The sequence below is a fragment of the Desulfosoma caldarium genome (assembly GCF_003751385.1).
GTDB lineage: Bacteria > Desulfobacterota > Syntrophobacteria > Syntrophobacterales > DSM-9756 > Desulfosoma > Desulfosoma caldarium.
In genome coordinates this window covers 56,170-113,840 of the sequence record NZ_RJVA01000011.1, presented here as the reverse complement: position 1 = coordinate 113,840, position 57,671 = coordinate 56,170, and the positions used below count along the sequence as shown (strand labels likewise).

At 56.6% G+C, this 57,671-nt stretch carries 55 protein-coding genes (2 of these 55 only partly in view); 16 read left to right on the top strand and 39 right to left on the bottom strand.

What is annotated here, in order from left to right; genetic code table 11:
* Positions 1-3,036 carry the 5' portion of a transcription-repair coupling factor gene (gene mfd / locus EDC27_RS06380; protein ID WP_123289789.1) on the bottom strand. It extends 612 nt beyond the left edge of the window, so 3,036 of the gene's 3,648 nt are visible here — the first part of the coding sequence; it begins with the start codon at positions 3,034-3,036; its stop codon lies off the left edge, out of view.
* Between the two features lie 246 nt (positions 3,037-3,282).
* On the opposite strand from mfd, the gene selA reads away from it, so the two are divergent.
* Complete coding sequence (gene selA / locus EDC27_RS06375) at positions 3,283-4,719, top strand: L-seryl-tRNA(Sec) selenium transferase (protein ID WP_123289788.1); 1,437 nt, start codon at positions 3,283-3,285, stop codon at positions 4,717-4,719.
* A 13-nt stretch (positions 4,720-4,732) separates the two neighbouring features.
* On the opposite strand, the gene EDC27_RS06370 is transcribed toward selA, so the two are convergent.
* Complete coding sequence (locus tag EDC27_RS06370) at positions 4,733-5,977, bottom strand: MFS transporter (RefSeq protein WP_211334796.1); 1,245 nt, start codon at positions 5,975-5,977, stop codon at positions 4,733-4,735.
* Positions 5,978-6,208: 231 nt separating this feature from the next.
* On the opposite strand from EDC27_RS06370, the gene EDC27_RS06365 reads away from it, so the two are divergent.
* Positions 6,209-6,532 (top strand): IscA/HesB family protein, encoded by a 324-nt coding sequence (locus tag EDC27_RS06365; protein ID WP_342778631.1) that lies wholly within the window; start codon positions 6,209-6,211, stop codon positions 6,530-6,532.
* Between the two features lie 101 nt (positions 6,533-6,633).
* Here the strand turns inward: EDC27_RS06365 and EDC27_RS06360 are convergent, their stop codons facing one another.
* From EDC27_RS06360 to EDC27_RS06270, 18 genes are all read right to left on the bottom strand, one after another.
* The gene (locus EDC27_RS06360; protein WP_123289786.1) at positions 6,634-8,292 is read right to left on the bottom strand and encodes an ABC1 kinase family protein; all 1,659 of its coding nucleotides are present in this window, start codon (positions 8,290-8,292) and stop codon (positions 6,634-6,636) included.
* A gap of 44 nt (positions 8,293-8,336) precedes the next feature.
* Entirely contained in the window at positions 8,337-8,657 is a 321-nt protein-coding gene (locus EDC27_RS06355) for a phasin family protein (protein ID WP_123289785.1), read from the bottom strand.
* Between the two features lie 71 nt (positions 8,658-8,728).
* Positions 8,729-9,640 (bottom strand): DnaJ domain-containing protein, encoded by a 912-nt coding sequence (locus tag EDC27_RS16735; protein WP_123289784.1) that lies wholly within the window; start codon positions 9,638-9,640, stop codon positions 8,729-8,731.
* A gap of 167 nt (positions 9,641-9,807) precedes the next feature.
* Entirely contained in the window at positions 9,808-11,517 is a 1,710-nt protein-coding gene (locus EDC27_RS06345) for a radical SAM protein (RefSeq protein ID WP_211334795.1), read from the bottom strand.
* 270 nt (positions 11,518-11,787) lie between these two features.
* Positions 11,788-12,981 (bottom strand): cell division protein FtsZ, encoded by a 1,194-nt coding sequence (gene ftsZ / locus EDC27_RS06340; RefSeq protein ID WP_123289782.1) that lies wholly within the window; start codon positions 12,979-12,981, stop codon positions 11,788-11,790.
* A 119-nt stretch (positions 12,982-13,100) separates the two neighbouring features.
* Complete coding sequence (gene ftsA / locus EDC27_RS06335; RefSeq protein ID WP_123289781.1) at positions 13,101-14,327, bottom strand: cell division protein FtsA; 1,227 nt, start codon at positions 14,325-14,327, stop codon at positions 13,101-13,103.
* Positions 14,328-14,375: 48 nt separating this feature from the next.
* The gene (locus EDC27_RS06330; protein WP_170161648.1) at positions 14,376-15,164 is read right to left on the bottom strand and encodes a cell division protein FtsQ/DivIB; all 789 of its coding nucleotides are present in this window, start codon (positions 15,162-15,164) and stop codon (positions 14,376-14,378) included.
* A gap of 41 nt (positions 15,165-15,205) precedes the next feature.
* Positions 15,206-16,117 carry a UDP-N-acetylmuramate dehydrogenase gene (gene murB, locus EDC27_RS06325; RefSeq protein WP_170161647.1) on the bottom strand — a complete coding sequence of 304 codons (912 nt, stop codon included), beginning with the start codon at positions 16,115-16,117 and terminating at the stop codon, positions 15,206-15,208.
* Entirely contained in the window at positions 16,117-17,526 is a 1,410-nt protein-coding gene (gene murC / locus EDC27_RS06320) for a UDP-N-acetylmuramate--L-alanine ligase (RefSeq protein WP_123289778.1), read from the bottom strand. The genes murB and murC overlap by 1 nt, the downstream gene beginning before the upstream one ends.
* Positions 17,527-17,535: 9 nt before the next feature.
* On the bottom strand, positions 17,536-18,708 hold the full coding sequence (gene ftsW, locus EDC27_RS06315) for a putative lipid II flippase FtsW (protein WP_123289777.1): 1,173 nt from the start codon (positions 18,706-18,708) through the stop codon (positions 17,536-17,538).
* 14 nt (positions 18,709-18,722) lie between these two features.
* Complete coding sequence (gene murD, locus EDC27_RS06310) at positions 18,723-20,159, bottom strand: UDP-N-acetylmuramoyl-L-alanine--D-glutamate ligase (RefSeq protein WP_123289776.1); 1,437 nt, start codon at positions 20,157-20,159, stop codon at positions 18,723-18,725.
* Positions 20,156-21,565, bottom strand: a complete 1,410-nt coding sequence (locus tag EDC27_RS06305) for a UDP-N-acetylmuramoyl-tripeptide--D-alanyl-D-alanine ligase (protein ID WP_170161646.1) — start codon at positions 21,563-21,565, stop codon at positions 20,156-20,158. The genes murD and EDC27_RS06305 overlap by 4 nt, the downstream gene beginning before the upstream one ends.
* Positions 21,565-23,136, bottom strand: coding sequence for a UDP-N-acetylmuramoyl-L-alanyl-D-glutamate--2,6-diaminopimelate ligase (locus tag EDC27_RS06300; RefSeq protein WP_123289774.1), 1,572 nt, complete (start codon positions 23,134-23,136; stop codon positions 21,565-21,567). The genes EDC27_RS06305 and EDC27_RS06300 overlap by 1 nt, the downstream gene beginning before the upstream one ends.
* Positions 23,133-25,127 (bottom strand): penicillin-binding protein, encoded by a 1,995-nt coding sequence (locus EDC27_RS06295; protein WP_123289773.1) that lies wholly within the window; start codon positions 25,125-25,127, stop codon positions 23,133-23,135. Before EDC27_RS06295 ends, EDC27_RS06300 begins: the two co-directional genes overlap by 4 nt.
* Before the next feature lie 56 nt (positions 25,128-25,183).
* Complete coding sequence (locus EDC27_RS06290) at positions 25,184-25,447, bottom strand: hypothetical protein (RefSeq protein ID WP_148045698.1); 264 nt, start codon at positions 25,445-25,447, stop codon at positions 25,184-25,186.
* A gap of 30 nt (positions 25,448-25,477) precedes the next feature.
* Positions 25,478-26,434 carry a 16S rRNA (cytosine(1402)-N(4))-methyltransferase RsmH gene (gene rsmH / locus EDC27_RS06285; protein ID WP_123290115.1) on the bottom strand — a complete coding sequence of 319 codons (957 nt, stop codon included), beginning with the start codon at positions 26,432-26,434 and terminating at the stop codon, positions 25,478-25,480.
* A gap of 41 nt (positions 26,435-26,475) precedes the next feature.
* On the bottom strand, positions 26,476-26,970 hold the full coding sequence (gene mraZ, locus EDC27_RS06280) for a division/cell wall cluster transcriptional repressor MraZ (RefSeq protein ID WP_123289771.1): 495 nt from the start codon (positions 26,968-26,970) through the stop codon (positions 26,476-26,478).
* A gap of 621 nt (positions 26,971-27,591) precedes the next feature.
* Entirely contained in the window at positions 27,592-27,945 is a 354-nt protein-coding gene (locus EDC27_RS06270) for a hypothetical protein (protein WP_123289769.1), read from the bottom strand.
* A 93-nt stretch (positions 27,946-28,038) separates the two neighbouring features.
* Here EDC27_RS06270 and EDC27_RS06265 point away from each other — a divergent pair, with 93 nt between their 5' ends.
* On the top strand, positions 28,039-28,263 hold the full coding sequence (locus EDC27_RS06265; protein ID WP_123289768.1) for a hypothetical protein: 225 nt from the start codon (positions 28,039-28,041) through the stop codon (positions 28,261-28,263).
* A 7-nt stretch (positions 28,264-28,270) separates the two neighbouring features.
* The gene (locus EDC27_RS06260; RefSeq protein ID WP_148045697.1) at positions 28,271-28,588 is read left to right on the top strand and encodes a hypothetical protein; all 318 of its coding nucleotides are present in this window, start codon (positions 28,271-28,273) and stop codon (positions 28,586-28,588) included.
* A 274-nt stretch (positions 28,589-28,862) separates the two neighbouring features.
* Here the strand turns inward: EDC27_RS06260 and EDC27_RS06255 are convergent, their stop codons facing one another.
* On the bottom strand, positions 28,863-30,104 hold the full coding sequence (locus EDC27_RS06255) for an HlyC/CorC family transporter (RefSeq protein WP_123289766.1): 1,242 nt from the start codon (positions 30,102-30,104) through the stop codon (positions 28,863-28,865).
* 212 nt (positions 30,105-30,316) lie between these two features.
* Here EDC27_RS06255 and EDC27_RS06250 point away from each other — a divergent pair, with 212 nt between their 5' ends.
* Positions 30,317-30,511 carry a hypothetical protein gene (locus tag EDC27_RS06250; protein WP_123290114.1) on the top strand — a complete coding sequence of 65 codons (195 nt, stop codon included), beginning with the start codon at positions 30,317-30,319 and terminating at the stop codon, positions 30,509-30,511.
* Between the two features lie 135 nt (positions 30,512-30,646).
* Here the strand turns inward: EDC27_RS06250 and acpP are convergent, their stop codons facing one another.
* The 4 genes from acpP to EDC27_RS06230 form a co-directional block, all read right to left on the bottom strand.
* The gene (acpP, locus tag EDC27_RS06245; RefSeq protein WP_123289765.1) at positions 30,647-30,892 is read right to left on the bottom strand and encodes an acyl carrier protein; all 246 of its coding nucleotides are present in this window, start codon (positions 30,890-30,892) and stop codon (positions 30,647-30,649) included.
* Positions 30,874-31,815 carry a TetR/AcrR family transcriptional regulator gene (locus EDC27_RS06240; RefSeq protein ID WP_123289764.1) on the bottom strand — a complete coding sequence of 314 codons (942 nt, stop codon included), beginning with the start codon at positions 31,813-31,815 and terminating at the stop codon, positions 30,874-30,876. Before EDC27_RS06240 ends, acpP begins: the two co-directional genes overlap by 19 nt.
* A 97-nt stretch (positions 31,816-31,912) precedes the next feature.
* Complete coding sequence (locus EDC27_RS06235; protein WP_123289763.1) at positions 31,913-32,377, bottom strand: NUDIX hydrolase; 465 nt, start codon at positions 32,375-32,377, stop codon at positions 31,913-31,915.
* A gap of 19 nt (positions 32,378-32,396) precedes the next feature.
* Complete coding sequence (locus tag EDC27_RS06230) at positions 32,397-33,032, bottom strand: thermonuclease family protein (protein ID WP_170161645.1); 636 nt, start codon at positions 33,030-33,032, stop codon at positions 32,397-32,399.
* A gap of 232 nt (positions 33,033-33,264) precedes the next feature.
* On the opposite strand from EDC27_RS06230, the gene EDC27_RS06225 reads away from it, so the two are divergent.
* The 5 genes from EDC27_RS06225 (at position 33,265) to EDC27_RS06205 (ending at position 38,625) form a co-directional block, all read left to right on the top strand.
* Positions 33,265-33,858: a GNAT family N-acetyltransferase gene (locus EDC27_RS06225; protein WP_123289761.1), complete on the top strand. Its 594-nt coding sequence runs from the start codon at positions 33,265-33,267 to the stop codon at positions 33,856-33,858.
* Between the two features lie 46 nt (positions 33,859-33,904).
* Positions 33,905-35,011, top strand: coding sequence for a M20 family metallopeptidase (locus tag EDC27_RS06220; RefSeq protein ID WP_123290113.1), 1,107 nt, complete (start codon positions 33,905-33,907; stop codon positions 35,009-35,011).
* A gap of 145 nt (positions 35,012-35,156) precedes the next feature.
* Positions 35,157-35,675 (top strand): DUF2914 domain-containing protein, encoded by a 519-nt coding sequence (locus EDC27_RS06215; protein WP_170161644.1) that lies wholly within the window; start codon positions 35,157-35,159, stop codon positions 35,673-35,675.
* 5 nt (positions 35,676-35,680) lie between these two features.
* Entirely contained in the window at positions 35,681-37,141 is a 1,461-nt protein-coding gene (locus tag EDC27_RS06210) for a diadenylate cyclase (protein ID WP_123289759.1), read from the top strand.
* An 80-nt stretch (positions 37,142-37,221) separates the two neighbouring features.
* A complete protein-coding gene (locus EDC27_RS06205) occupies positions 37,222-38,625 on the top strand; it encodes an adenylate/guanylate cyclase domain-containing protein (protein WP_170161643.1) in 1,404 nt (467 codons plus the stop codon).
* 24 nt (positions 38,626-38,649) lie between these two features.
* On the opposite strand, the gene EDC27_RS06200 is transcribed toward EDC27_RS06205, so the two are convergent.
* The 11 genes from EDC27_RS06200 to EDC27_RS06155 form a co-directional block, all read right to left on the bottom strand.
* A complete protein-coding gene (locus EDC27_RS06200) occupies positions 38,650-40,047 on the bottom strand; it encodes a hypothetical protein (protein ID WP_211334794.1) in 1,398 nt (465 codons plus the stop codon).
* Between the two features lie 82 nt (positions 40,048-40,129).
* Complete coding sequence (locus EDC27_RS15790; protein WP_148045695.1) at positions 40,130-40,384, bottom strand: hypothetical protein; 255 nt, start codon at positions 40,382-40,384, stop codon at positions 40,130-40,132.
* Positions 40,385-40,407: 23 nt separating this feature from the next.
* Positions 40,408-41,025, bottom strand: a complete 618-nt coding sequence (locus EDC27_RS06195) for an indolepyruvate oxidoreductase subunit beta (protein ID WP_245994307.1) — start codon at positions 41,023-41,025, stop codon at positions 40,408-40,410.
* A gap of 254 nt (positions 41,026-41,279) precedes the next feature.
* Positions 41,280-43,139: an indolepyruvate ferredoxin oxidoreductase subunit alpha gene (gene iorA, locus EDC27_RS06190; RefSeq protein WP_123289757.1), complete on the bottom strand. Its 1,860-nt coding sequence runs from the start codon at positions 43,137-43,139 to the stop codon at positions 41,280-41,282.
* Between the two features lie 17 nt (positions 43,140-43,156).
* On the bottom strand, positions 43,157-44,482 hold the full coding sequence (locus EDC27_RS06185) for a phenylacetate--CoA ligase family protein (protein WP_123289756.1): 1,326 nt from the start codon (positions 44,480-44,482) through the stop codon (positions 43,157-43,159).
* 231 nt (positions 44,483-44,713) lie between these two features.
* Positions 44,714-45,445: an ABC transporter ATP-binding protein gene (locus EDC27_RS06180; RefSeq protein ID WP_123289755.1), complete on the bottom strand. Its 732-nt coding sequence runs from the start codon at positions 45,443-45,445 to the stop codon at positions 44,714-44,716.
* 123 nt (positions 45,446-45,568) lie between these two features.
* The gene (locus tag EDC27_RS06175) at positions 45,569-46,384 is read right to left on the bottom strand and encodes an ABC transporter ATP-binding protein (RefSeq protein WP_123289754.1); all 816 of its coding nucleotides are present in this window, start codon (positions 46,382-46,384) and stop codon (positions 45,569-45,571) included.
* Positions 46,385-46,387: 3 nt separating this feature from the next.
* Complete coding sequence (locus EDC27_RS06170) at positions 46,388-47,371, bottom strand: branched-chain amino acid ABC transporter permease (protein WP_123289753.1); 984 nt, start codon at positions 47,369-47,371, stop codon at positions 46,388-46,390.
* Positions 47,372-47,376: 5 nt separating this feature from the next.
* Positions 47,377-48,279, bottom strand: coding sequence for a branched-chain amino acid ABC transporter permease (locus EDC27_RS06165; protein ID WP_123289752.1), 903 nt, complete (start codon positions 48,277-48,279; stop codon positions 47,377-47,379).
* Positions 48,280-48,377: 98 nt separating this feature from the next.
* Entirely contained in the window at positions 48,378-49,559 is a 1,182-nt protein-coding gene (locus tag EDC27_RS06160; protein WP_211334793.1) for an ABC transporter substrate-binding protein, read from the bottom strand.
* Positions 49,560-49,889: 330 nt separating this feature from the next.
* Positions 49,890-50,420 (bottom strand): FKBP-type peptidyl-prolyl cis-trans isomerase, encoded by a 531-nt coding sequence (locus tag EDC27_RS06155; RefSeq protein WP_123289751.1) that lies wholly within the window; start codon positions 50,418-50,420, stop codon positions 49,890-49,892.
* A 454-nt stretch (positions 50,421-50,874) separates the two neighbouring features.
* On the opposite strand from EDC27_RS06155, the gene pgeF reads away from it, so the two are divergent.
* The 3 genes from pgeF to EDC27_RS06140 are packed head-to-tail and all read left to right on the top strand — an operon-like array spanning position 50,875 to position 53,523.
* Positions 50,875-51,684, top strand: a complete 810-nt coding sequence (gene pgeF, locus EDC27_RS06150; RefSeq protein WP_211334792.1) for a peptidoglycan editing factor PgeF — start codon at positions 50,875-50,877, stop codon at positions 51,682-51,684.
* 16 nt (positions 51,685-51,700) lie between these two features.
* Complete coding sequence (locus tag EDC27_RS06145) at positions 51,701-52,573, top strand: dihydroorotate dehydrogenase electron transfer subunit (RefSeq protein WP_148045694.1); 873 nt, start codon at positions 51,701-51,703, stop codon at positions 52,571-52,573.
* The gene (locus EDC27_RS06140; protein ID WP_123289749.1) at positions 52,519-53,523 is read left to right on the top strand and encodes a dihydroorotate dehydrogenase; all 1,005 of its coding nucleotides are present in this window, start codon (positions 52,519-52,521) and stop codon (positions 53,521-53,523) included. Before EDC27_RS06145 ends, EDC27_RS06140 begins: the two co-directional genes overlap by 55 nt.
* 167 nt (positions 53,524-53,690) lie before the next feature.
* Here the strand turns inward: EDC27_RS06140 and EDC27_RS06135 are convergent, their stop codons facing one another.
* Positions 53,691-54,314, bottom strand: a complete 624-nt coding sequence (locus tag EDC27_RS06135) for a flavodoxin family protein (RefSeq protein ID WP_123289748.1) — start codon at positions 54,312-54,314, stop codon at positions 53,691-53,693.
* A 689-nt stretch (positions 54,315-55,003) separates the two neighbouring features.
* Here EDC27_RS06135 and EDC27_RS06125 point away from each other — a divergent pair.
* From EDC27_RS06125 to EDC27_RS15970, 3 genes are all read left to right on the top strand, one after another.
* Positions 55,004-55,309 carry a hypothetical protein gene (locus tag EDC27_RS06125; protein WP_123289746.1) on the top strand — a complete coding sequence of 102 codons (306 nt, stop codon included), beginning with the start codon at positions 55,004-55,006 and terminating at the stop codon, positions 55,307-55,309.
* A 68-nt stretch (positions 55,310-55,377) separates the two neighbouring features.
* On the top strand, positions 55,378-55,692 hold the full coding sequence (locus tag EDC27_RS06120) for a hypothetical protein (protein WP_123289745.1): 315 nt from the start codon (positions 55,378-55,380) through the stop codon (positions 55,690-55,692).
* Between the two features lie 208 nt (positions 55,693-55,900).
* On the top strand, positions 55,901-56,047 hold the full coding sequence (locus tag EDC27_RS15970; RefSeq protein WP_170161642.1) for a hypothetical protein: 147 nt from the start codon (positions 55,901-55,903) through the stop codon (positions 56,045-56,047).
* A gap of 389 nt (positions 56,048-56,436) precedes the next feature.
* Here the strand turns inward: EDC27_RS15970 and EDC27_RS06110 are convergent, their stop codons facing one another.
* Entirely contained in the window at positions 56,437-57,207 is a 771-nt protein-coding gene (locus tag EDC27_RS06110; protein WP_211334791.1) for a GGDEF domain-containing protein, read from the bottom strand.
* A gap of 151 nt (positions 57,208-57,358) precedes the next feature.
* Positions 57,359-57,671, bottom strand: the 3' end of a protein-coding gene (locus EDC27_RS06105; RefSeq protein ID WP_123289743.1) for an oxidoreductase. The gene runs 845 nt beyond the window's last position; only the last 313 of its 1,158 coding nucleotides appear in the window; its start codon lies off the right edge, out of view; the stop codon is at positions 57,359-57,361.

Here is a 57,671-nt window from a genome sequence, read left to right as displayed (position 1 = left end):
GAGCTCGTAGCCAACGGAAGCAATATGCCCCGATTGCGCCGATCCCAAGATGGTGCCGCCCCCTCGAATTTGAAGATCGTTCAAGGCAATCTTAAATCCGGACCCCAGTTCACTGAAATCCATGAGCGCTCGAAGCCTTTTCTGGGCGTCCCGGGTGACTAGATGTTCTCCGGGAATCAGCAGGTAGGCGTAAGCCTGCTCCGCGGAACGGCCCACTCGGCCCCGCAGTTGGTAAATTTGCGCCAAGCCCATCTTGTCCGCGCGGTTAATGAGGATGGTGTTGGCCGTGGGGATGTCCAGCCCGGACTCAATGATGGTCGTGCACACCAACACATCCACCTTTCTGTGCACGAAATCCAGCATGATCTTTTCCAGGTCCCGTTCCTTCATCTGACCGTGAGCCACTTCCACACGGGCTTCGGGCACGAGGGATCGAATCTTGTCGGCCATGCGCAGAATCGTTTGGACATGATTATGCACAAAGAAAACCTGGCCCCCGCGCCGCAATTCCCTTGTGATCGCCTCTCGAATGGTGAGGTCTTCAAAGGGACAGACCACCGTTTCCACGGCCTTGCGATCCTGAGGCGCCGTTTCGATGGTGCTCAGATCCCGAATGCCCGACAGGGCCATGTGAAGCGTTCTGGGAATGGGGGTCGCCGTCAGGGTGAGCACATCCACGGCCACCCGCATTTCCTTGATCCGCTCCTTGTGGCGCACTCCGAAACGTTGCTCCTCGTCAATGATGAGCAAACCCAAGTCCTTGAACACCACGTCCTTTTGCAGAAGCCGATGGGTGCCGATGATGATATCTAGGCTTCCGGACTGGAGCCGTTCGAGGATGCGCTTTTGTTCCGCGGGAGTACGAAATCGGCTGAGCACATCCACGGTCACCGGAAAGTCCTTGAGGCGCTCCTGAAAGGTGGCAAAGTGTTGCTCGGCCAAGACGGTGGTGGGGGTGAGCATGGCCACCTGCTTGCCGTCCATGGCCGCTTTAAAGGCAGCCCTCAAGGCCACTTCCGTCTTTCCATAGCCCACGTCCCCGCAGATGAGACGATCCATTGGGCGAGGCGAGCACATGTCTTGCAAAACGTCTTCGATGGCCCGCATCTGATCGGGCGTTTCTTCAAAGGCAAAGGTGGCCTCAAATTCCCGAAAGACATTGTCCGGCGGGCTGAACGCTGTGCCTTCACGTATGTGACGAAGGGCGTAGATCTTGAGCAGTTCTTCCGCCACTCTTTCGGCGGATTCGCGGGCTTTTCTCTTGGCGGCTTCCCACGTCTTACCTCCCAGTTTGTCCAGCCGCACTTCCGTACCATCAAGCCCCAGATACTTCTGCACCTTATGAAGCTTGTCCACGGGGACGTAAAGGCGATCCCCGTCCTGGTAGTCCAGCTGAAGAAAATCACTCTCCATCTGTCCCACCGTCAGATGCACAAGCCCTCGGTAGACAGCGATGCCGTGGTCCACATGAACCACCAAATCTCCATCACGTAAGTCCTCAAAGGAACTGAGAAATAGACCCGAAAGGCTTCTCTTTCGCGAAGACCGCGCACGGCGCCTTCCGAACAGTTCGGTTTCCGAAACCACCGCCACGTGATGCCCCGGCCAAACAAAGCCGGTACGAATCGGGCCTACGGCCAAGTAAAGTTCTCGCCCCTCCGGCCGACGGGGACGGACCAGATCTCGACCACGAAGCGTGCCCGCCGTTTCAACGCCGTAGTGGGTGAGCAGCTCCTTGAGTCGTTTGGACTGTTCGGGATGATCGCTGACGATCACCGTGCACAATCCCTGATCTTGCCAGGAACGAACCTGGTGCACCACGGGTTCCAGAAGCCTTTCTCTCTTGGGATGAGATTTCAGAGCCAAGCACAGGTCGCTCTGGCTCCGCACACCCACGTCCCAGTGCGCGGCTGCTTCTTTTCGATCCGCCATAGCATTGATCCAGACGTTTTGAAAACGCCGAACCAACCCATCCACAGACTCCGGCGCTAGAAAAAGTTCTTCCACCGGACGTCGCCACAGATCCTGCTCATCCTTTCGGCCCCACTCCCAGAGGATGCGCCCGTAAGTCTCGTGCAGCGTTTTTTTCAACTCGGCGTAATCGGACCAGAGCACCACGGCGGTCTGCGGTAGATAGTCAAAAAGGGAGGCAAGTTCTTCGTAAAAGACCGAAAGCACGGTTTCAAATGCCGAGGGTTGATGCTCCGTCTCCAGCCTTTCCCGCCACAGATTGCCCAGGGAGGGGCTGAGCCGTCCCGCGTGGACGTCTTCCATCAGAAGGCGCCGGGCCCGCTGGCGCACCATGTCACTGAGCACGACCTCGCTGGCTGGCACCAGCACCACTTCCTCCAGCGTCGCCACAGACCGTTGGCTTGCCGGGTGAAACAAGCGAATGGATTCCAGGACATCCGCAGAAAATTCCAAGCGCACCGGCCACGCATATAAGGGCACGTACACATCCAGAACCCCGCCCCGGCGGCTGAAGTCTCCATATTCCTCCACAAGGGCCGCCGGGTAGTAGCCGCCAGCCACCAAGCGCCGCACCAAACCTTCCACGTCTAGGGTTTCTCCCACGACGCGGTATTCGCTGCTGCCCATGAGCACTTCGGGCGGAATCACCTTTTCAAGAATCGCGGCAGCGGAGGTGACCACAACATAAGGTCCCGCCAGGTTTTTCAGGCTCCACAGTGTTCCCACACGCTGCGCCGTCGATTCCATCTTGCCCAAGACCTGCGCTTGATGGCCGCAGCGTGAAGGAAACACCAGAAGCTTGCGCTGCAAGGGATCCGCACTTCGGTGAGACTGCAGAAAAAAGCGAATTTCGTCTGCCAAAAACCCGGCTTCTCGGTCCGAGGAAGCGATGACCACCACTGGCCGCTTCACAACCTCCACGAGGTGCCCCACCCACAAGGCCAGGGCCGATGATGGCATCTGGGATAAGGACAAAGGGTTTAAGCCTTTTCGAACAAACTCCGAAAGGAGCGCCGCAGAAAGGGAGAGGCCATGGCGATAGATCTTGGCCTGTTCTTTATCCATGGGCTGAGTCGATTGAGCCTGCAAGGGGTCTTGACACCTCCATCTTTTTTTTGACTGCAGAATAATCCCGAACCGTTCTTTCGTAAAGATGAAGTCTTTTCCACACCTCCACAGCTCTTGTCATCAAAAAACTGCTGGCATTGTAAAACCAGTTAAGGCATTTTTTTGTCCTCAAGGGCCGATTCGCATCGGGCCGGCATGTAAGTGACTGGACTCCCCAGTACGTTGTGGATGTGGAGCTTAAAAATGCCTAACAACCAAGGGACCACCCTTCAGGATCGACTTCGCCAGTTGCCCAGCGTGGACGAACTTCTCAAGCATCCGGACATTCACGACCTTCTGTCCGGTGTTGCTCGAAAAATCGTGGTGGACAGTGTCAGGGAAGTGTTGGAGGAGGCTCGTCGGCATCTGCTCTCACCTCACGAGCATCCTCTGGCCGCAGTGCCCTCCATTTCAGAACTGGTTCAAAGGGCTTCGGTGTTGTGTGCACAAAAAAATGCCTTCACTCTTCACCCCCTGGTCAACGCCACAGGAATCGTAGTGCATACCAATCTCGGACGTTCCCTACTGGCCGAAGAGGCGGTGCAAAGGCTGCAGGTGGTCTGCCGTTCCTATTCCAATCTGGAATACGATGTGGCCAAGGGTCGGCGTGGTTCCCGCTACGTGCACGCGGAAGCCATCCTACGAGAAATCACGGGGGCGGAAGCAGCCCTTGTAGTCAACAACAACGCCGCGGCTGTTCTGTTGGTGCTGAACACCCTCGCCAAGGGCCAGGAAGTCATTGTTTCCCGTGGCCAACTGGTGGAGATCGGCGGTTCCTTTCGCATTCCCGACGTCATGGCCGCCAGCGGGGCCATTCTTCGAGAAGTCGGCTGCACCAATCGCACGCATCTTTACGACTACGAAAGGGCCATCGGAGAACGCACGCGGCTTCTCATGAAGGTGCATTGCAGCAATTATCGGCTCGTCGGATTCACGGCTGAAGTGGCCCTGGAAGACCTGGTTCGGTTGGCTCGCCGCCACAACCTTTTGGTGGCGGAAGACCTGGGCAGCGGTTCCCTTGTGGATGTCTCTCCGGTTGGGCTGCCTCAAGAACCCACAGCCCAACAAGCCGTGCGTGCCGGGGTGGATGTGGTGACCTTTAGTGGAGACAAGCTGCTTGGAGGGCCTCAAGCGGGAATCATTCTTGGGCGCAAGGAGATTATTGCTCTGTGCAAGAAAAATCCTCTGACCCGGGCTCTGCGCGTGGACAAGATGACTCTGGCCGCTCTGGAGGCCACCCTGCGCCTTTATCGTGATGAACCCACGGCGTGGCGTCGCATTCCCACCCTGGCCATGATCGCTCGGCCTTTGGCATCCTTAAAAGACCAGGCTCTGCAGCTGGCTCAGCGAATTCGGGAAGCCGTCGGCATAACAAGCATGAACGTGCAGGTTATGGAAAGCTTTTCCCAAGTGGGCGGAGGGGCGCTGCCGGAACGCAACCTGCCGACCTATGTGGTGGCCGTCTCGTCGCAGCGGTGGAGCGCCAATCAATTGGAAAAGTTCTTTAGAGCCAATAACCCACCCATTATCGGCCGCATTGAATCCGATCGCTTCCTCATGGACGTGCGAACCCTTCAAAACGGCGATCCCGACATCATTGTCCAAGCCTTTGCCCGCCTCGCCACCGAGGAACCTCAATGAACCAAAATACAGCCTAATCCACGTCACGGGAAAAGAAAGTCTTGGAAGGCCCGGACCGGCTTGAAGGCGGAAGGACGCGAAGGGCCAAAAGCCCCATGACCAAGAAAAGAATCCCTGTCGCCGTAAAAGTGGCGCGCAGCCCAAAACCCTGAGCCACGGCGGCGCCCAAGAGCGGGGCTATGGCGCGGGATCCGGACACCACAGAGCTGTCCAAACCGTACACGGACCCTTCTTCTCCTTGAGCCGTGTAAGCTGCTAGAAGAGCACTGGTGGAGGGCAGCGTGCCTCCCAGAGCGAGCCCAAAGACAGCCTGCAGCGCCAAGAGCTGCCACGCTTCCTGAACCAGGCTCTGGGGAAGATACGCCAGCCCACTCATAAGGGCACACATGACTAAAACCCGTTCATGGCCGATGCGGTCTCCAAGCTTTCCCCACAGCACGGCGGAAAGCGCACTCATGAAGGCCACCACGGCAAAGACAAGCCCGGTAAACGTATTGACCGAGGCGTCGGGTTCCAACAGTGTCTGAATGAAAAAGGGGGCGATGGGCACGATCATCATTCGGCCCAGATAGGCAAAAAAACGAAGTCCGTAGGCCATGCCGACGCCACGACGTTGCAGCACGCTTCGCCAGGACTTCCACAACCCCGAAGAAACGCCGCCTCGTGGCACCCCCAGAGAAGGCTCAAAGACCTCCTCAACCCCTACAGCCACCAGCACGCCTGCGGCGGCCAAAAGGGCTCCGGTGACCCAAAAAGCGGCACGATAGCCCAGCGAATCGGCCAAAATGCCGCCCAGCAAAGGCCCCACGGCAATGCCTCCTGTGAGGCCCAACTGCATGACCCCCATGGCGTAGCCGATGCGATGCCGCGGCGTTGAAGCTGCCACCAAGGCGTTGGCGGCGGAGATGGTTCCCGTGATCAAGCCCTGAAGCGCTCGAAGCCCCACCAGTTCCTCGGCAGAGCGCACAAAGGCCATGGCCGCCAACACCACGGCACCGCCAAAAAGGGAGCGCTCCACCATGAGCTTACGACCAAAACGATCCGCCAAGCCTCCCCAGATAGGTGAAGCGACCATCATGGTCAAAGCCTGCGCGGAAAAAACAAGGCCCGCTAAAAGCTTAGCGTTTACATTCCACAGGGATGGCAGCTGTTGCACGTAGAGCGGAAGGAACGGAAAGATCACAGAAAAACCCACCGCCGAAAGAAGCTGAGCCACGAACATGATCCACAACGTGCGCTGCCATGAAGCGCCTTCCACGCCACCCTCCGTTAATGCGATGAAACCAGGCCGCCTGCGCGGCGCCGTGCATCCCATCCTAGCCGGAATCACAACATGGAAACAACCCAGGTTTGGGCCCCCTTGCTCACCCCCTGCAAATCTTTCTTCTCAATTTGATCAATTGTTGCTAAGGTGCGCCCCGCTTCAGTTGACACGGCGCAAGGCTGTCCATAATGAAGTAAAAATGCCTTGAAGAAAAAGGAGAGCACAATGGTTCAATTGACACCGAAAGCGGAAGAAGTCCTCAAGGAATACTTCCAGGGTAAAGAAGTCCATCCCATTCGCATCTTTTTGCAGCAGGGCGGATGAAGCGGTCCGTCGTTGGCAATGGTTCTGGATGAACCAACAGATGCGGACGCTGTCTTCAAGATCAATGGCTTTACCCTGGTGGTGAATCGCCAATTGCTGGAGCTCACGAAGAACCTGACCGTGGACTTCGTGGATCACGGCATGGTTTCCGGTTTTCGAGTGCTGTCGGAAGTCCCCATGGGCGGGGGAGGATGCGGGGCTTCCTGTGGGAGTTCGTGCGGCTGAAAATCGAGGCCGATCTTTCGAGTCCCTGCTAGTGAAAAAGGGCCCGAAGCGGCCCTTTTTCATGTTTCGCCGCGCGAACCCGTTACACTTCGAAGCGCCGTTCAAAAACGGCGAGAACGCAAAATGGTCACGATGAGCCAGAGACCAAAAAGCCCTGAGATGAGGTAGCCGATAATGCCCAACGCCGGATACCCAAAGAGGTAAGGTTCTACGCCCGTGGTGATGATCATGGAAGAGCCGATGATCATGGCCGCGACGATGAGCCCCAAGGTCAACCGATTGGACATATTGTCCAAAGTGCGCCGAAGATCCCCCAAATTTTCGTGCTGGAACCGGACATTCAGCTCCCCTCGTTGCATCTTGTCAAGAATCTGCAAGATTCGCGGCGGGACCTCCCTTTGCATTTGACCTAGATGCCGCAAAGTGCGGCGAACATTTCGCAACAACTCCGGAGGCTTCCATCGCTCCATGGAAAGCCGAGCCACCAGATCCTCGGCTTCCTTGACCACGTTGAGGTTCGGCGCCAATTCTCTGGCCGTGCCTTCGGCGGTGATGAGCGAACGAATCATCATGGCCAGATCCGACGGCAGATGGAGTTTGTAGTCTCGCAGTAGGGTGGCTATGTCCATGAGGAGGGAGCCCAGATCGATCTGTTCCAGTGGAATGCCATGATAGGCGTCAAGAAGGTCCAGAATTTCCCGGTGAATCAGGCTACGGTCCTCGGCACTGCCGCCGCCGCGCGCCACGGTCAGGATGATTTCCAAAACCCGGTCACTGTCCTTTTCCACAATCGCATGTACCAGGTCGATGATCTCATAGCGCATCTCCCGGCTCAGACGCCCCACCATTCCCCAATCCAGCAGACAGATCGCCCCTTCGTCCGTCACCAGGATGTTTCCAGGGTGCGGATCGGCATGAAAGAAACCGTCCTCGAGAATCTGCTTGACCATGGCCTTAAGGCCCAGACGAGCCAACTGGAGTTTTTCGGCCGTGTCCGCTTGACCCATCACTTCGGAGAGTCGTCGGCCTTGAATGAGTTCCATGGTGAGCACGCGTCGACGCACGTACGGGTCCAGGACGCGAGGGGCAAAGCAACGGTCGACGTTTTGAAAGTTGGCTCGGAAGATGCGAATATTTCTAGCTTCCAGGGTAAAGTCCAGCTCGCGCGTCATGGTGCGACGCAGTTCCCGTACCAGATTGGGAAGTTCATAGACCCGAAAATCCTCGAGCCTTTCATGAATTTCCTGGGCAATGATTTCCAAAATATAAAGGTCTTTTTTGATGACGTGACCGATGCCAGGGCGCTGCACTTTGACCGCCACGGCCTTCCCTGACCGGGCCAGCACGGCCCGATGCACCTGAGCCATGGAGGCCGACGCCAAAGGCTCTTCTTCGAACTGGGAAAAGATTTCATCCAGAGGTTTTCCCAAGGATTGCTCCAGTACGAGGCGGATTTGGGAAAAAGACACCGGAGCAACGTCTTCTCGAAGCTTCCTCAACTCTTGAATCAGGGGATAAGGCAAAAGATCCGGCCGAAGGCTCATCATCTGGCCGAACTTCACAAAGGTTGGACCGAGATCTTCCAGAGCCCGGCGAATTCTTTCAAACGTGCTCGTTTCCAGCTCCTGCGGATGCCGAACGCCCGGCAAATGGCGGGTGGGAAATCCCAGGCGGTTCAGGACGTCGTCGAAACCATATCGAAAAAGAATCACGGCGATGTCTTTGAATCGGCCCAGGTGCATGATTGTTTTGAAATCCACACGGCCTCCTCATGTCCCGAGGCACTTTCTTTAGCCCTTGGCCCCTAAACCTTGCCCAAACGCTCCTCCATCATGGACACGCGTTTTTCAAGGTTTTCCAGTCGGTCTTTAAGCCCCTCCAGCTCACTGCGTCGCGCCACGTCCACCCGCTCCACAGCCTTCTTGATGTTTTCACTGAGCGACTGCTGAATCTCCTCCCATTGCCGCTCCCCGCTGCGAATCAGCTCCTCCGCCAGATTGTCGGCTTCCTCTCGAGAGAGCTTTCCCTCCTCGACCAAAGACTTGGTCGCCTTTTCCACCCGCTCCTTGGTCATCACCACGGCACCGAGGCTCGCCAGTAGTCCTTTTTTGATCAATTCCAGCATGGCTTACACCCCCTTTCTCTTCAAAAAATTGGCCCTTCGCGTCGGCTTTCAAGAGCCAAGTCACAGCGTTGTCACATGCCCTCGACCCGCAGCTCAATGTAGGTATCGCCTTGCACCGGCAAACCGTGATGCTGGATCGTCTTTCCAAGACTCTTGAGCCTCAGGCGCGTGCCACTGGAGACGCCCGGAGGAATTCTGACCGCCACCCGTTTGTTACCCAGATGGGGTAAAGCCACTTCCAGAACCGTTCCGTGCATGGCTTCTTCCAGATCGATGGTCAGCCGGTACACCACGTCCGCACCGCCTGCTCCATCTGCGCCGATGCCATGTCCTTGGTCTCCCAGACCGACCCATTCCAGGGCCTTGCGCACCAAGCGCTTGCCCATGTTTTTTCCGGCTTGATAGAGCAGCGAAGCTCCCATTTTAAGCACGGGAAGGACCAGCGAAGATTTGGACGAAGGCTTGGAAAAATCCCCATGCCCCTTCGATGGGGACTCCGTGCCGTAACGACCCGCGGAGCGATAAACGCGCACGCCTTCGGGTCCGCCCCACATGGTGGCGCGAAAAACAAAAGTCCTGCCCCCAAAAAAGATGTTGTTCAAGAAACTGTCATCAAACCGAAAGCCCATGCGCTCGAATTCTCGACGCATTTCCGCAAAAATTTCCTGAGCCTGTCGACTTGTGAAAAAGTCTCGAAAGATTTCTTCCTGACTGTAGCCAAAGCCGCCCGCAGGTCCATGGACGGTGCCCGGTCGATGACTCATAACCCGATACCGGTCGTATTCGGCCCTTTTTTGAGGATCTGACAACACACCGTAAGCTTCATTGATCTTTTTGAATCGTTCTTCCGCTTGGCGATCCCCCGGATTGCGATCCGGATGGGTTTCCAGAGCCAATTTTCTGAAGGCCCTTTTGATTTCCTCCGGCGACGCTTTCGGAGAAACCCCTAGGATGGCGTAATAGTCGTTGAGGTTTGAGGTCATGGTGATGTCCTTCCATGGGTCAGATTTTCGGGTCTCATTAACGCGATGCCCGCGTGCCCGCCAGATCGGCTCTCATAAAGCCCTTTGGCCTCAGTTGGCTTTGTAGAATAGCACAAGGAACAAAACGCGGGAGAAAAATCCTTCGAAAGCCCATCCCCGCAGCCCTCTCACGATGGACCCTCGGCATGGGCACGCCCACATGCGCCACAGATATGGCACCCCGGTTCTTGAACGCAGGGTTCCGAGGCAAGGCCACGCATGGCTCTTTCGTATTGAGAACGCAGGAAAGCTCGCTTGACGCCGTGATCCACGATCTCCCATGGAAAAACTTCGTCCGGATCCCTTTCCCGCATCACCCAAAAATCCGGATTCAGCACCGATTCTCTGGCCACCTGGGTCCAACTCATGCCCTTGAGTGCGACCTTTTCCAGCAGGTCACCCACCCGACGGTCTCCTCGGCTCAGCATCGCCTGCACATAAGCCCATTTGGGTAGATCGAAATGGACGCGCACATTGGCGACTTTGCCCAGAGCATGCTTGAGCCATTTGGCCTTGGCTTTGAGCTCACTCACCCCCGCAAAGGGCGCCCATTGAAAAGGCGTGAACGGCTTGGGGACGAAAGAATGAACACTCAAGGTGATCTCCCCCAGTTTCTTTTGGCCTCGACTGCGCTCCAGCACCCGGTGCTTGACCCTTTTGACCAAATCCACCGTGGCCGCCAGATCTTCACGGGTCTCCAAAGGCAACCCGATCATAAAATAAAGCTTCAAATGCTGAACACCACACGCCGTGAGGCGCTCCGCAGCCGAAAGGACATTCTCGTCCGTGAGGTGCTTGCCGATCACGGCCCGCAAGCGTTCGGAACCCGCTTCGGGGGCTATGGCAACGGCTTTCAAGCCGCTTTCCCCCAAAGCCATTAAAATGTCCGGGGACACCTTGTCCGCCCGCAGGGAGGAAAAATGCACTTGCAGGTTCCAGTCCAAAAGGCGGTGGCAAAGTTCATTCAGTTCTGGATAATCGGAGACGGCCGGGCTGACGAGACCGATGCGCGCCGTATGGGGCATCCACTCGGCCACAAGGCGGCTTATGGCCTCGAGGGTGTGAAACCGAGGGGGCCTGTAAATAAATCCCGCCGCACAAAACCGGCAGCCGCGACCACAGCCGCGGCCAATCTCGATCAGAGCCGTCTCGGAAAATTCCGTCTCTTTGGTGACCAAAACCGAATGGGCAGGTTCTATGGAGTCCAAACCCACCTTGACGGCTCGGACCCTTGTCGGAACCTTTCCCTTGGGCTGTATGCTCTGCAGAACGCCCGTTGACCCATAGACGGGTGTATACAGCCGAGGCACATAAAGGCCGGGGCAGTGTTCAGCCAAATACTCCAATATTTCGCGGCGCGATGCCCCCTGCGCATCGATCCAGTGACGCACAAAAGGATTTACAAGGCCTTCGGCCTCGCCGATGAAGAAAAAATCCATAAAATCGGCCAAGGGTTCCGGATTTAATAAGACTGCGACGCCTCCGGCAGCAACCAAAGGGTCCGTCTCATGGCGGTCGGCACTTCGTACCGAAAGCCCCGCCCAATGAAGCATTTCCAAAATGGCCGGATAATCATTTTCAAAAGAGACCGAAAAGGCGATGAGGTGAAAATCCGTCAAAGGCCGGGACGACTCCATGGAGAGTAGCTGTGCTCTGCCCGAACGGCACTTTGCGCGAATCTCCGGGTCGGGATAAAAAACCCGTTCGCACGTCACGAAAGGAATGTCATTGAAAAGCCGATAGGCGGTCTGAAACCCCAGGTTGGACATGCCAACATGGTAAGTGTTAGGAAATGCGAGAACAATATGGATAGATCCTCCCGGATTTCGGGAGATCAAGGACTTTTCTCTGGTCAGCCGAATCTGTGAAAGTTGCCTCTGCTTCCAACGCATCAACGTGCGAGGCCGACGACTCCTTCGGAACAGTCCCCCATCGCCCGCACGCTAAAGCCGCAAACCCGCCTGCCCATGCCTTGAAGGCAAGAGCGTCCCTTCTCTCGCTTCCTGAGAAGCGGGAAGGAACCGCCGCGCGGGCACTCACTCGGGGCTCCTATCCCGCTCCCTTGTGGCCATAGGACGGGGAGTCATGCCACGGAAAGACCCAAAACCTCAGTCGGCTTGTTTGCGAATGAATGTGGGAATGTTCCAATCCTCCTCGTCGACCGATCCTCCTGTCAGTCTCTTGAAGAAACTCCTCTTCCTGGGACGATCCTCAAGAATCAAATCATCCCGAATAGGAGCGCTGGCCGCGGCCGGCAACACCGTGGCTTCCGGCACGTGAGGCATAATGGGTTCCACCGCCGATTCCTGTCGAAGCCTTGTAATCCGGGACATATCGCGCTTGGCTTGCTGCTTAGGCTGGCCAATGCCCGTGGCGATCACGGTCACCCGCAGCTCATCGCCCATGGTCTCGTCAATAGTCGTGCCCAAAATGATCTGCGCTTCGTTGTCCACTTCATTGTAAATGATCGTGGACGCTTCTTCAAACTCGTACATGGCCAGATCCGGACCGGCACAGATGTTGATAAGGGCCGCGCGAGCTCCGTGAATGGAAATGTCTTCCAGAAGCGGACTGGAAATGGCCATTTGCGCCGCCATGGCGGCTCGGTTTTCTCCCTTCGCCACGCCTGTACCCATCATGGCCAAGCCCATCTCGCTCATGACGGTCTTCACATCCGCAAAGTCCACATTAATCAAACCCGGATTCATGATGAGATCGGAAATGCCTTTGACGGCGTGCAGGAGCACATCGTCTGCTTTACGGAACATTTCAAGAAGAGTGGCGCGTCGATCGGCCAGACTGCTCAGCCGGTCGTTGGGAATGCTAATGAGGGTATCCACCACTTCCCCCAGGGCTTTGAGTCCCTGTTCGGCGTTGCGTTGCCGCACTTTACCTTCAAAACTAAAGGGCTTGGTGACAACAGCCACCGTCAAGGCTCCCAGTTCCTTGCACACTTTAGCGATGATGGGCGCTCCACCCGTGCCGGTCCCTCCACCAAGACCTGCAGTGATGAAGACCATATCGCTGCCTTGTAGCGCTTCACGAATCTTGTCCAAATCTTCTTCCGTGGCCTTGGCGCCTTTTTCCGGATCGCCTCCGGCGCCCAAACCTTTGGTGAGGTTGGTGCCCAGCTGCACGTGCACAGAGGCCATGTTTCTTTCCAAGACCTGAAAGTCCGTGTTCGCCGCGATGAATTCAACCCCTTCCATGCCTGCGGCGATCATGTTGTTCACAGCGTTGCCGCCCCCACCACCAATTCCTAAGACCTTGATGCGTGCTCCATGAATCGGTTTGCTTTCCATAGCGACTCCCCTTTGTCTTGCCGTTGACGTTGCCCGTCCCGCCGCGCCTCGGCGCGACCCCGTTCACCGTGCCCAGACCTTGAACGCCCCAGGAAAGGGCAGATCATAGGCCTGAAAATTCAAAACTCTTTAAAAAGGTTCTTGAGAAAGGCCCACCCTCGATGCCACCAGGACTCTTCCGAGGATCTTTGGCGCAGTCTCGGCCCGTGTTGCCATCCGTAAAGCAAAAGCCCCGTCGCCGTGGCATAGATCGGGTTTTTCACCACGTCGCCCAAACCACCAAAACGGTAAGGAACCCCTATGCGCACCGGCAGGTCAAAAACACGCTCCGCCAAATCCCGAATCCCCGGCAGTAGGGATACCCCTCCTGTGAGCACCACGCCCGCGTGAAGGAATTCCGTGTAGCCTGAGCGAATGAGCTCCAATTCTGTGACCTTCAAGATTTCTTCCACGCGTGCCTCGATGATTTCCGCCAAGATAGAGCGCGCCAATTCTCGAGGTTTTTGGCCGCCTACGGAACCCACGGCGATCACTTCTTGAGGATCCACGCGCTCAATCGTCGCGCATCCGTATTGGCGCTTAATCTTTTCTGCCTCATCGATCGCCGTGCGAAGTCCCACAGAAATATCGGATGTCACATGGTTGCCACCCAGGCCGATCACCGAAGAATACCGAATCGCCTGTTCTCGAAAGACGGCAACACTGGTGGTGCCTCCGCCCATGTCCACCAGAGCTACGCCCAAATGCTTCTCATCGGGATCCAAAACCGACTCACTGGAAGCCAAGGATTCCATCACAATATCCAACACATGCAATCCGGCCCGTTCACAGCACTTGACGATGTTTTGCAAGGCGCTGAAGACTCCTGTGACAATGTGCACTTTGGCTTCCAGACGCACGCCGGACATGCCCAAAGGGTCCTGAATGCCTTCCTGATCGTCCACGATGTATTGCTGGGGCAACACGTGCAGAACACGGCGGTCAAAAGGCATGGCGATGGCCTTGGCCGCTTCCAGGACCCGTTCCACATCCGTTCGCGTCACCTCGCGGCTCTTGATAGCAATCACCCCATGGCTGTTGAGGCTCGTAATGTGCGTTCCGCCCACGCTGGTATACACGGAAGAAATCTGGCACCCTGCCATCCTTTCCGCTTCGCTGACCGCCTTGCGAATGGCGTTGACCGTTTGATCGATGTTGACCACCACACCGCCGCGCATGCCCACCGAAGGCGTCGTTCCCACCCCGACGATATCAATCCCTTCGGGTGTCATTTCCCCGACCACGACACACACCTTGGTGGTCCCGAGATCCAAGCCGACGATCAGGTCATCTCTTCTTGCCATCATTCCCTCGTGACCCTTAAGGTTTCCATGGCGCCGAGGCTGAACGCTAGTTCACACGCCTTGCCCCTTCTGAAATCGGCCCTGAATGTAGGCTCGATCGGGATAGGACAGATCCATAGCCTGCAGCCCATCCAAGGCGGCCGCACCCATGCGACGCTCCACTTCTCTGAGAGCTCTCCGCATGCGTTGCATCTTCAGCAAAAAATCCCCATTTCCAAGATGGATACGAGTTCCTGTGGGATTGGCATAAATCGAGACGCCTTCCAATGGATCCCATAGAATTTCTGACACAAATTGGACGCCCAGACCCGACACACCCTTCAAGGCCCTGAGAAGCTCATGAAAGACCTCAAGAAAGGCCTCCGGAACGCGCTCTCCCAGTGCGGGTTTTCTCGAGCCCACTTTGGTCACATAGGGCAGTTCCATGTAAGATTCGACCTTAACCTCCATAAACAGCCAGCCCTCTTCGTCCATGAGCAGAGGGCGCGCTCCCATGACCACCGCCACGGGCTTGCGCTCACCGATCATGACCACGAGCCGGCCGCTGGGATCCAGGGCCACCTGAGCCGATTTGACCCACGAAAGCCTTTCGAGCCGCTGGGCCAAGACGTCCAGCCGCAGCCTGAGCATGCTGGTCCCCTTGGGAACGCCCAAGGTATCCAGAACGGTTTTTCGATTCAGCCTTACCGTCCCTCGTATTTCGATACTCTTCACCCTCAGCAGAGGTGCGTCCAAAAGAGCCGCATAAGCTCGACAAAAAAGGCAACTTATGCCCAGCGCAGCTCCCAGGACAACTCCCAGTGCCAAAAGAACCAACACCCAATGAATCGGTCCTCCCACGCGACGTGGATTCTTACGGTATCGATTTTTCCTGGGCCGCATCATTCCAGGACCTGCACTTCCAATTCCAAGTCCACGCCAAAACGCTCGCGAACCCCTTGGCGCACAGCCTCGATGACGTGAAGCACATCATCCCGCGTGGCTTGACCGCGATTGACGATCCAATTGGCGTGCACCGGCGAAACTTCCGCATCGCCGATGCGAAATCCCTTGAATCCTGCTCGATCAATGAGGGCGCCGGCCGATTGGGATCCCGGATTTTTAAAAACGCAACCGGCGGAAGGCCATCGAAGAGGCTGGTTTTGGCGGCGCTCTCTAAGAATTCGCGCAATCTTTCGAGCCACTCGATGGGGCATGGCCTCCGTGACTCGAAAATCCGCTTCCAAGACCACCGCGTCCTGAGGCAGCCCGCCGCATCGATACCCCATGGGCAAGGCGGTGCGGGGCAGCATCTGTTCCTGAAGGTCCTTGTCAAGAATCCTCACCCTCTGCAACACATCGGCAATGGATCCCTTTCGTGTTCCCGCGTTCATCATGACCGCGCCACCAACGGATGCAGGGATGCCCGCAAGAAATTCCAGCCCGGTCCAGCCGTGACGCATGGACAGTTTGAGCAACTGGGCCAGGCGTATGCCAGCACCCGCCGTCATGGTTCCAGATCGATGATCCCAAGGCTTCCACCGCAACTGGGTGCAACAGCGATCCAGCAAAATCACCACCCGATGCCACAGGCCGTCCGGCAATAGGACATTGCTGCCTCTCCCGAGAATGGTCCAGGGCACGCCTTCGCCCCTTAACCTCTGAAGCACCGCTTTCAAGGACGCTTCGGTTTTGGGTTGCACCACGCATTGAACGGATCCGCCCACACGAAAGGTGCTCAACCTGGAGGCCGGCACATTCCACTGCACCTCCACATCCTCACCAAGATCTCCTAGGAGGCGGGTCCATTCCATCAGCAGGACACTCCCCGAAACACCTTTGGGCCGTTCCCTGTCAGTTGCTCCAGGAGCCATTCCCCCACCTGCCACACATTGCCGGCACCCAGCGTCATGACCACATCGCCGGGTTGAACCCGCTGCACAAGAGCTTTCGTGACCTCTTCAAGCGTCGGACAAAAGGTGATGTCGTGATGGCCATATTTGGCCACCTCGTCCGCAAGGCGCCGCCCCGTGACTCCTTCAATGGGAGGTTCACCGGCAGCATAAATCTCCGTCAGGAACAGAATGTCGGACTGGTAAAAGCAGGTCGCAAACTGGTCCAAAAGCCCGCGAGTACGCGTGTAACGATGCGGCTGAAACACCACAATTTTTCGCCGATGTGGGTAGCTTTCGGTCAGGGCTTTTAACACCGCACGAATTTCCGTGGGATGATGTCCGTAGTCGTCCAAAACCAGCACTCCGGCCCGTTCGCCCTTGATTTGGAACCGCCGTTGGACTCCGGTCATGTCCTGAATCCCCAACCGAATGGCCTCCCAGTCCAACTCCAGCTCCAAGGCCACCGCGACGGCCGCCAGGGAATTGAGCACATTGTGTCGGCCAGGCAGCGGCAGTACCATCTCTCCCAGTTCGCAGTCCTTATGATAGGCCCGGTACCGGCACCCCAAACCATCCAACGTCACCTGCCTCGCCTGAAAATCGGCCTGCGATGAAAAACCGTAGGTGACAAACCTTTTTTGAATTCGAGGCAAGAGGTGCTGAATGTTTTCATCTTCGAGACACAGGACCGCCTGACCGTAAAATGGAACCTTATTGATAAACTGCAAAAAGGTTTCACGAATGTGTTCCAAGTCGCGATAAAAATCCACGTGCTCCCAATCGATATTGGTCACCACGGCAATGGTGGGTGAAAGCATCAAGAAGGTCCCATCACTTTCATCTGCTTCGGCCACCATAAAATCGCCGGCGCCCAGTTTGGCGTTGGTGCCCCACGCGTTCAGCTTGCCGCCGATGACGACTGTGGGGTCCAGGCCGCCTCGAGCAAGCACCGTGGCCACCATGGATGTGGTCGTGGTTTTTCCGTGAGCGCCGGCCACAAGCACGGCGTACTTGAGGCGCATCAGTTCGGCGAGCATTTCCGCTCGGCGAATGACGGGCACCTTACCCATTTTCCTCGCCGCCATCACCTCGGCATTACTTTCCGCCACGGCCGACGATAACACCACCACGTCGGCCCCCTGCACATGGCTTTCATGGTGACCGATATGAATTTCGGCCCCTAACTGACGAAGCCTTTGGGTCGTCTCGCTTTCTCGAAGGTCCGAGCCACTGACGCGATAGCCCAGATTGAGCAGCAGTTCGGCAATGCCGCTCATGCCGATGCCGCCAATGCCCACAAAATGAATATGTTGGTACCGCTTGTACACGAGGCTTCCTCACAAACGAGCCCGCCGCGCCACACTCAAAATGATGCCGACGGCGATGCAGTTGGCGGTCAGGGAACTGCCCCCATAGGACAGAAAAGGGCACGTCAGTCCCTTGGTGGGGAACAAACCCAAGACCACGCCGATATTGAACCAGGCTTGAAAGACGATGAGAAAGGTCAGACCCAAGGCAAGAAGGCCCCCCAAGTCGTCCACGGCATTCAAGGCCACACCAAGGCCTCTCCAGAACAAAAACAGCACCACGGCCGTTAGGAACAACATGCCCACAAAACCCAATTCCTCGGCCATGACCGCAACGATGAAATCCGTGAAGGGTTCCGGCAGATAAAAAAGTTTTTGTTGCCCGGCACCGAGACCCTTGCCCCAAAGTCCACCGGATCCAACAGCAATGAGGGACTGAATGAGGTTGTAGCCGCTGTCCAGGGGATCGGTCCAGGGATTCAGAAAGGCCATGAGCCGGGTGAGCCGGTACGGGGAAAAGATCACCAAGGCCCCCAAGGCAAGTCCCGCTAAAGGAACGAAAAGAAAAAGGTGTCGCCACGGCACGCCGCCCGCCGTCCACAGCACGAAACTCACCCCGACCAGAATGGCGCAGGTACCGAAATCGGGTTCCAAAAGCAAAAGGACGCACACAAGGCCAAGAGCGCACAAGGAGGGCCCAAGGCCAGAAAACAAACGATCCAAACGGTCCTTTTTTCGGGTCAGGTAGCCGCTTAGATAGATCACCCACCCCACCTTTGCGTATTCCGACGGTTGCACGAGAAACGACCCTACGGCGAACCACCGGCGCGCTCGATTGATTTCCACCCCAAAGCCAGGAATCAGCACAAGAACCAAAGCCAGGACCATTCCCAACAGAAGAACCTTGCACAACGGCAAGAAAACTCGATAGGGAAACCGCTCAAAAAATAGGATGAGCGCCACACCCAGGGCGGCAAAAATCGCCTGCTTGACGGGATAAGACGGCACTCCACTCAAAAAACCCTCTTGCCGCATGCCCGTGGACACACTGGCGCTCCACACCATCAGGATGCTAAAGGCCATGAGCAACAACACGAGGGCCCAGATCTGTCCGGATGGACTCCACAGCGCTGCAGTCGGCGCCTCGCCTCTTTCTGAAGGTCCATAGGGCATCATGCCTGGGGTCGCTCCGTTGCGATCCATGCCGTGGCCCCTCTCTAAACCATTCCCGAACGTTCCGCGGCCTTTTTCTTATGCTGCTCAAAAAGCGCGCGAAAGTGATCTCCACGGGCGGCATAGTTGGCATACTGATCAAAGGAGGCGCACCCAGGCGACAGCAGCACCACGTCACCCGAAACGGCCCGCTGCACGGCTTCGTGAAAAGCCTTTTCCAAGTCTTGGACGACCACCGTGGGAACATGGCCTGAAAGTTCTTCAGCCGCTTGAGGCCCGGTTTCGCCAAACCCCACAACCGCTCGCACTTTCTCTGCGCACAGGGGAGCCAAGTCTCGAAAATCCGTTTTCTTAGAACGTCCTCCCAACAGCAGCACCACCGGTTGCGCGCAGCTCTCCAAAGCCTTGATCACGGCGCCCACGTTGGTTCCTTTGGAATCGTTGATGAATCCCACGCCATCCACCGTACCCAGCCATTCCATGCGATGCGCTGAAGGCCGAAACGTGTCGATGACCTCCTGAATCGTTTGAGGGTCGACCCCGCCGCGCAACGCGGCCAGGGTGGCGGCCATGAGGTTTTCCAGGTTGTGCCATCCTCGCAGCGCCCACCGGTCTAAACGAAACTGACGGCGCACTCCACGCGGGTCCATCACCGTAAGGATTCGGCCGTCCGTAATAGCTGCGGCGCTGGAATTCGACCGAGAAAAATACAGGGTCTGGGCGGCAATTTGAGAAGCCCATCGGCAACAAACGGGGTCGTCTGCGTTGATCACGGCCGTCTGCACAAGCCCCGCGGACCTCTTAAAAAGGGAGAACTTGGACGCCGCATAGGCATCAAAACTCTCATAGCGATCCAAGTGATCCTGGGTCACATTCAAGATGATCCCGATGTCGGGCATAAAGCTTGGAGCGGTGTCCAGTTGAAAGCTGCTCACTTCAAGGACGCACCAATCCAGCAGGGACGCTGCGGAGGTCCCGTTGGACAACTCTTTCCAATGGTCTGCAAGCCAACCGGTGAGCGGTGTGCCGATGTTGCCACCCACGAAGACCTCGAAACCGGCCGATTGCAAAAAGGTTCCCAGCAGTTCGGTGGTGGTGGTCTTGCCGTTGGTGCCCGTGACAGCCATGGTGGGAACTTTCAGGAACCGCCAGGCCCATTCCAGTTCGCCAATGAGGGGAATGCCCCGCTCTTGAACCGCTCGAAACACCTCCGTGTCCACAGGAACCCCTGGACTCACCACCACAAGCTCGGCATGCAGAAAATCTTCGAGCCGATGGACACCTAAGCGCACATCGACGCCTTCGGCCTCAAGGGTCGTCGCCGCACAACGAAGAGGCGGCTCCTGAGAATGATCCATGGCGAGCACGCGATACCCCTGGCGCAATCCCCATCGGCAAGCGGCCTGGCCCGAAACACCAAGCCCTACCACCACGAGAAGAGGCTTTTCTTGGCAGCCGTGAGAGACTTCTTTCCGTTTCACGGTGCAACCCTTGGGAGGCCTTTGCGTTCGAGAATTTTTTCCACCACTCGCTCCATGGTCATGCCCCTGGACCCTTTAACCAATATCCAGTGTTTGGGTTCCAGGTGTTCCAGCACCACCTGAGCGGCTTCTTCATGGTTTGCTGCGAGAAAACAAAGGTCCGGCGTATACCCAGCACGCTGTGCGCCGTCAAGGATATCTTGGCCATGGGCCCCGAGAACGACCAGGACCGTCGGCCCGGATTTCGCGGCCTGTTCCCCCACCCATTGATGCCACGAGGCGGCCGATTCTCCCAGTTCCCGCATCTCTCCAAGCACCAAGGCCAGGGGGTGTGCTTGTGCGACGTCTTTTATGGTCCGAAAAGCCGCCACCATGGACATGGGATTGGCATTGTATGTGTCATCCACCAGAACCATGCCGTCCTGAAGTTCCACAAGCACCATGCGCTGTTTGACCGGACGGTAATCTTCCAAGCCAACCTGTATTTCTTCCACAGAAAATCCCAGAACATAAGCGGCAGCCGCCGCCATCAGGGCATTGAGGACGTGGTGCTTTCCCATGGCCGCAAGCCGAACCGATGCCATGCCTGAGGGCGTGGCAAGCCGAAACCGACTTTCTCCGGCAAGCACCGTCACGGCACCTTCCACACAGAAGTCCGCGGAAGCTTTTTCGACAGAACAAAGAAGACGGTGCGCCTTGATCTCTTGAGCAAAAGCCCTGAGGCGCCCGTCATCGCCGTTGACGATGGCGGTGCCTTCTTCTGGCAGGCCGGTCCAGAGCTTGCCCTTTTCCGAAAGCACAGTATCCAAGGATCGCAAGCCTTCCAAGTGGGTCGGATGAATGTTGGTGATGATGCCCACCGTCGGCTGAACCATGGACACCAAGCGCTCCATCTCTCCTACCACGTTGATGCCCATTTCCACCACGGCCGCATCGTGAGCGGCGGTTAACTGAAGGAGCGTCAAAGGAACACCGATGAGATTGTTGAAATTGCCAGGATTCTTCAGAGTATGAAGGCGCCGGGCGAGAATGGAAGCCGTCATCTCCTTGGTGCTGGTTTTGCCGTTACTGCCCGTAATGCCCACAACAGGTAAAGAAAAACGCTGCCGAACGCAGCGCGCCAAGTCTCCCAGGGCCTGCAAGGTGTCCTTGACCACAATGACCGATGCGCGGTCGCTCACCTTGTGGGCCCTTGGCAGACGCTCAACCACCACAGCCGAAGCCCCCCGCCGCACGGCCTCTTCCACAAATTCATGACCGTCAAACCGCTCCCCCCGTAGCGCCACAAAGACATCCTTGGGCCTCAGCGTTCTTGTGTCCGTGACCACGCGGGAAGGCAACACTTCCACGGACGGCCCGTATAGGGTGCCATGAACGGCTTCGGCTATGGTGGCCAAGGTCCACATCACCATACCCCTTCGGCAGCTTGAGTGGGCATTGTTCGAGCGCGGCGCTGGGCCAAAGCTTCTCGGGCCACAACACGATCGTCAAAAGGGCGCACCTGCGTACCCAAAATTTGATACGTTTCGTGACCTTTTCCTCCAATAAACACAAGATCTCCCGGTTCGGCTCTTCGTATGGTTTCTCGAATGGCACGGCGCCGATCCACCTCAATGGTGTACCCACTCAAAGGGAGGACCTCGTCTTCGAAGGAAAACCTTACTTTTCCGGTGGATTGCACACCGGGTTCTATGTCTTTGACGATGGCTTCCGGGTTTTCCGTTCGAGGATTGTCACTGGTGATAACCACCATGTCCCCGTAGCGACCGGCCACAGCGCCCATGACGGGACGCTTGGTGCGATCCCTGTCCCCACCGCATCCGAAAACCACCCACACACGCCCCGAAGCCAATTCCCGTAGGCATTCCAAGGCCTTTTCCATCGCATCCGGAGTGTGAGCAAAGTCCACCACCACCTGAAGTCCACATTCGTTGTCAAGGCGCTGAAGACGGCCTTCCACCGAATTGACGGCGGCAATTCCCTCGGCTACCGCTGACATAGAAATCCCCAGCGACTGCACGGCGCCAATGGCCGCCAGAATGTTGTAGAGGTTGAGACGGCCCATGAGGGATGAAGAGATGGACACCGCTCCCGAAGGTGTCTGGACCGACGCCTCGATGCCCTGCGCCCCAAGCGTGTACCTTAAAGGATGAATGGTGCTTCGCGAATCAAGGCCAAAGGAACACACAGCCGCGGCGAATTCCTGAACGAGCCTTTGGCCATAGAGGTCATCTCCATTCACGACCATAGAAGGAGCATGGCGAGACTCTTTCATGTGTTCGGCAAAAAGACGCCTCTTGGCGTTAAAATATCGTTCCATAGACCCATGAAAATCCAGATGGTCTTGAGACAAATTGGTGAAGACGCCAACATCGTAGAAAACACCATCCACGCGGTGCAGCTCCAGGGCATGGGACGACACTTCCATGACCACGTGGCTCACCCCATCCCTTTTCATGCGGAAAAAAAGATGTTGCAGATCCGCCGCATCGGGCGTGGTCATGTCCGGTTTTTCCTTCACCTCCCCCCATCGGTATCCCAGGGTGCCGATAACACCCACGCGCAGGCCTGCACAGGCCAGAATGCTTTCCACGAGAAGGGATGTGGTCGTCTTGCCGTTCGTGCCCGTAATGCCCACGAGACTCAAAGAACGAACCGGATGATCGTAAAAGGATGCGGCGGCGGCGGCCATGGCCTTTCGCGCATGGTCTACCATCACCACAGGAACGGTCAGAGCGGTTTCGGGAAGCCTTTCCACCAAAACGGCGCTGGCGCCGCGACGCACCGCGTCTTCGACAAACACATGCCCATCCGTATGCAACCCGCTTAAAGCGACGAAAAGATCGCCTGGACGCACGCGACGGCTGTCGGTCGCCAGGCCAAAAACGCGCACATCGCTCGGACCGATCACGCGCGCGTTCGGCACATCATTCAACAAAGCCATCAAAGGTTTGGCACGCTTTTCTTCAGAAATCACAATACCTCTTCCAAGTAAATGGTCACGGCCGTCCCTTTAGTTGCCGAGGTCCCAGCCATAGGATGTTGCCGGACAACCCGACCTCGACCCTGAGGCGACACAGCCAAGCCGAAATCCTTTAGCACGGCGACCGCGGCTTTTAATGAAAGCCCTTGAACGTTGGGAACCGTCACCGGACCGTCTTCCGCTGAGGTCATAGCCACACCTTCGCCGGTGGTTCTTTTGGAACTCGTGGAAACCCTCCGCACCGCCGCCGGTAGCTCCCTAGGCTTCTTGTCAGGCAATACCCCCAGGTAGGGCAGGGCTTTTTCCATCACATCGCGAAACACGGGCGCGGCCACGACACCGCCGTAGTATTCCGGCTGGGGTTCATGAATCACCACCGTCATAACCAAGCGAGCATGGCTGACAGGGGCAAAACCCACGAAAACCGAGGTGTATTTATCCAGAGAATACCGGCGGGTTTCGGGTTCCACCACTTGAGCTGTCCCTGTCTTGCCAGCCGTGGTGTATTGGGCCAAGGCGGCCTTGGTTCCCGTGCCCCCCGGCTCCACAACCCCCTGCATCAGTTCTCGAAGCTTGGCGGCCGTTGCCGAACTCAACACGCGACGCCCTTGGTCTTGGCCAAACTCCTTGACGACACGCCCCGAGGCATCGAGCACCGCCTTGGCAACCCGCGGCGTCTTCATTACCCCTCCATTGGCAATGGCCGCTACAGCACTGGTTAATTGCAACCCTGTCACGGTCACTCCCTGGCCAAAAGCCATCACCGCCAAATCAATAGGTCGCCATGACGTCAAAGGCCGAAGGGTTCCCGAAATCTCTCCGGGTAGGTCCACACCCGTTTTTTTGCCGAATCCGAACTGATCCAAGTACCGATAAAACCGCTCCGATCCAAGAGTGTCTGCCAATTTGAGAGCGCCGATGTTGCTAGAAACCTTGAGCACTTCCGCGACGGTCAACCACCCATAAGGATGCACGTCGCGAATGGTGTGAGCGGCCACCTGAATTCTTCCGTTCTCGCAAAAGATGCGGTCTTGGGGTCGGGCCGACTTGGCGTCCAACACAGCGGCCAGGAGAAACGTCTTAAAGGAACTTCCCGGCTCAAAGGCATCGGCGATGGCCCTGTTCCGCCACTCAGCTGGCTGATGCATTACGTAATTGTTGGGGTCAAATCCCGGCCAGACAGCCAAGGCCATCACTTCAAAGGTCTGGGGATCCATGAGAATCGCCTGGCCGGCAGCCGCGTGGTGCTTCTTGACGGCCTTTTGCAACGCCTGCTCCGCCACCGACTGCAAGTAGCCGTCCAAAGCCAACTGCAGGCTATACCGTTCTTGGGGAAGAGGGGGCGGAGCGTCCCGAAGCCAAATTTTGCGCCGACCCCCATCTCGCAAGGCTGTCGTCGATCGCATCGAATGGCGCAAGAGACCGTCATAAGCCTTTTCCACACCTTCCAAGCCAACCCCGTCCACACCCACAAAACCTATGACATGGCCTCCAATATGCCTAAACGGATAGTATCGGCGCCATTCTGAAGTGACTCCTATCCCTGGAAGTTTCAGGGCCATCGCGCGCTGCGCCTCTTCTATGGAAAGGTCGCGACGAAGGCGAATAAACCTTTTGTTCTGCCGAAGCTTTTGCTCGATTTTGTCAGCCGGTTCCCCCACGATGGAGGCAAGCTGGGCCGCTGTCGATTTGGGATCCTGTATCAGCGCTCCATCGGCAAAAAGGCAGGGAGACTTTATCGACAAGGCCAAGTCCTGCCCACGTCGATCCATGATTTTTCCACGGTACACGGGAATGGCCACCACACTTTGTACCTGGCCGATCTGGATTTCCTTCCACTTGGCATGGTCCACGACCTGAAGATATAAGGATCGACCCAAAATGGCTGCACACAGTACGAGACCCAGCCCTTGCAACAAACGGCATGAAAACCAGAACCGAAATCCCGGCCTTTTCTTTTCCGCTCGTTGCGCTTCCGCCTCCATGGCGCACCCTTTGCCTCAGAAATTTCTAACCATTCAAATCGTGCCGCCTTATTTCCCTAGGGCTCCAATACGTACCATTGATCGTTTTCTCGAGCCTCCCGAAGTCGAAACCGGCTGTGAGCCAATGAGCGCAGATGGTCAGGAGCTTGCAATCTTGCCCATTCCAATTCTACGCGCCGCTTGATCTCAAACCACCTGGAGTATTCCTCTTGCAGCTGCATCAGTCGATAGCTGTCATTGACCTGCTGGGTTTGAAGCCACATGGAGTAGGCCGCCAAGCCCACGCCTATAAATCCTAGAAGAATCACCATGATACGCATGCTTTTTCCGGGCCTTTGATCCCTCGAGGATCAGCTGAGCTTTTCTACGACCCGCAGCCTCGCGCTTCGAGCTCGAGGGTTTCTTGCCACTTCTTCGGCCTGGGGCCGAACCGGCTTTCGAGTGAGCACCTTCGCCAAAGGGCGGCCTTCACAGCGGCACACCGGTACGTCTCGAGGACACCGGCACGATGCGGCCCAACTTTGAAAGCATCGTTTCACGATTCGGTCCTCCAAGGAATGAAAACTCACCACCACGAGCCGCCCTTCGGGTTTCAACCACTGCAATGCAGAACCCAGAAACCGTTCCAAAACTTCCAATTCTCGGTTCACGGCTAGCCGGAGGGCCAAAAAGGTCCGGGTCGCCGGATGAAGACGCCTCGTATCGGCACTCTTGGGAACCGCAGCCGCCACCACCTGGGCAAGGTCCGTCGTGGTCGTAAAAGGTCGAATCCGCCGCCGAGCACAGATGGCCGCGGCAATGCGGCGCGCAAACCGCTCCTCGCCCAAGCTTCGAATCAGCCACGCCAGCTCCTCTTCGGGCATCGTATTGACTAACTGGGCCGCCGTGACTCCCTGCGCTCGATTCATTCTCATGTCCAAAGGCCCGTCTTCTAGAAAACTTAAGCCCCGACGAGGATCATCCAACTGATCCGAGGACACCCCCAAGTCGGCGACAATGCCATCCACGGAAGACCAGCCATGCCATTGAAGAACATCGGACAACCCATCAAACGAGGCCCACACAAGAAAGACCCGAGGTCCATAAGGCGCCAGCCTGCTTCGCACGCGATCCACGGCAGCCTGGTCCCAATCCAGACCCAAAAGGAGCCCATCCGGCGCAGAGGCCTCAAGAATCGCCTCCGCATAGCCCCCTCCTCCCACCGTCGCATCCACGTACCGTCCACCCGCGCGACATCGAAGAAAGCCGACGGCTTCCTTCAGCAACACCGGCACGTGGCGACTTTGAGGTGCGCAGCGTCGCTCCATGGCGCTGGGCCCATTCATGGTTCGCCAAAGCGGCGTGTTCGTCAGGAATACGCCTCCTTGCTCAGACGTTCAAAATTGTCCGCAGCCCACTTGTCATACTCGCGCCATTGGCCCATGTCCCAAATTTCAATATGATCCAAACTCCCCACCACCAAGACCTCCTGTTGTATATTGGCCCGGTCCCGATGCAGGGAGGGAATAAGAATCCGGCCCTGTTTGTCGATTTCCGATTCCACACCGCTGGCAATGTAATAGCGGATCAGGGCTCGATAGTCCTCATGAAGGCCCGCCTTGGCCATGATCTTCTCTTCGAGGATTTCCCAGATTTCCGGCGGATAGGCGTCCAGCCATCGAGGTCCGGCGGCCAAGATGAGTCCGTCCGTGTAGTTTTGCTGCAATGTCTCACGCAACTTGGCGGGAATCCTCAACCGCCCCTTGTCGTCCAACCGCACCACAAATTGGCCTCGAAACCGTGGCGTCTTGAGGAGTCCCACTTTCTTCCCCTTTTTACCCACTTTTTCCCACTCGGGGCACATCTAGCACCACACCTTTTCCGTGTCAAACGCAAAGAAGGGCCGAGGGGTCCTGGGCCGTCACTTTTCGACCAAAGAGGTCAGCGCAGCCCTGAAGGTTAAAAAGCCAGGGAGGCACCAGGAGAACACAGCTCAATACGCAGGAACTTCAAGGTCTTTTACGGCGTCTGCCGAGTTTGAGGGCTTTTGGCGGCGAACTCATGACTTCATGAGGTCGGAGCGGTGCATGTGGCCCAAGGCCATCTGACCATTCGGCGATCCCACACCGTTAACATAAAAGCGCCTTCTCTAGGAAATGCCCCATCGCCTGCCCGAGAAGGCCGGTAGGGGCGACCCGCCGGGTCGCCCCTACGGTATTCGCAGTCCAAATGATCCCGTGCACATGTTTGGGCATAACCACCAATTCGTGTTCGTCCAACCGTATGACAGGCGAATACGCGTCGAGGCGAACCATTCCTTGCGCCTAATTTTCCCAGCGTCAGTTAACCGCATTTACCCACTCAGCAATTCGCTGACCTTAAAATGCCGGGCGTGCGCCTGGAAGAGGCCGTGGTCAAGGGAGACGGGTTTCAAGAGCTCGTTCATCTCATCTTCGGGCGCGAGTAATTCGGCTACGATGCGGTTTCATGCTTGCTCAAATTTTTCGTTGGCAACCTGCAAGGTGCGCAGGTCAAGTGCAGTGCTGCTGCCGAGCCAAACGTGTACCAGCTCATGAGCCTGCGTAAACATGTGAACCGCTTTACCATCAGCTCCACTGATAAAGAATAGCGGCACGTAATTATTCACTAAAACAAAGCGGCGAAACTCTTCGACACCCAACTTGCGAGCGGGTTTTTTGACCAGAAACTTTTCGAGGTTTTTGAAAATTTGGCCGTTGGCCACATCTGTGGCGGCAAGCTGTATGAGCCGATCAAGGCATTTCTGGTGTATGGCCGGTGGAAACAGGCCGCCTGGGGCCGCGACGAGCAAGGGAGCCACGTCTGGCAATACCTGGAGTTTGGCACAGGGTGCGCTCAGAGGAAGTCGTTTCGTGGAGCGCTGTTTTGCCGTTCGCTGTATCAAGATGCCCAGATGTTGATGCCTTTTGCCCGGCCCGACACGGTGGTGGTCACCAACCTAGGCATGGAACCGGCCATCGATGCAGCGCTCACCAAGGCTTTTTACGATCCGTGGCTCCAGCGGCAAAGGATCCTCGTCGGGGACCACAACCGGGGCGGTGAGGAGCTGCGGGTGCTGAAGGATTTCGGCTTCGAGCAGCTGCCTTTCAAGCGCTTTGCCCCGCCATGCCGCCCTTGACTCCACGATGCTGGTGTTCTTTTTTCTCTCCGAGAGCTTCAATCACGACGTCTGCGCACCGGTGGTCGAGCCCGTTTGCTATGCCACCACGCGGCGCCGTCGGATGATGGACATCGCCGCCGAGATCGTGCGTCACAGCCGCCGCGTGGTGCGGAAAGTGACGGCGGCAACCTTTGAGGCCCTCCATTTCGAGAGGCTTTGGCAAAAAAAGGCGCGCCGCCCAGATATTGCTGGGGGTGAGAGACGTGCAGCGCCGAAAAGAAGACCTGCACCTACACAGGAGGAGTGGTGTTTCCAAAATGGCTTAAATTTGACAATCCACTAAAAAATATGCACAGTCAGTCGCTGATAGATGGCCATCGGGGTGCCAAAATCGACTCTTCGGTGGTCAAGCAGATGATCGTCGGCTCTGTCTTGCTCCAGAATCGCTCAAATTAGGTTTCGGCTTGTCTGTGAAGGCATTTTTTTGTGCCTTATTCCCTATGCCCCCGCACGATGCGAAAAGGTTTAGCGGCTGGCATCACTTCCCCAAAGGGAAGACTTGGACGAGCGCCCAAGATCCTATTCAAGTCCCTAGATGGGATCCTTTATGGCATAAATCAAGATGTGACCCCATTGATGTCCAGGCGGATTTTTCTTACGCTTTTGCCCCGCATTTCCAAAACGCGCAGCCTATAGGGTTTCAAAACGACCTCGTCCCCCGGGTGAGGAATTCTTCCCAAGGCCTTTTGAACCAGGCCTCCGACGGTTTTTACGCCTTCCTCGGGAAGGTCAAACCGCAGCCATCGGTTGAGGTCGCGCACGAGAAGGCGTCCTTCCACGATGTAGGTGTTTTCTCCCACTTTGCGCACCCAGCGCCGCTGCGGATCGTGTTCATCCTGAATGTCGCCCACGATTTCTTCCAGCACGTCCTCCATGGTTACGATTCCCGTGATTTCTCCGTATTCGTCCACCACGATGCTGAGATGGGCTCGTTCCTTTTTGAAGCTGAGCAGCTGTTGGCGAATGCTACGCAGTTCCGGAACGAAATTGGGGGGCCTCACGATGGACGTGAGCCGAAAGGACGGTCCTTTGGCATACAGAAAGAAGTCGCGCGCATGAATGAAGCCCACGATATTGCTTGGATCGCCTCGATACACGGGATAACGCGCGTATTTGTAGGTCTCGATCATTCGGTAGACTTCCTCATAGGTGGCATCCAGGCTCACACTCACCACGTCTCGAAGCGGCACAGCAATATCGCCGACCTGGACTTTTTCCATGGACAAAATCCCAAGAAGCATATCCTGTTTTTCCAGATCCAGAATACCTTCTTCCGTCCCGGCCTTGATGACCATGGCAATTTCTTCCTCGGTCCATCGAAGCTGCCGCGAGGGTCGGCGAACCCCGATGAGGCGAATAAGCCCGTTGGCCGTCAACGACAGAACGTGCACGATGGGGTAGGAAAGGCGAATGCACCAGAGAAGGGCAGGGGCCACGGCCACGACGATTCTTTCCGCATAGTAAACGCTCACGGTTTTCGGCGTGATTTCCCCAAAGAGAAGAAGACATAAAGTCGTCACGCCGGTGGCCACCAGCACGCCCTTGTCCCCCAGGAACTGAATGGCCAGGGCCGTCGCCAATGCCGACATGGCCACGTTGATCAGGTTATTGTAAAACAGCAGGGCCGAGATGAGCTTTTCGGGTTCCTTGAGGATTCCCCGCGCATGGCGCGCCCTTTTGTCGGTGCGCGCCCTGTGGCGCAGCCGTATGCGATCCACGGCCATAAACGCGGTCTCGGACCCTGAAAAGAAGGCCGACAGTCCCAAAAGGAGCACCAATATTGCGATGTCTTTGACCATACGTGCCCTTCCGTTGGTTTGGCCTGCAAAAGGCTCCGCTCTTGCCTTTGTCCCAAACTTGTGATAGAGATCCTTTGGGCCAGGGGAATGCCTTTCGGGGTATTTCTCATCGGCCTAAAAAGCCTCTGCTTAAAGCCCGACTGGCCTTCCCTCCAACCAGCAGAGGCTTTTTTTTTGCGCCCAAGGCCACTCTACCAGAACGGGGAGAAAGTATGAAAGCCGACGATGAGATGATTCTCAAGATGGCGAAGGAAGTTGTCATCAAGTTCATCGAGCTGGGCCGAGTGTCTCCCACCAACTTTGAAACCACCTTTCGAGCCGTTTTTTGGGCGATCAAGAACACCTTGGTCGATTCGCGCGCTTCGGCCTTGAGCGAAGACTTGATGGCCTCCACCGACGAGGCGTGAGCGCCTTGAAGGAGAGGCTCGGCCGCTTTCAGCAGGCCACTCTATCTTGTGTGTGAGAGACAAAAAGACCGCCGGCAAGCCGCACAGGGCGGCTCACGCGACGGCCGAAAGTTCGGTCATGAAGCGATTGGCGAATCAGGCGGTTTGAATTTTTTCGATGTAGTCGTAAATATCCTGAACGGTACGTATTTTTTCCGCCTCTTCGTCCGGAATTTCCACATCAAAGGCTTCTTCAAGAGCCATGATGAGCTCTACCACGTCCAAGGAATCGGCGCCGAGATCGTCGATAACGTGCGCCTGCGGGGTGATGACGTCCTTTTCCACACCCAGCTGATTGGCAATAATGTCCACCACTTTCGCCTTCATTTCGTTGACGTCCATGACATGTCCTCCTCAGGTGTTTTGGGTTTTTTCACGAATCCATAGAAAAGCACTTCCTTGACTGTCGGTAGTTCCTTGACCAGAGAATATGTGCAGTCCTGGGCCAACCATCGTTGAATAACCCCGTGAATGAACCCCATGGCGCCGTGAAACACGGTCTGAAAATTCACGTCCTTTAAGACATTTTGCAGGCGAGCTTCACGGATTTTGCGCTTGAGGTGAGGAATTCGCCGCATGATCTTTTCCACGTAGAGGTCCTGAAGCCGCTCGTCCAAATCCGGATGCTCATGGACCATGACCCGGTACAGCCCCTGGTTTCGGTCAAAGAAGTCAAAGTAGATGGAAAGGTACTTCTCGATCATGGACAGCACGTCGTCTTCGCTGTCCAAGACGCATTCTGCCTGGGCTTCCAGTTCATTGAGACGAATTTGCACCAACTGATGAAAGAGGTTTTCCTTGCTGGGAAAATGTCGATACAGGGTTCCCTTGCCCACGTCGGCCCGCTCGGCGATTTCGTCCATGGTCGCCTGGTGAAAGCCTTTCTGCGAAAAGACTTCCTGAGCCGCCGCCAGAATGCGCTCCCGCGTGTTGCGTCCTTCGGTGTGCCGCGAGCTCCTATCGCCCGCAGAGTGTTCCAGCACGACGGCCAAAAGCCTTTCCAGAAGATCCGGTTCTGATGATCCCCACTGAGCGGCCGTGCAGCGAAACGCCCGCACCAAGACGGATGCAGAAGGCCGAGACGTTGCGGGAAGCTGTCCCCACTCCGCCACAACCTTCTCAAAAGTCTGAACCAGCGCCTCCACCGCATCTTGGCCGTCGTTTTTGAGAATACCGCGGCTCAACGCGTGCGCCAGATCCTGAGGGTTGGCCTTGGATCCCGTCTTTTTCAAAACCGAGGCCCACACGGGCTGCGCCTTCGCCATTTGCCCATTGATCCCTGCGTTGGGTTATGGTGACGGACCGGTCCGTCTTAATGGCCAACGCTGACTCTGTCAAGTGGAAAGATAACAAGGTGGATTTTCAAAGGAGTGGATCGTAGATGGAAAAGCCGAGGCGGGACCGGGCTCGGTCCGCCTTTTGAATCACTTCGGCGGCACCTGGGGTGATCGGCACCTGATGGAGTTTATGCGGGGCAAAGTAAGCGCAGTCCAGGACGTCGCTTCCCGGCTGAATATGGCCGCTTAAGGGTTCACACAAAAAATCCACCAGGACATAGTGGTAAGCGATGCGCCCGGCCGTGTCCCGAAAGACCCGGTCCAGGCACGCCACCACATCCACGACTTTGACCTGAAGGCCCGTTTCTTCTAAAACCTCCCTTCGCACGGCCGCATCAAGGCTTTCACCCAACTTGACCAGACCTCCCGGCAACGACCACAATCCGTAGGCCGGCTCCCGACCGCGGCGCACCAGCAACACGTCGCCTTCAAGAAAAACCACCGCTCCCACACCCACCAAAGGTCGATCCGGATACTGTCGATCGCTCATGGCGCAAGGCTCCAGATTCTTACGGTTGGCATCGCCGACAAGGGCGAAAACCTTTTTCAAGCGCCTGCCATCGGGTTGCAAACTCTAAGCGGTGGCGAAGGTGAACCTTGGCGCCGTAGGCACACGCGGGGCGATGAAAAATGAAAGACCGGGTATTGCCCAGGTAGAAGGTTTCCTCGCGAACCGCGCACTGTCCGTGAAGACCGCGGCGTTCACGAACCGCTTGGCGTTGCAGCGCGACAAACTCATCAAACTTGGAAAATCCTTCAGATCCACGAAACACATAGGCGAGGCCTTCTCGAATCAACTGGGCGTTCACAAAAAGGCCGTCGGCCGTCGTCACATAGGCCAGCAATCTTCCATAATCGTCCCTTAAATGCCTGTCATAGGAAAGCCTGACCGATCGCCCCAGGACCATGGCCCTATTGCGTTCATAGGCCTGGAGAGCGTAACAGTCGTGGCGTCGACTTGTATGATCCATCTCGGGAGCATCCACACCCAGGTACCGCACCGTGAAACCCTCTTTGAGCACCACCGTGTCCCCATCCAACACCTTGACCACCACGCCCGTCTTGGGGGCGATGGCCTTTTCTGAAAAGCGCAAAAAGCCAGATTGTTCCGCCCACGCGACTCGAGACAGGACTCCCATCGCCATGGCGCATGCCATGCCGACCATGGTGCATAAAACCGCGGCAGATGTATTGGACCAACCCGTCCCTTTTTGATACCTTCTGGGCCCCTTCATCCGGTCATCCCTTGAGATCGGCAAAGCCCGCGCAATCTTTTAAAGCCAATGTGAAACTAAGCTCAATTCGACCACTTGACCATATCCTTGGCGTAGATTATCCAGAAATTGAAAAACTTTAACAAGTCGCAAAAGGTAGGGTATGGAAAAAGACATTCGGCAACAGCCTTCGACCGTTTCCGCTCCCAAGAAAAAGCGGGCGCCGGTCACCATTCGTCACATGGAAATCGATGATTTGGCCGAAGTGTTTCACCTGGGCGAGGAGCTGTTTACGGCAGACCGAGTGCCCAACCTGTACCGCACGTGGGATCCCTTTGAGGTGGTGTCGTTTTATGTGAGCGACTGGGATTATTGTTTTGTGGCGGAAATGGACGACAGCATCGTGGGATTTGCCCTGGGAACAACCATTTCCAAGCCACGGTCGGCCTGGAAGTACGCACACTTGGTCTGGCTTGGCGTTCGAGGAGACCTGAGGCGCTCGCATGTGGCCGAGCGGCTTTTTGACCACTTCAAGGAAACGGTCATGGAAGAAGGCGCGCGCATTCTTTTTGTGGACTCCGAGGCGCACAACGAAACGGCCCTGGCTTTTTTTAAGAAAATGGGATTCGGCAACCCCAGGGAACACATCTATTTGAGTCTGAACCTTTCGGAAAGGCTGAAAAAGGCTCGATCCGATCTCAGACCATCCAAGAAGCGCCAATCCGCCGCACCCGCTTCGTCGCCGCCGTCCCCATGAAGATCCGTTCGTTGGCAACCGTGGAGTCACCCGATTGGAGGTGTTTGTGAGCTCATCTGGACGCCCGGTGATTCAGCCGGCCCGATTGCGTCGCCTTCTGGAACGTTTGGTCAACATTTACAGCCCCTCGGGAAAGGAAGAAGACGCCATCGATTTTGTTTATTCCTTTCTCAAACGCTATGATGTGCCCGTTGTCCGCCAGCCGGTGGACGATCATCGGTCCAATCTACTGGTCCTGCCACCCGACGCCGATATTCAGCTGGCCCTCATCGGACACGTGGATACCATTTCGGCCTATGACCTGGAGGATTTCGGCTGTGACGAGGAAAACGGTGAACTTTTTGGCTTGGGCACTGCCGACATGAAGGGGGGCTGTGCCGCCATGATCGAGGCGTACCTGGCCGCTTCGGCTGCCGCCTCCTCCCCCATTCCCGCAGCCTTGGCCTTGGTGGTGGGAGAAGAGGAAGAAGGGGACGGCGCTCGACGGCTCGTTCGGGATTATCACTTTCCGTGGGCCATCATCGGGGAACCCACCGATCTTAAAGTTTCCCTGGTGCACTACGGGTACCTGGAAATGCAGCTGGTCATTCGCGGTAAGAGAATGCACGCGTCCATGGCCAACCGCTCCGCCCATCCGGCGGAAAGTCTTTTGCATTTCTTGCTGCGCCTTTTGCGGTACTGGGAAGAGCGCTGGCCGGAAGTCATTCCCAACATTCGCGATTTGAGCAGTTCTTCGGCGGGCTTTGTGGTCCCCGATTACTGCGAAGCCTGGCTTGACGTGCACCTTCCTCCGGCTTTGCCCATGGGCGAGATCATCATGGAGCTAGAACAGCTCACGGATTCCATTCGCGAAGACAACCCCCATGTGATCCCCAGCTTGCGTTTCACGGAAATTCATTCAGGCTATGACATTCCCGAACGCAGCCCTTTTGTGCAAAAGATTCGACATATTCTGGAAAGCCATGAGCTTCCGTGGTCTCCCGTGCCTTTTCGAAGCCACAGTGACGCCAACACCCTTTGGACCGCGGGCGTCAAACCCATTCTACTGGGGCCGGGGCAATTGGAAAAAGCCCATTCACCGGAAGAATCCGTGTCCTTTGATCAGGTAGTTGCGGCCGCGGAAATTTACGCCGACATCCTGATTTCTCTCTAACTTGTTTCTCGAAACATCGAGCAGGCCGCCATGCGGTTCCACGTTGACCATCGGCATTTTCATGGTATGTTTTTGCCCTAGCATTCCTAAGAATCCTTCTGCCAAAGTGTGGACTCTCACCCGCTTCATCGAAAGGAATCGACGCATGCGTGGGGGCATTTCCGTCGACCGTTCGGTCGCCGACATCATCCCGAAGAAAACCTCTCCTCCCGGCCAGGCTCGGCAACGGCCCTTGTTGTTCGCTTTGGCACGGATGGGTCTTGTTGTCTCCCTTCTTTTCTTTGGTCTCGTTTCAGCGCAGGCGCAGGAAAAGTCGATGCCCGCCTCGGGTGCAACGGCCGGCGTAGAGCTCAGTCGCGCCGGAATCTGCGAGGCCTTGGAAAACCTCAATCCGGTCAACACCGCATCGGTCTTTTCGGTCACCCAAGGGCAGATTTATTGCTTTACCGAATTCGGCACGGTGCGATCCCAGACAGTGATCCATCATCGTTGGTACCACCGGGATGCGCTTACCACGCAAATCCGACTGAAACTCTACCCTCCTCGATGGACAACCTACAGCGTGCTCAAGCTTCGAGAAGTGGACAAGGGCCCGTGGAAAGTGGAAATCACCGACGCCGAGGGGCGCGTTTTGAGTGTTCTTCGGTTTAGCATTGTGGATTGAACGGCATGCGCTCCATCCTTCTCATCCTTTCGACCATTCGCTGGCAGGATGTGGTGGACATCCTGATCAACAGCTACATTCTGTTTCGAGTCTACGTCCTGTTTCGGCACACCAATGCATTTCGTATCCTGGCAGGCATCGCGTCCCTGTGGGTCATTCAAGAACTGGCCGCTTCCCTGGGCCTCATTCTTACCAGTTGGGCCCTTCAGGCCATCACGGCGGCGGCGGCGATCATCATTATCGTGGTATTTCGCAACGAAATTCGAACCGCCCTCCAAGCCCGTAACCTCAAGAATTTTCTTTGGGGCTCACCATTGGAAGAAAAGTCATCGCCGGTAACCGTGCTGGTGGACACCTTTTTTCAAATGGGCAAGAAGCGCATGGGAGCCCTCGTAGTCTTTCCCGGCAAGGAAGACCTTCGTGAACTCATTCATGGTGGCATTCCGTGGGACGGGCGGGTGTCTCAAGAAATGCTCATGAGCATCTTCTGGCCCAAGAATCCCGTGCATGACGGGGCGGCCATCGTGGAAGGGAACAAAGTGACGGAAGTGGGCGTTCTTTTGCCTCTGTCACAAAGAACAGATCTGCCCACCTTTTATGGCACGCGACACCGAGCCGCCGCAGGGCTTGCGGAACGCTCCGACGCCCTGGTCGTGGCGGTTTCTGAAGAACGCGGCCGGGTCACCGCCGCCAAGGATGGGTGGATCAAGCCGATGGCTCAGCCCGAAGAGCTGGCCAATATTTTGGAAAACCATATGGGCATGGACCATCGGCGCGACCCAGAGTATCGCAAGAAGGAAATGACCAAGCTAGGCATCGCCGGCGTGCTTTCCCTGTTCATCATCACCGCCATTTGGCTGGGATTCACTCGAGGTCGCGACACCCTCATGGAACTGAACGTTCCCGTGGAATTCGTCAACCGACCGGCCCAGCTTCAAATTCTGGAAACCTCCGCCAACAAGGTGCATCTCCAATTCCATGGATCCAGCGCCATCGTCAAATCGCTGCGCCCGGAACAGATCACTGTTCGCATCAATCTGGCCAAAGCCGTGGAAGGCCTCAATGTCTATCCCATCACCAAGGAAAACATTCAGATGCCTCCTGGTCTTTTTCTCAATAGCGTCAATCCGGCCACGTTGGAAGTGACCCTGGACGTTCCGGCCACCAAGATCGTTCCCGTGCAGGTGGACTGGGTCGGAAAACTTCCGGACAACGTTGTCATCACGGACGTACAGGTCATTCCTTCAGAAGTTCAAGTGGTGGGTGGGAAAACGCTGCTGGCAGGCATTCACACTTTATACACCACTCCTGTGCGCGTGGACACGATCGTCGAATCCGGTTCTCTCACCGCGCCTCTCATCATCACGCCGGCCTCCCTCAAACTGGCCGACCCTTCCCATGAACGCGTGGAAATTCGATTTACCGTCGCCAAACGCTCAGAAAAGAAAGGACCGCCGGAAGGCTGACGCCTCTTCTCCAGATCAGTGCCGCCGGTGCCATGAATCCAGCTAATGGCTGCATGGTTCGGCAAAGAGGAGACTCCGCCATGCCGCTGGACGTCCCCACAGACATGGGGCGGTCGAAAAAACTGAGCGCCCTGTGGATCGGCTACCTTGGCTGGGTGCTCGCAACCGCCACTATTGTTTTTCTTAAAAAACTCGGCTACAGCGACATTGCAACACATCAAATCGGCATCTTCATTGCCGGGGCCACCCTCGCGCATGGCCTCGGCCTGGCCATGGTCCACTTGGGATGGGACACCCGCTTTCGCTTCGACCCTCACTTCGTCCTCATTCCCAACTGGTTCTTTTTCGCTCCGGTAGCCGCCTATGGGTTTTACGCCGTCGGCACGGCCCGTGACCTCATGCTCATAGGCTGGCTCATGGGCCTTTTCTTCCTCGCCGGCCACGTGCGCTTTCGATGCGTGCTGCTGACCGCCTGTTACTACATGTTCCTCTACCTTGTGCTGCTCGTCGTGATGAGTCGCTTGCACGGGCACGCCCCAAACTACCTTCGAGAACTCGTGCGCATCGGAGCCTTTTTGACGGTCTGCATCTTTTTGGCCGTGCTTTTGGATCGATTTGCTTCCCAAAAGACCCATCTCAAAGAGTCCATCGGCCAGCTGAGGGAAAAAGATCGGGAAATCATGAAACTCAATGAAAGGCTTGCCCTGTTTGTGAGCGATCCTTTGGTGAAACACCTCTCCAAGGACGAAGGGCGGACCCTGTTCGAACACCGTCGCAAGAAAATCACCGTCTTTTTTTCGGACATCTGTCGCTTCAGCACCATCACGGACACCATGGAACCGGAAGAAACCGCCGAACAGCTGAACGAATACTTTCGCGAAATGATTCCTCTCGTTCTTCACCACAAGGGTACGCTGGACAAGCTCATGGGAGACGGTATGATGGTGCTCTTTGGCGCGCCCGATGACATGGACCCCGCGGAAGGGGCGTACCGTTGTCTTCAAATGGCCACGGCTATGCGCGACAAACTCAGAGCGCTGAACCACCGATGGTCTCAGAAAGGCTACCCTCACGCCCTGCGAGTGCGTATGGGGGTCCATACGGGACTTAGTGTGGTGGGAACTTTCGGCTCGAAACACTGGATTCACTATACGGCCATCGGGTCCCAGGTCAACGTGGCGGCCAGACTGCAGCAAATCGCCGAACCCGATCAGATTTTGATCAGTCGAGCCACCTACACTCTGGTGGCCGAAAAGGTTCAGGCTCGAGACTTGGGCGTCATGCCCCTCAAGGGCCTCCACCAACCGGTTCACGTCTACGAATGCGTTGATCTTCATGCCGACCAGCAACCGCAAAGAATTTTGGACGAGGGACCTGGTTACTTTGTTTGGGTCCAATGGAATACCACAGATCCATCCACACTGAAGGCATTGGCCCATCGGTTGGCGTCGCTGGCGGAAACAAAAAAGGAATCTGAAAAATAAGGAGCATTTTTTAGGCGGGAAAAGCTATTTCGAAGCCAACGATGGTTCTTCGGAACGCAGCAGAGGTCGCCAGTAGTCGGGTAGGCCCTTTTCCGACCCGTTTTTCATAAACTCCAAAATGCGGTTCGTGCGGGTTTCCATGTCTGGAATGATTTCTGCCAAGGCTTTAAGGCTCGAAAGCACCTTTTGCGTGTGCTTTTTGTGAGGCACATCCATGCCGGGATGGTTCAATAAAGCCAGCACCTGCTCCAACATGGGCAGTTTTTCCCCGGAAAACTCCATGTACGCCAAACGGGGCCACATGGTGCGCACATCTTGCGGCAGGTGCTCGAGCCGATCGGCCACGTCCTGGTCGGTCCCAACCCAGACGGCGCTCTTGAGCCGTTCCAAAATCCCTTGGATTTCTTGGCGTAGATCATTCCACACGGAACTTTCTTTCAAGAGCCGCTCCCACTTGGGTTGAATCTTCAGGGCAATCCAGTTGGCGGCCTGCTCAGGCAAAAGAGGGGTCACTAAAAACTCTTTTTGTTCGGCCAACAGGTTTCGCCCCACAATCCCCAACTCTTCATGGCCGTTCAGGTTTGCCAGCCGGGTTTCGAGGAATTTGTTGAGGCGGCGCAGGAGGACGGTCTTGTCTTCCAGGCCGGTGTGTTTTCGAATCTCTTCTTCCCACTGTTCGCGAAGAAAGCCGATTTCGGCATTGATGGCCGAGAAGATAAAACTAAGTTTCATCAAAGTGTTGCGAAGCTCATGTGCCAACGCGTTGCAGGAAGAAAGTCGCTCCCGCGTCAGTTCGCTCTGCACTTCGCTCAAGGTCTCGCGAATGTGCAGCGAAAACATCTCCGTTCCCAAAATGCGGGAAAGTTTCTTGATGACCTTGGTGGCACGATCCCCTCGCTGAATGCTGTGGGGCAGAAAATGAATTTTGATGACGGCCACCACCACATAGTCCGTGTCCTGCCAAATGGGCGTGCCTTTCCAGTTGAGCGGATACTCCAGGTCGGCAAGATCATCCCCGTAGAGATCACTCTTCTTGACCAGAACCGGCTCCATGTGATGCCAATCTTCCGGCTCCCCACTCAATTGCTTGCGCACACTGCGCTGGTCTTCATAGGGATTATCCGCCGTCCAACTTTTTTGACGCTCTACACACCACGCCATGGCCTCCAAGGCCCGGCCTGGGCGATCCCGGTACTGCTCCCACGTCTTTCCCGGCGGATTGTAATCGGACACAGCAGGAAGGCCCCAATGAATGGTGCCGTTGCCCTGTTCTCGAATACCGGATGTCACCCGCACCGAGCGCAACTCCGGCATGGGACCGATGCGGTAGATGGTTCCCTTCGTAGCATGATCCAAGCACAGCAAAATGGTCTCGATCATGTCCTTGCACGTTTTCTCTAGTAGATCGCGACCGATGATCATGCCCTGTCCGCCCCTCTGTCGCAACGTCGCTTCACACGCCCGTGCTTGTAAGCTTTTTCTATAATCGGAAAGCCTCGAGGCGTCAATGAGCACTTCCTCCCCCTTTTTCAATTAGCACAATCCATACCAGACAAAGAGGTTTTTTCAGGAAGTGCTGCCACCTCCTTGACCTATCGTCTTCAATATTTTGATATTGCAAGGAAAATATTTTTTCATAGGGCACTTTCGCAAAGCCTTGTGAGCCTAAAAACACGACGCCAAATAGGCCTTCAGCCCCCTTGCCTGTCCAAGAGAATAACAGGGCGTGCCCAAGAGTGTGCAACGGATTGCACTTCACGGCAACTCGTTGCACAGATGGCTTTACGGGTGGCCTTTTTCATAGCCCATATTGAAGGCTTTTTGGTTGAGCTCATAAAGTTTGGGGGGGAAGATGCGCTGAAGGCAGGCATCCCACGTTTCTTTGCTCATGGGGAGCACTTGCATGGCCGCCACGGCGCCCATGATGACCATGTTGGTCGCCTTAACGGAGCCTGCCTGTCGGGCCAAGGCTTCCGCGTCCAGAGCGACCACCTTAGCCAGCTTCTCTTGCAGCATCGCGACGGCACGGGCTATGTCGGGATAGCGCCCTTGGCCGGCGGCGACGGTAAAAGGTACGATGGGCGCCAGATTCACGACGGCTTGGGTCTGGGCATGGCATCGGTTGATGGCCCTTAGGGCTTCCAGGGGTTCAAAGGCCACCAGCACATCGGCTTGGCCTTCCCCCACGATGGGGGCCTGAATATTCCCCAGCACCACGGAAGATTCCACGATACCGCCCCGTTGCGCCATGCCGTGAATTTCGCTCATGGATGCGTGCAACCCTGCAGCCAAAGCCGCTTCACCGACCAGCCTGGTCGCCAGCAGGGTTCCTTGTCCACCCACACCCGTAAAGAAAAGGCGCACGCCTTCAAAGCGCGCGATGTCCTGCGTCTTCACCACATTGCCCCTCCTTGAAAGCCTGAAGGATTCCGGATCTTGAGTTCAAAGAAGCCTCTCCACACCGCTACAAAGGTCCCTTGGCCTGCTGGGCGTTTCACGCATAGGGCGCGCTTTCAGCCCACGGACGCATAGATACAGGCTCGAACACCTTCAACGTTGCGTTGCCTCGGCTCGCCCAAGATCTTTAGGATTCTGCCTGGGCCCATGCCCCACGCTCGACGGCCGAGAAACGCCCAAGGCCCTGTCAAAGCCTGTTAAGCTTCCAGTTTCTTCGGCTTGATGGCCTGGCACAGTTGAGCGCACACGGCGCAGCCTCCGCACAGGACTTCATTAATCTGGACGCAGGCTTCCCCTGACTCGTCCTGGGACCACACAAAGGCGGAACATCCCAGCTGCGCCAAATCATCTAAGCACGGACGGCAATCGCCTGTCGCCTGAAAGACAACCTTTTGTTTGATGCCAAGCATGCGGCGCTCAAAGAGCGGGCACGGGGACCGGCTGATGAGCACGGAAACGCCACCATCTTTCAGGCCGGCTTTCATTTCCTGAAGAACCTGCTGTGTTTTTTTCACGTGCAAGGGATTGACCACGGCCAACTTTTGCACGCCACAGCCCCGCACTAAGGTTTCCAAGTCCACCCTGGGCTGCCCTTTGCCTTCCCGGGTGAGCCACACGCCGGGGTGAGGCTGATGGCCCGTCATGGCCGTGGTGCTATTATCCAGGATCACCAAGAGAAGATTTCTGTTGTGGCTCACCGCGTTGATGAGTCCCGTGATGCCGCTGTGAAAAAAGGTGGAATCGCCGATAAAAGCCACCACAGGCCGTTGCAGCACACGGCTAAAGCCTCCGGCGGTGGACACGCTGGATCCCATACAGATCAAGAAGTCGGCCATCTGCAGAGGCGGCAGGAGCCCCAAGGTGTAGCAGCCGATATCCGTCGGATAGACCGCTTCCTCGCCAAAGACCTTTTTGACGCTGAAAAAAGTGGCGCGATGCGGACACCCGGGACACAGGTTGGGAGGACGCGCCGGCAAATCCTCAGGCACGGCAAAAATCTGGGGGCGGTGGTGAATAACTCCAAAAAATCCCGCCACCGCTTCCTTAACCTTCACCGTATCCAGCTCAAATGCCCTGGGCACAAATTCTTTTCCCGCAATTTTTCCCTGGAATCCGCACTTTTGCGCGACCACCCGTACTGCCTCTTCTAGGAACGGTTCCAGTTCTTCCACGACCAGCACCGCCTCCACGCGCCCGAGAAAATCCGCCACGAGCCCTTCGGGAAAGGGATGCGTCATGCCCAGTTTCAGAAGGCGCACCCGGTCCTGAAGTCCCAATTCGCGTAACGCGTCCTTAACGTAAAGGGCTGAAACACCGCTGCTGACAATGCCCCAGGCCCCCGTGCCTTCCTCGGTATTGAACGGGCTCGTTTCTGAGAGTTCCTTAATCTGGGCCAATTTTTCGAGAAGTTTGAGGTGAAGCTTTCGGCCCACCATGGGAACCACCACGAGATTGAAGGGGTCCTTGGTAAATGAGCCTTCCAGTTTCCTTTCCACCACTTCCCCCAGCACGACGGGGGCTCGACAGTGGTTAACTCGAGTCGTGGTCCGCAACACTACGGGAATGCCAAATTTTTCCGACATCTCATATCCGGCCACCATCATATCTTTGGCCTCTTGAGGTGTGGCCGGCTCCAACATGGGCACGCCAGCCATCTTCGCGTAGTAGCGGTTGTCTTGCTCGTTCTGACTGGAATGCAAGGACGGATCGTCCGCAGAAACAATGACCATTCCCGCTTTGACCCCCACGTAGGCCAAGGTCATGAAGGCATCGGAAGCCACGTTGAGTCCCACATGTTTCATGGACACCAGACTTCGCACGCCGCACTGAGCGGCCGCGCAGGCGGATTCCACCGACACCTTTTCATTGACCGAATATTCTACTTCGGCGCCAATCTCCGGACCCAAGGCGGCGAAACCGTCGATAATTTCCGACGACGGCGTTCCCGGATAGGCGGCTACGAAACGCACGCCGGATTCCAAAGCACCGCGAATGATGGCCTCGTTGCCCAAAAGAAATTTCTTTTCACCTCGAGTCCCGCTCAGCAGCTCATGCATGTCGGCCGCCTCCTCCTTCACGTCGTCTTGCGTCGATGGTCCACAAAGGGTTTAACCTTGCCGTTGGAACGTTCCAAGGAACCTCTTTCCACCAGCTTGATGCGCGGAACGATCCCGATGAAGTTGGCCACTTTTTGGCGCATCTCATCCACCAAGGTTCGCTGCTCCCTCATCTTGTCAAAAAACAACTGTTCCGTGACTTCGATCCATATTTCCAGCTGATCCAAATTCCCACGCCGAGTCACCACCACCTGGTAGGTGGGCCTTTCTCCCTTGACCTGCTCCAAAACATCTCCGATCCGTTCGGGAATAATGTTGATTCCTTTAATGACCACCACATCGTCGCAGCGGCCTTCGATGCGAGAGATTCTTCGAAAAGTTCTTCCACAAGGGCAGGATTCGGTGAGAAGGCGGCACAAATCTCCCGTTCGGTATCGGATCACCGGAAAGGCCTCTTTCGTAAGGGTGGTGATCACCAGTTCTCCCAATTCTCCAGGATCACATGATTTCCCCGTGACGGGATCCACAATTTCCACAAGGAAATGGTCTTCCTGAACGTGCATCCCTTTTTGGTGCAGGCATTCCCCGGCAACGCCAGGCCCCATAACTTCGCTGATGCCGTAATTGTCCGTGGCCGTCACAAAGAGTCTTTCCTGGATTTCACGCCGCATCTCTTCCGTCCATGGCTCCCCGGCACACACGGCATGGCGCAGGCTCAGCCTTTTGGGATCGACCCCAAGCTCGTCCATTTTGTCCGCAATAATCAGAGCGTAGGAAGGCGTACACACCAAAGCGGTGGTGCGAAAGTCCTGCATGATTTTGATCTGGCGTTCCGTTCGGCCCACAGATGTCGGAAGTACGGAAGCTCCCAAGCGTTCCGCCCCGTAGTGAATGCCCAGCCCTCCCGTGAGCAATCCATAGGCAAAGGTGACCTGAATGACGTCATCGTGAGTGAGCCCTGCCGAAGCCAGGATTCTCGCCACCAGTTGCGCCCAATTCTTCAGGTCCCGTTTGGTATAGCCCACGACCCTGGGATTGACGGAGGTTCCCGAAGAGGAATGCACTCGAACGACTTCTCGCAGGGGCACGGCAAACATTTCGTACGGGTAACTGTTGCTCACATCTTCCCGAGTCGTAAACGGCAGCCTCTTGAGGTCCTCCAGTTCTGCCAGATCATTTTCCGGCACAAAGCCGATGTCTCGAAAAATCCTTCGGTAAAATGCGACGTTGCGATCGACCCGATTCAACGTCGCCTGCAGCCGCTCCAGCTGTAACTGGCGCAGTTCTTCAATACCCAGGCATTCCTTTTCCGGTTCCCAAATTGAAACCCCGTCCGGTGTCATCACTGTTCCCTCGACAAACCCGTTTCGGCCTTTTTGCCCTGAAAGTCCCCACTATAGCCGGAACACTTCAAGCGCCCTCATGGGCGCAACGCAAAGGGAAGGCTTCTCGACGCTTCACACGATCGGCGCAGCCCTTATCGGTCGGCATAACAGAGGGTCCCTTGAAGCCAAGGGCGGGCACGCGGGCGATGCATGCCACCGCCCCAGGCTGCCTTTTAGAGGGCCGTCTTTCTAGGCTTCCCAAATATCTTTAGCCCCTTTACCCAAGTAGGCCCTTTGGACTTCGCGATGGGCCAAAAGGTCTCGGCCGTCTCCTTGGAGAACGATTTTTCCGGTCTCCAGAACATAGCCTCGATCCGCAATCTGCAAGGCCGCACGTGCATTTTGTTCGATGAGCAAAATGGTGCGCCCTTCGGCTCGCAGTTTCACAATGATGTCGAAGATCTCCCGGACGATCAAGGGAGCCAGACCCATGGACGGCTCATCCAGAAGAAGATACCGAGGCCGTGCCATGAGAGCTCGACAAATAGCCAGCATCTGTTGTTCTCCGCCGCTCAGCGTCCCGGCCAGCTGGTGCCGCCTCTGGCGAAGCACGGGGAATCGGTCCAGCAGTCGATCCATATCACGGCGGATCCCATGGCCATCTTTGCGATGCACGAAAGCGCCCATCTCCAGGTTGGCTTCCACGCTCAAGGTGGCGAAAATTTGGCGCCCTTCGGGCACCAGCGAAATTCCTTTTCGCACGATGGCTTCTGACGGAAGCCGCGTCAAGTCCGCGTCTTCAAAAAGCACGGCACCCTTGGCCGGTTTCAAAAGCCCGCAGATACAATGAACCAACGTGGTCTTTCCCGCTCCGTTGGCTCCGATGATGGCCACGATTTCTCCGGGGCGTACGTGGAGGGACACCCCCTTGAGGGCGTGAATGTTTCCGTAGTAAGCGTGAAGGCTCTTGACCGTCAGCACTGCAGCTTTTCCCTTTCAAAAACGGCTCGTGACCGCAGTGAATCCTCTAACATCCTTATGCCAACGAGCAGTATGCCCTCACAAAGCCCAGGCTCACAGATCATGATGCGCCGCCAAGAATCGCTACCCAAGCTCGCCGGCTCCGTTTCCCCAATCTTCTCCTAGATAGGCCTGAATGACGCTTGGATTGTCCTTGATTTCTTCTGGGGTACCTGAGGCCAGCACCTGTCCGAAATGGAGCACGAGAATCCGGTCGGAAATATCCATAACCAAGTTCATGTCGTGTTCCACAAGCACCACCGTCACCCCTTTGTGCTGAATCCTTCGAAGCAGTTCCCCCAACTCTTCCGTTTCCCGCGTATTCAGGCCGCCGGCAGGTTCATCCAGAAGAATCATCAGGGGGTCTGTGGCCAAGGCTCGCGCGATTTCCAAAATTTTTTGCTTGCCCAAAGGCAACGCCCCCGCCGGAAGGTCCCGTGCGTCCTGAAGCCCTGCAAAGGCCAGCCAGGCTTCGGCATCCTCTCGAATTCTGGCTTCTTCCCTGCGCATGAAAGCCAACCGAAACCCTGCCGCCCAAAACCCCGCGCGAGTTCGCGCATGGCGTCCCACCATGACGTTTTCCCAGACGCTCATGTGCGGAAACAAAGCCACGTGCTGAAAGGTGCGCGACAAACCTCGCCGGGCAATCTCATGCGGCGGTTTCCCTTGAATGGATTCTCCTCGAAAGATCACGGCGCCTGAAGTCGGCTTCAAAAGGCCACTGATACAATTGAGCAGCGTGGTCTTTCCCGCTCCGTTGGGCCCGATAATGGATTGAATGATGCCTCGGGAAATGTGAGCCTTCACCCCTTTCAGGGCCACCACACCGCCGAAGTGCATGTGCACGTCATGGAGTTCCAGAATGGGTGCCGAGGATGAAAAAAAGGCCTTTTCGCTCATGGGTCATGAGCCCCCGTCGGAAGGGGTTTCACGAATGTTGTGTCTACGGTCCACAATCCCTTGCAGCCAAACCACCAAGCCTTGAGGCACAAACAGGGCGATGAGCAAGAGAAGGCCGCCATAGACCAAGATTTCAAAGTCGGCAAAAACTTGAAGCCATTCGTTGCCCACGAATGTCAGGAACACCGTGCCGACCAGGGCTCCCCAAAGGCTTTGCATGCCGCCGACCACCACCATGAGAACAAATCGAATGGACCACATCAAATCGAAGGATCCCGGAGAAAGAAAGGACACATAGTGGGCATAGAGGCTTCCCGCCATGGAGGCCAAAACGGCACTGTAGATGAACACTTGCACTTTCAGCGTCGAGACGGGAACGCCCATGGCTTCCGCGGCTTTTTCATCATCGTGAATGGCCCGCAAAGCTCTCCCAATGCGCGAATGCAGTACGTGGCGAGAAAATAAAAAAACGAGAAGGGCCAAGCCCCAGACCAGATAAAACCAGGCCACATCTCCCGTCAATTTTCGGCCCGCGATGGTCAGACTCGGAATGCCGCCAAACCCCGAGGGCCCTCCCGTCCAGTCCACCTCTTCGTTGATGATGATATGAACAATGACCCCAAAACCCAACGTGGCCATGGCCAGGTAGTGCCCTTTGAGGCGCAGTGCCGGCTTTCCCACAAGCCACGCCACGGCGGCGGCGGCCAAAGCTCCGACCAGCAACGCCCCCCAAGGGTTCCAATGAAAGTGCACGGTGAGGATTCCGGAGCCGTAGGCCCCTATGCCAAAAAAGGCAGCTTGGGCCAATGAGATTTGGCCGGCAAAGCCCATGAGAAGACTCAAGCCAATGGTCACCACGCAGAAAATACCGGCAAAAATCATGACGTCGGTGTAATGGGAAAAGGACCGGGACACGCCGGCGAGCCATGGAAACGCGGCGAGGAAAACCGTTAAAGCCAAAAAGGCGGCCCTTTCCCGAGAAATCATGGCGCTCAGAACCTCTTCAACCCGGCAGCTTCTTTGCTTCCAAACAGGCCTTCAGGTTTAAAGAACAAGGCCGATAGTAGCAGAACAAGCGCCACCGCATCTTTATACCCGGAAGAGAGATAGCCGGCACAAAACGATTCGGACAGTCCCAGAACAATGCCCGCCACCAAAGCCCCGGAGAACTGCCCCAGCCCTCCAAGAACGGCGGCGCCAAACCCCTTGAGCCCAAGCAGGGCGCCGCGATCGTATTCCATCAAGGTGATGGGGCAGATGACCGCGCCCGCCACCGCCCCCACGGTGGCACTCAATGCGAAAGACAGTAGCACCATGGTGCGCACGGGAATGCCCACCAGTCTTGCCGCACTGGGGTTGTCGGCGCAGGCCAGCATAGCTTTTCCGTAAAAGGATTTGCGAAAAAACAACGTCAGCGCCGCCACCACCACCGCACTGATGCCCAGCACCCAAAGGGCCTGCGGTTGAACGGCCACGCCCTGCCAGAGAAAGACCCCCCCTCGGCTGAACGCCGGAAGCCGGTACGGATCTTTGCCCCAGGCAAGCATGGCTCCACCTTTCAGAAGAATGGAAAAAGCGATGGTGACAATAATCATGGAAAGAACCGTGGCATGGCGCGCTCGACGGATGACATATCGTTCCAAAAGAAGCCCCACAACGCCCACCGTCACCACGGCACTCAGCACCGCCAGCACCAAGGGCAAGCCGCAGGTCTGGTAATAGAAAACCCCAAACAAACCGCCGAGCATGACGAATTCACCTTGGGCAAAGTTGATGATTTCCGTCACGTTGTAAATGATGTTGTACCCGATAGCCACCAGAGCATAGATGGCCCCGATGGTCACACCACTCAGCGCGTATTGAAGCCACGCAGCTCCGAAAAATTCCCCCCCCATGACGTCACGTGTCCTTGATACCGTATTCCTTCAAAAAAGCCGGCGTGCCCTTTGACCGCACGGGTCGGCACGCCGGCTTTAAACCCCATTGGATGCTCTTACCAGGGAGCCAGGGCCCAATCGCCGTTTTTCACCACAACCATCTCCAAGTCGTCCTTACTCAGTCCGTTATGGTCCTGCGGTGAAAAGTTAAAAATACCGTGCTGGCCCACAAACCCTTTGGTGTTTTCCAGAAAATCTCGAATCTTTGCCGAATCTGGCCCCACGGCCTTTAAAGCCGCGACGGCCAGGTGCAGAGCATCCCACGCGTGGCCACCAAAGGAAGAGACCGGTTCCTTGTATTTCTTTTCATAGGCCTCGGTGTAAGCCATGATGACCTTCTTTTGCGGATGAGAGTCCGGGAGAAGGGGGCCCACATTGACCCGGGCCAGCGGCAGCAATACGCCTTCCGCCGCAGCGCCGGCCAGTTCCAGGTTCTTGCGGCTTCCAAATCCATGGCTTTGAAACAGGGGAATGTTTTCCATTTTCAAGTCTCGCCATCCCGTGACGGCCAACACTTGAGTGGGCCCGACAGACCAGTTGACAATGGCTTCCACCTTGGCTTCACGCATTTTGGTCAATTGCGCCGTCAAGTCTGTATCCTTGGGGCCGTACCGTTCGTCGGCGAGCACCGTGATGCCATATTCGGGGGCAAGACGCAAGAGCTCCTCGCGACCGCTGGCACCAAACCCCGTGGAGGCGGTCATGATGCCGATTTTGCTGATCCCCTTCGCTTTCATGTAATCGTACATCTTACCCACCACGTGTTTGTCGGACCCGGCAACCTTAAATACCCAATGGCGCTCTGCCACCGGCTCCACAATCTTGTAACTGGCTGCGCAGGAAATGAGGGGCACTCGAGCCGCCTCCGCAATGGGGGCCACGGCCAGACTGGCATCACTTTGCGTCGGCCCGATGATCACCGGCACTTGATCCGTTTTGATAAGCCTCTTGACGGCCAGAATGCTTTTGGTGGCATCGCTTTCGTCGTCGTAAATGATAAGTTCCAAAGGATGGCCGTTGATGCCGCCTTGGCTGTTGATTTCATCCCGTATCATTTCCGCCGTCTTCTTTTCCGGCTCCCCAAGAAAGGACGCCGTTCCCGTAATGGCAAAGACGGCCCCGACCTTGTACGGCTCCTTTGCCGCCAGGACCGCCTTTGGCTGGCACATGCCGGCGCTCCACCCCCACATCACCATCACGGCCAAGACACCCCACACCCAACGTCGCTTTGCCTTCATCCCTTGATCCTCCCTGTGCCCAGAGTGACAAAAAAAGGGCCGTGGGAACATCCCACGGCCCTGACAATAAAGCCGTGGGCAAACCCTGAATAGCGGTCTGCCCACGGCCCATTTGACGCCACGTCACCGGCACCGACAGGCAGACCGCCTGGGGTAGCCGTAGCCGTTGTCATAAACGTATGGCCGAAAAGCCTGAAAAATCATTGGCACCCTTTGCTTCACAAGACCTCCATCTCGCCTTTCAATGCCCTCCCTCGCTCGTTTACATGGCGGCACGGTTCCCTGTCAAGCCGAAACTCTTGACCGAGGTTGCGAAAAACCAGTGTTTCTTCACTGCCTCTCAGGATGTTGACTCATGCTCGGGTTTGTTGGGGAAAACTGCAGATGCCCTCCGCCCGCACATGACGGACGCAATTCGGCCTTGGATGCTTCACAAATGTCTTTAATCTCAATATCAAACTCGGCATATGTGCCCGCCCCAGGACGATTGAAGTCGGCCACGACCACATCGTCTCGAAGTTCCCGCACAAGGAATTCCACGAGACAGCGGTTGCGCATCTCTCGATACACCTTCCCCGGTTTGAGCCGCTCAGGTTTGTAGTCGCTGCGGGGCAATTCTCGGACCAATTCTTCATCGTACGGCCCAAAGATTTCTTCAGGAGGCACATAAACTGAAAGGCGATCGCCAACTCTTTTGTTCATGAGGGCCGCTTCCACGGAAGGGTATTGCACATCGACGCCGTAAACAAAGGTGCAGGTTCCTGGCGGTGCTTCGGTCACGGTTCCGTCCGGCGCCGTGGTTTTCAAGCGAAAGGCAATGGTCACTTTCATGCACGGTTTAACTTGTGGGATGTCGTTCATGATTCTTCAGGCTCCTTTGTGTCCACAAAAAATTCAAACGGCTCGAATTGAAATCACCTCTTTATTAAGACGCCTCGATGCGGATGTCTAGAAAACCAAACCAATAGGTCCGCCCTGTTCTCGATCCAAACTCTTGCATGCCAGGTGACTCCAGAGGCCTCGTCAGTCTGTTCGACACAGAAGCACTGCGGCCTCCGGCATGGCCATGTCATTTTGTCACGCCCGCGCACGCGGGAGTCCGTAGCGGCTTCAAAATGTCGATTCCCTCCTTCTCGCCTACACCAGCATAAACCCTATGGTGCTGGCGACACAGCTTTGTTATGGCTCATCGGCCGTGCTCGGACGAGCTCCTGCGGGCGCCCTGATCCAACGCATGGTTTTTTTCTTGAGTTCGCCTCATATGTGCTATACGGATGGGCCTGACGAAGAAGGCTTGAGGTACGTTCCCCGACCCATGCACATTTGGCCAATGACGCAACCCAAAAGCCCATTAAACCCTTTCGTGTGGCCTCAACTTCAGGCAATCCCCGGACTTGCCCATGGAGTCTTTACTCGGCATGGCGGCGTGAGCCATCCCCCTTATGCAACGCTCAACGAGGCCTTTGGCAACGGTGACAGCCCGGACGCCGTGGCGGAAAACCTCAAAAGGATCGCCTCGTGGCTCGATGTGAATCTTCTGGTCACCACGCCTCAGGTGCATGGAACCCAAGTGGTGGTCGTGGACGAAGCGTTCTTCAATGCGTGGCCACAAAAAACGGCCAAAGGGTTTTCCCTCGTCGTTGGCCCGCAGGCCGACGCCATGGTCACCGATTGTGTGGGCGTGGGCCTTTTGATCAAGATCGCCGACTGCCAGGCGGTTTTTCTTATAGATCCTGTTCGCCGCGTGGTGGCCAATGTGCATTGCGGTTGGAGGGGAAGCGTTCAAAACATTCTGGCACAAACCGTTCACGTCATGCAGACCCGATTTGGAACCCACCCCAAAGACCTTGTGGCCACCATCAGCCCGTCTCTGGGACCCTGCTGTGCGGAGTTTCGCCACTTTAGGCATGAGATTCCCCAAGATCTTTGGAGATTTCAGGTTCGTCCGACTTACTTCGACTTTTGGTCCATGAGTCGGCATCAACTTACGGCGTGCGGGGTACGCATGGAAAACATTCACACGGCACAGATCTGCACGGTGTGTCATCGAGACATCTATTTCAGTTACCGCGGGGAAAAAACCAAAGGCCGCATGGCGGCGGTCATTGGACTGGCGTCCCTTTAGGGAAAAGAGCTCGCACGTGCCAAGGGTTCAGGAAAAAGCCAAAATTCTCGAAAGTCACAAGGAAGCCGAAGGCACTTACCGGCTCGTGCTTTATGCACCGAAAATCGTGCCCACTGCACGCCCTGGTCAGTTTGTCATGGTCCGCGTCGCCTCCGAAGGTGCCGATCCTCTGCTGGCCCGCCCCTTTTCCTTTCATCGCCTGCACAAGGAGGATGGGCTGTGTGAAATCCTTTTGAGAGTCGTCGGCGCAGGAACACGGCTTCTATCGCAACGCCAACCGGGAAGCTCTGTGGATGTGGTGGGACCTCTGGGCCGCGGTTTCACGGCCCCGACACGTTCCGATGAAACGGTGGTTTTTGTGGCCGGTGGTATCGGAATCGCTCCCCTTCGAGCGCTCCTGGACCATCTGCTGGCCACGACCCATAAGGGCCATCCGGAACGCCTTCACCTTTATTATGGGGCTCGATCGGCCAGTGAACTCATCGCCTTGCATGACCTCAAGCGAGCCGGTGTTGTCTCGGTGGTCAGCACAGACGACGGGTCGGCAGGGGAACGTGGCACGGTGCTGGACGCCGTGCAGAAGAGGTGGAACGCGTCTTCTCAAATGCCGAATCGGCTCTACGCGTGCGGGTCTTTGCCCATGCAGGTGAATCTGGCCCGGTGGGTTCGAAGGAGAGATATCTGGGTGGAAATGTCTTTGGAATCCATGATGGCCTGCGGCATCGGAGCCTGCTTGGGCTGTGCTCTGCCCGCCGTGGACCCCGAAGACCCTCAGGCACAACGCTACCTTCATGTGTGCCAAGACGGCCCTGTTCTGGACCCGAAAAGGATACGATGGGACAAAGTGCAACCCCTCATAGCTCGGCCCCTGATCTCCGCGTCTCTCTAGGGCCTTTGCATCTGGCCAATCCGGTGCTGACGGCGTCGGGAACATTCGGTTACGGACTGGAATTTTCCGATTTCCTGGACCTGTCTCGTCTGGGAGGGATCGTCGTCAAAGGCATTTCCCTCAAACCCCGCCCGGGCAATCCACCGCCACGACTCGCCGAAACCCCTTGCGGCATGCTCAATGCCATCGGCTTGGAAAACGTGGGTGTGGAGCGGTTCCTCAGGGACAAATTGCCGCCCCTTCGGCAGCGTGGCGCCGTGATCATCGTCAATATCCTGGGGAACACCGTGGAAGAATACGCCGAACTGGCCAGTGTGCTTTCCGGAGTTTCCGGAATCGCCGCCTTGGAAATCAATATCAGTTGTCCCAACGTGAAAAGAGGTGGCATGGCCTTTGGCACCGACCCTCACATGGCGGCTCAGGTGGTGGCCGCCGTGCGCGCCCGCACGTCCCTGCCGCTCATTACGAAACTCAGCCCCAACGTCACCTCCATTGCGGAGATTGCGCGCGCCGCGCACGATGCCGGATCGGATATTCTTTCCTGCATCAACACGGTTTCGGCTATGGCCGTGGATCCCTTCAGCCGGCGTCCCAAATTGGCCAACATTGTGGGAGGGCTTTCAGGGCCGGCCATCAAGCCCATCGCCCTGCGCTGCGTCTACGAAACCGTGCGGGCCGTTTCCTGCCCCGTCATCGGCATCGGAGGCATTCAAACGGCCATGGATGCTCTGGAATTTCTCGTGGTGGGAGCTTCGGCCGTTCAGGTGGGCACCGCCAATTTGGTCCACCCCCGAGCGAGTCTGCACATTCTTGAAGGAATCGAAAAGTTCTGCCGCCACCAGGGTATTGGCGCCATCACCGACTACATCGGCACCCTGGACACGGCCTGCCGCTTTCCCTTTGCCGATGAGTCCTGCAGCGTTGAACCGCCTGCTCGAGAGCCGGTCTAAGACGCCCCTTTCACCGCTCGTCCAAAAAGACAGCCTGTGCAGGGGCAGCGGGCGCCGCAAGACTTTATCGCGCCTTGCGAAGCCCGGACAACTCATGCCGTGAAAGATTCCCTTCAAGACGCTTCCGAGATCGCTGCCGATCTTAAGGCCCTCAGAACAGTGAGCTCTTAGACGGCGCCGTCGGCCTCAACCGGTCCATCAGTCAAGGAACGGGCAAAGCGCTCTCCCTCCGCACGGCACTGGCTCAGCCATCTCAAATCCTTTTCCACGTCCTTCTTTCCCTCCAACTCCCTCAGACACAACTCGCCCACCATATGTCCACCAAGAGCGTCCATGAAATAGGTAAACGTCAAACGGGCACAGTCAAAAAGCTTTTTCCCTCGAGTGGCTGCGGCGCTGAGCAAGAACCCTTTCTTGCCTTCTTTGGACGCGGCGGGACCCGATGGAGGATGGGCTTTTGCGCTCAGGCTTTTTTTCATGAACAGGGCTTGGCTGCGATCGATGAGAAGCTTCACTTGGCCGGTGAGATTGTAAAAATAGACCGGGGAAGCCAAAACAATCCCTTGCGCTGCTTCCAGCAGGGGATACACATTTTGCATGTCATCCTTGACCACACATTGGCCCGTCTCGTCGCATCCTCCGCATCCGAGACAGCCTTGCATCGCAAGTTTTCTTACGTAAATCGGGCTGACCAGAGCGCCTTCCTGCCGCGCTCCTTCCAAGAAAGCATCCAGCATTTTGTCCGTGTTTCCTCCCGCCCGCGGCGATCCGTAAATACCCACGATACGCATGGACTCTTCCTTTCTTGCCCTGCGCCGGCAAGCGATGATGCCGCTCTTGCGCGATGGTCTTTGAGCACGCTGCCATGTGCCTCAGGGGCTTTCCTCTGGCACACGGCCGCCCTGTAAAGGTTTTCAAGACCCCTTATAGATTATGGCACGTTGCGCTTCCAGTGCTTTGCGCCATTGGAAATCGGGAAGTGGCCACAAGGCCTTTCAAACGCCCCCAGCAGGCCGGCCCATGGATCCTCCGGACAAGTGCGCTGCGCGTTCCGCCACCATCTCGCCCCAAGCCTTGAGGGCTGAGTGGGAATTGGAGAGCGTCACCGCGTTTTGTTCCGTTTGCCTGAAATCAATAAGGTCGTCAAGAAGTCGGAGAGCACAGCTGTTCTTGTTCGCCAAGCGAGTTTTCTATAGGATGCAGCTGAAACATCCAGCTTTCTTTATTTTATGGATCCTGGCGGTCACCTTTGCGGAAGCTCAATTTGTCGGTGGTCCTATCGCGGCCGGAAACCGAGTTTTTGGCGCAGCACGTTCGGCGTCGTCATCACAGAATGATCTCCAAGGAAAGCTTTTGGCGTTGGGCATCTGGATGCTATGTCTTTTCATGGCGCTGGGCGTTTCACCCACGGCTGTGGAGAAGCGACTGACCAAAGTGCGGACACAAGAAGCCTGAAGGGCCATCTAGAAAGGATGCGGTCATGGGACGTAAGAAAAAGCGCATCGTGTGGTCTTGGAAGCCGGAAACGGGCGAACTGGCATGGGAGTATATCAAGGCAGGTGTGCCCATGGCATCCAGCAAAGGTCTTATGCCGGTGCGGCAAGCGCTCGCCGATCTCATGGATATGGTGAGTGACATGGACGATGCTGGCGACGAGGTGGAGGCCCACAGGGTCATGGAAGAATGGGTGGAGATGGCCTGGAGCCTTCGGGACCAGGTGGATGAGGAGCTTCGAGACGCCATCGAGGAGGCCTGCCACGAATGGTGGAACGCCGACGAGGAATAATCGCTGTACGGTTTCCATAGCATGCGACCGTGCGTCTTGTGCTCCTCTGGCAAAGGACGGTCGGGCTCATGAGGGCCACATGTGTCTCTTCCGACCCAGTGGTTCTGGAAACGGTCAACACGTCGGCGCCCTGCGAGATTTCGGGGGAGATTCCGGTTGCGGCCGTCAAGGGGAATCCCCCGGCAGATCCCTGGCACGCGCACCTCGTGGCACTCTTTTCGGAGGTGTCGTTGGACCTCTTGGATCGGTTCCTGAGGCAGCACGGCATTCGAGCCGAGCAGGCTCCATGGTGCTATCGGAACTGTGTAAAGCCCACCGACGCCAGGCCTGCCGTTGAGGAGTGGTTGCGTAAGCGCGAAGAGTTGGAAGAATCTTTTGCGTAGCGCCCTGGCGTGCCTCGAAACGCTCCCGGCAAGCCTTCAGCCTGCATGGAGTTTCGGTGGCGGCAGGGCGCTTATGCTTCGCGACGCACATCGGCTCAGTTAGAGTGTCGATCTTTTATTCCATGATGTTCCATACTTAAATTTTTTATTTCCACGGTTGAACGATGCCATTGCCGCCCTCACAACGGATGATGACGAGCCGTCTTCTTTGTTTAAGCTTCGATTAGCGGACGAAAAGACCGACGTCATCGTGGCACCCACGTTAGCCAATCCGGGCTGGGAAGAGTGGTCCTTTGAACGACGCATTCTATACGGGGAAACGCCCATGGGCATCGCGGCCAAAAAGATCTTCTAGTGCGCATCGGACCTGAAAGTGCAGGGCGTGTTGGAGGACGACTTCGCGGGCGTTACAGCCTTACGGGAAATCTTTTTGGCCAAGACGGACAGTGGCCGATTGCGTCTGAATTTGCTCGAAAGGAATTTTGTGAAACTGGCCAAAAACCAGATTGCCTTGCTACCCCCGGGTCTGGCAATGCTCTCAAACGCCTAGCGAAGAGTCGAGTTTTTCTCTGCCGGTGCGGAACAGGCGAGGGCCCATCACTGCACGCCTGCGGGCTGCAAAGAACGTATGGGGTGGCCTTGGGCACCGACGCGCCGAACCCTTGGACGGGAGCAAAACCCTTCCCATCGCTCAAGGATTTCCGGGCATTTTCTGCTCACGTGGCATGCATCACCCACAACGCCTCATCCTTCAAGGCTCACCCGGTTTCGGCCTTCATTCTTGCTTCGATAAAGCTGCTGGTCGGCCCGGTCCACGACGGCCTCGGCGGTTTCGCCCGGGCGGGAGATGGCGCCTCCGATGGAAACGGTCACCGCGATCTGTTTCCCCTGGTGATCGAGCCAGCTCTTTTCAACGAGCATGCGCAGGCGTTCCGCCACAGCGCGCAACCCGTCGGTGGAAGTGTTGCGGCACAGAACCACGAATTCCTCCCCACCCCATCGGCAGGCGGCATCCAGGCCTCTGACGGAACCGTCTAGCACGGCCGCCACCATCCTGAGCACTTTGTCGCCCACGCCGTGGCCCCAGGTGTCATTGACGGCTTTAAAATGGTCGATATCCACCATGAGAACGCCGTAGGGGACGCCGTGTTCCTTTGCATTCTTTTCGCATTCCTGAAGGCACATCTCGGCATAGCGGCGATTGCCCACACCGGTGAGTGGGTCTCTGAGCACCTCCTTTCGAAGCTTCTGAAGCTCATGGAGAACATTGATTTTTTCGAAAGCGGGGCGGAAAGTTTCCACGGCTCCCTGGATGTGGCCGGCGGGATCTCGCAGGGCCGTGGCACGCACATGCACAGGAACTCGGTGCCCCAGCTTGTGGTGCAGGTAAACTTGAGCCTCGTGCATTCGGCCGTCCTGGACCACGGCCTCCAGCGGGCAGCCGTCCAGGCACAGTTCCCGCCCTGCGGCGTCCACGTGCCTCAGGATGTTATCGGCGCAGGACCTTCCCAGCACCTCCTGGGCGGTGTAACCACTGATGCGCTCCCCCCCTTGTTCCAGAAAGTGATTCGTCGGGCCGTGTCCACAAAATAGACGCCGTCGGCCATGACATCCAAAAGACGATGGTAAAACTCCTCATCCATGACCTTTCTCCGTGTTCCCGCGCTCATGCCTCCATGTCCCGTTGGACTTCATCCGGCGATTCGTTGCACCGGGCGAGAAACGCCTCTCTCTTTTCCTTGGGCCACTGGGAACATAGGGCGGGCTTTCCTTTCATGACCCGCTTCATGCACAGCGAACAGGTTGGTTCGCATCGCACGATGGAGTCCGCCACTTCACCCTTGGCTTTCCTGGGCCAGAGAGGATCGGCAAAAAGGATGCGGGCCAGCCCGATGAGGTCCGCCTTGCCTTCCGTGAGAATGCTTTCGGCCGTCTGCGGATCCTGAATGCGCCCGGCGGTAATGATGGGAGTGCTGGGG

Bases quoted from the DNA above. Each gene is read 5' to 3' on its own strand.
- selA (WP_123289788.1), top strand. From the start codon at position 3,283: ATGCCTAACAACCAAGGGACCACCCTTCAGGATCGACTTCGCCAGTTG.
- EDC27_RS06355 (WP_123289785.1), bottom strand. From the start codon at position 8,657: ATGCTGGAATTGATCAAAAAAGGACTACTGGCGAGCCTCGGTGCCGTG.
- EDC27_RS16735 (WP_123289784.1), bottom strand. From the start codon at position 9,640: ATGACCTCAAACCTCAACGACTATTACGCCATCCTAGGGGTTTCTCCG.
- ftsZ (WP_123289782.1), bottom strand. From the start codon at position 12,981: ATGGAAAGCAAACCGATTCATGGAGCACGCATCAAGGTCTTAGGAATT.
- ftsA (WP_123289781.1), bottom strand. From the start codon at position 14,327: ATGATGGCAAGAAGAGATGACCTGATCGTCGGCTTGGATCTCGGGACC.
- murB (WP_170161647.1), bottom strand. From the start codon at position 16,117: ATGGAATGGACCCGCCTCCTAGGAGATCTTGGTGAGGATGTGGAGGTG.
- ftsW (WP_123289777.1), bottom strand. From the start codon at position 18,708: ATGGATCGCAACGGAGCGACCCCAGGCATGATGCCCTATGGACCTTCA.
- EDC27_RS06305 (WP_170161646.1), bottom strand. From the start codon at position 21,565: ATGTGGACCTTGGCCACCATAGCCGAAGCCGTTCATGGCACCCTATAC.
- EDC27_RS06295 (WP_123289773.1), bottom strand. From the start codon at position 25,127: ATGGAGGCGGAAGCGCAACGAGCGGAAAAGAAAAGGCCGGGATTTCGG.
- EDC27_RS06290 (WP_148045698.1), bottom strand. From the start codon at position 25,447: ATGCGTATCATGGTGATTCTTCTAGGATTTATAGGCGTGGGCTTGGCG.
- rsmH (WP_123290115.1), bottom strand. From the start codon at position 26,434: ATGGAGCGACGCTGCGCACCTCAAAGTCGCCACGTGCCGGTGTTGCTG.
- mraZ (WP_123289771.1), bottom strand. From the start codon at position 26,970: ATGTGCCCCGAGTGGGAAAAAGTGGGTAAAAAGGGGAAGAAAGTGGGA.
- EDC27_RS06265 (WP_123289768.1), top strand. From the start codon at position 28,039: ATGTTGATGCCTTTTGCCCGGCCCGACACGGTGGTGGTCACCAACCTA.
- EDC27_RS06260 (WP_148045697.1), top strand. From the start codon at position 28,271: ATGCTGGTGTTCTTTTTTCTCTCCGAGAGCTTCAATCACGACGTCTGC.
- EDC27_RS06255 (WP_123289766.1), bottom strand. From the start codon at position 30,104: ATGGTCAAAGACATCGCAATATTGGTGCTCCTTTTGGGACTGTCGGCC.
- EDC27_RS06250 (WP_123290114.1), top strand. From the start codon at position 30,317: ATGAAAGCCGACGATGAGATGATTCTCAAGATGGCGAAGGAAGTTGTC.
- acpP (WP_123289765.1), bottom strand. From the start codon at position 30,892: ATGGACGTCAACGAAATGAAGGCGAAAGTGGTGGACATTATTGCCAAT.
- EDC27_RS06240 (WP_123289764.1), bottom strand. From the start codon at position 31,815: ATGGCGAAGGCGCAGCCCGTGTGGGCCTCGGTTTTGAAAAAGACGGGA.
- EDC27_RS06235 (WP_123289763.1), bottom strand. From the start codon at position 32,377: ATGAGCGATCGACAGTATCCGGATCGACCTTTGGTGGGTGTGGGAGCG.
- EDC27_RS06230 (WP_170161645.1), bottom strand. From the start codon at position 33,032: ATGGCGATGGGAGTCCTGTCTCGAGTCGCGTGGGCGGAACAATCTGGC.
- EDC27_RS06225 (WP_123289761.1), top strand. From the start codon at position 33,265: ATGGAAAAAGACATTCGGCAACAGCCTTCGACCGTTTCCGCTCCCAAG.
- EDC27_RS06215 (WP_170161644.1), top strand. From the start codon at position 35,157: ATGCGTGGGGGCATTTCCGTCGACCGTTCGGTCGCCGACATCATCCCG.
- EDC27_RS06210 (WP_123289759.1), top strand. From the start codon at position 35,681: ATGCGCTCCATCCTTCTCATCCTTTCGACCATTCGCTGGCAGGATGTG.
- EDC27_RS06205 (WP_170161643.1), top strand. From the start codon at position 37,222: ATGCCGCTGGACGTCCCCACAGACATGGGGCGGTCGAAAAAACTGAGC.
- EDC27_RS06200 (WP_211334794.1), bottom strand. From the start codon at position 40,047: ATGATCATCGGTCGCGATCTACTAGAGAAAACGTGCAAGGACATGATC.
- iorA (WP_123289757.1), bottom strand. From the start codon at position 43,139: ATGCATGAGCTGCTGAGCGGGACTCGAGGTGAAAAGAAATTTCTTTTG.
- EDC27_RS06185 (WP_123289756.1), bottom strand. From the start codon at position 44,482: ATGACACCGGACGGGGTTTCAATTTGGGAACCGGAAAAGGAATGCCTG.
- EDC27_RS06175 (WP_123289754.1), bottom strand. From the start codon at position 46,384: ATGAGCGAAAAGGCCTTTTTTTCATCCTCGGCACCCATTCTGGAACTC.
- EDC27_RS06170 (WP_123289753.1), bottom strand. From the start codon at position 47,371: ATGATTTCTCGGGAAAGGGCCGCCTTTTTGGCTTTAACGGTTTTCCTC.
- EDC27_RS06165 (WP_123289752.1), bottom strand. From the start codon at position 48,279: ATGGGGGGGGAATTTTTCGGAGCTGCGTGGCTTCAATACGCGCTGAGT.
- EDC27_RS06160 (WP_211334793.1), bottom strand. From the start codon at position 49,559: ATGAAGGCAAAGCGACGTTGGGTGTGGGGTGTCTTGGCCGTGATGGTG.
- EDC27_RS06155 (WP_123289751.1), bottom strand. From the start codon at position 50,420: ATGAACGACATCCCACAAGTTAAACCGTGCATGAAAGTGACCATTGCC.
- pgeF (WP_211334792.1), top strand. From the start codon at position 50,875: ATGCACATTTGGCCAATGACGCAACCCAAAAGCCCATTAAACCCTTTC.
- EDC27_RS06140 (WP_123289749.1), top strand. From the start codon at position 52,519: ATGGGACAAAGTGCAACCCCTCATAGCTCGGCCCCTGATCTCCGCGTC.
- EDC27_RS06135 (WP_123289748.1), bottom strand. From the start codon at position 54,314: ATGCGTATCGTGGGTATTTACGGATCGCCGCGGGCGGGAGGAAACACG.
- EDC27_RS06125 (WP_123289746.1), top strand. From the start codon at position 55,004: ATGGGACGTAAGAAAAAGCGCATCGTGTGGTCTTGGAAGCCGGAAACG.
- EDC27_RS06120 (WP_123289745.1), top strand. From the start codon at position 55,378: ATGAGGGCCACATGTGTCTCTTCCGACCCAGTGGTTCTGGAAACGGTC.